The sequence below is a fragment of the Klenkia sp. AC732 genome, from assembly GCF_979256525.1.
Genome location: NZ_CEEDOS010000005.1, coordinates 57,672 through 103,902 on the forward strand (window position 1 = coordinate 57,672; position 46,231 = coordinate 103,902).

The 46,231-nt window shown below is 73.8% G+C and carries 36 protein-coding genes (1 of these 36 running past the window's edge); 9 read left to right on the forward strand and 27 right to left on the reverse strand.

Annotation, left to right across the window (positions count from 1 at the left end; all coding sequences use genetic code 11):
• Both AC0IVP_RS03600 and AC0IVP_RS03605 read right to left on the reverse strand, forming a co-directional pair.
• Positions 1–47, reverse strand: the beginning of a protein-coding gene (locus tag AC0IVP_RS03600) for a carbohydrate ABC transporter permease (RefSeq protein WP_471754633.1). 895 nt of this gene lie to the left of the window's left edge; only the first 47 of its 942 coding nucleotides appear in the window; its start codon is at positions 45–47; its stop codon lies off the left edge, out of view.
• Positions 44–1,372 (reverse strand): ABC transporter substrate-binding protein, encoded by a 1,329-nt coding sequence (locus tag AC0IVP_RS03605; protein WP_471754635.1) that lies wholly within the window; start codon positions 1,370–1,372, stop codon positions 44–46. Before AC0IVP_RS03605 ends, AC0IVP_RS03600 begins: the two co-directional genes overlap by 4 nt.
• Before the next feature lie 92 nt (positions 1,373–1,464).
• On the opposite strand from AC0IVP_RS03605, the gene AC0IVP_RS03610 reads away from it, so the two are divergent.
• On the forward strand, positions 1,465–3,222 hold the full coding sequence (locus AC0IVP_RS03610) for an acetyl/propionyl/methylcrotonyl-CoA carboxylase subunit alpha (RefSeq protein ID WP_471754637.1): 1,758 nt from the start codon (positions 1,465–1,467) through the stop codon (positions 3,220–3,222).
• Positions 3,223–3,573: 351 nt separating this feature from the next.
• Here AC0IVP_RS03610 and AC0IVP_RS03615 read toward each other — a convergent pair whose 3' ends face one another.
• The 11 genes from AC0IVP_RS03615 to AC0IVP_RS03665 form a co-directional block, all read right to left on the reverse strand.
• The gene (locus AC0IVP_RS03615) at positions 3,574–5,481 is read right to left on the reverse strand and encodes a hypothetical protein (RefSeq protein WP_471754639.1); all 1,908 of its coding nucleotides are present in this window, start codon (positions 5,479–5,481) and stop codon (positions 3,574–3,576) included.
• A gap of 491 nt (positions 5,482–5,972) precedes the next feature.
• A complete protein-coding gene (locus tag AC0IVP_RS03620) occupies positions 5,973–8,606 on the reverse strand; it encodes a zinc-dependent metalloprotease family protein (RefSeq protein WP_471754641.1) in 2,634 nt (877 codons plus the stop codon).
• Between the two features lie 358 nt (positions 8,607–8,964).
• Positions 8,965–9,759, reverse strand: coding sequence for a fructosamine kinase family protein (locus AC0IVP_RS03625; RefSeq protein WP_471754643.1), 795 nt, complete (start codon positions 9,757–9,759; stop codon positions 8,965–8,967).
• Positions 9,756–11,159 (reverse strand): NAD(P)H-quinone dehydrogenase, encoded by a 1,404-nt coding sequence (locus AC0IVP_RS03630; RefSeq protein WP_056288911.1) that lies wholly within the window; start codon positions 11,157–11,159, stop codon positions 9,756–9,758. The genes AC0IVP_RS03625 and AC0IVP_RS03630 overlap by 4 nt, the downstream gene beginning before the upstream one ends.
• Positions 11,160–11,266: 107 nt before the next feature.
• A complete protein-coding gene (locus tag AC0IVP_RS03635; protein ID WP_471754645.1) occupies positions 11,267–11,809 on the reverse strand; it encodes a hypothetical protein in 543 nt (180 codons plus the stop codon).
• A gap of 84 nt (positions 11,810–11,893) precedes the next feature.
• Positions 11,894–12,892: a methylmalonyl Co-A mutase-associated GTPase MeaB gene (meaB, locus tag AC0IVP_RS03640; RefSeq protein WP_471754647.1), complete on the reverse strand. Its 999-nt coding sequence runs from the start codon at positions 12,890–12,892 to the stop codon at positions 11,894–11,896.
• A complete protein-coding gene (gene scpA, locus AC0IVP_RS03645; RefSeq protein ID WP_056288920.1) occupies positions 12,892–15,099 on the reverse strand; it encodes a methylmalonyl-CoA mutase in 2,208 nt (735 codons plus the stop codon). Before scpA ends, meaB begins: the two co-directional genes overlap by 1 nt.
• On the reverse strand, positions 15,096–17,021 hold the full coding sequence (locus tag AC0IVP_RS03650; protein ID WP_471754649.1) for a methylmalonyl-CoA mutase subunit beta: 1,926 nt from the start codon (positions 17,019–17,021) through the stop codon (positions 15,096–15,098). The genes scpA and AC0IVP_RS03650 overlap by 4 nt, the downstream gene beginning before the upstream one ends.
• Positions 17,022–17,072: 51 nt before the next feature.
• Entirely contained in the window at positions 17,073–18,287 is a 1,215-nt protein-coding gene (locus tag AC0IVP_RS03655) for an amidohydrolase (RefSeq protein ID WP_056288922.1), read from the reverse strand.
• Positions 18,284–19,447 carry a glutamate--cysteine ligase gene (locus tag AC0IVP_RS03660; protein WP_056288925.1) on the reverse strand — a complete coding sequence of 388 codons (1,164 nt, stop codon included), beginning with the start codon at positions 19,445–19,447 and terminating at the stop codon, positions 18,284–18,286. Before AC0IVP_RS03660 ends, AC0IVP_RS03655 begins: the two co-directional genes overlap by 4 nt.
• A gap of 37 nt (positions 19,448–19,484) precedes the next feature.
• Positions 19,485–21,011, reverse strand: a complete 1,527-nt coding sequence (locus tag AC0IVP_RS03665; protein ID WP_471754651.1) for a peptidase M16 family protein — start codon at positions 21,009–21,011, stop codon at positions 19,485–19,487.
• A gap of 126 nt (positions 21,012–21,137) precedes the next feature.
• Here AC0IVP_RS03665 and AC0IVP_RS03670 point away from each other — a divergent pair, with 126 nt between their 5' ends.
• The 3 genes from AC0IVP_RS03670 to AC0IVP_RS03680 are packed head-to-tail and all read left to right on the forward strand — an operon-like array spanning position 21,138 to position 24,462.
• Positions 21,138–21,974, forward strand: a complete 837-nt coding sequence (locus tag AC0IVP_RS03670) for a purine-nucleoside phosphorylase (RefSeq protein ID WP_200938677.1) — start codon at positions 21,138–21,140, stop codon at positions 21,972–21,974.
• Positions 21,971–22,804, forward strand: coding sequence for an NAD-dependent epimerase/dehydratase family protein (locus AC0IVP_RS03675; protein WP_056288931.1), 834 nt, complete (start codon positions 21,971–21,973; stop codon positions 22,802–22,804). Before AC0IVP_RS03670 ends, AC0IVP_RS03675 begins: the two co-directional genes overlap by 4 nt.
• Positions 22,801–24,462 (forward strand): phospho-sugar mutase, encoded by a 1,662-nt coding sequence (locus AC0IVP_RS03680; RefSeq protein ID WP_471754653.1) that lies wholly within the window; start codon positions 22,801–22,803, stop codon positions 24,460–24,462. Before AC0IVP_RS03675 ends, AC0IVP_RS03680 begins: the two co-directional genes overlap by 4 nt.
• Positions 24,463–24,566: 104 nt before the next feature.
• Here AC0IVP_RS03680 and AC0IVP_RS03685 read toward each other — a convergent pair whose 3' ends face one another.
• The 3 genes from AC0IVP_RS03685 to upp are packed head-to-tail and all read right to left on the reverse strand — an operon-like array spanning position 24,567 to position 26,725.
• Entirely contained in the window at positions 24,567–25,142 is a 576-nt protein-coding gene (locus tag AC0IVP_RS03685) for a DUF805 domain-containing protein (protein ID WP_471754655.1), read from the reverse strand.
• Positions 25,143–25,202: 60 nt separating this feature from the next.
• Positions 25,203–26,102, reverse strand: coding sequence for a Gfo/Idh/MocA family protein (locus tag AC0IVP_RS03690; RefSeq protein WP_056288938.1), 900 nt, complete (start codon positions 26,100–26,102; stop codon positions 25,203–25,205).
• Positions 26,102–26,725 (reverse strand): uracil phosphoribosyltransferase, encoded by a 624-nt coding sequence (gene upp / locus AC0IVP_RS03695; RefSeq protein ID WP_471754657.1) that lies wholly within the window; start codon positions 26,723–26,725, stop codon positions 26,102–26,104. Before upp ends, AC0IVP_RS03690 begins: the two co-directional genes overlap by 1 nt.
• Positions 26,726–26,784: 59 nt before the next feature.
• Here upp and deoC point away from each other — a divergent pair, with 59 nt between their 5' ends.
• From deoC to AC0IVP_RS03710, 3 genes are read left to right on the forward strand one after another with little or no spacing between them, the layout of a single operon-like run.
• Positions 26,785–27,795 carry a deoxyribose-phosphate aldolase gene (gene deoC / locus AC0IVP_RS03700; protein WP_471754659.1) on the forward strand — a complete coding sequence of 337 codons (1,011 nt, stop codon included), beginning with the start codon at positions 26,785–26,787 and terminating at the stop codon, positions 27,793–27,795.
• A complete protein-coding gene (locus tag AC0IVP_RS03705) occupies positions 27,795–29,231 on the forward strand; it encodes an aldehyde dehydrogenase family protein (protein WP_471754661.1) in 1,437 nt (478 codons plus the stop codon). The genes deoC and AC0IVP_RS03705 overlap by 1 nt, the downstream gene beginning before the upstream one ends.
• On the forward strand, positions 29,231–30,094 hold the full coding sequence (locus tag AC0IVP_RS03710; RefSeq protein ID WP_471754663.1) for an aldehyde dehydrogenase family protein: 864 nt from the start codon (positions 29,231–29,233) through the stop codon (positions 30,092–30,094). The genes AC0IVP_RS03705 and AC0IVP_RS03710 overlap by 1 nt, the downstream gene beginning before the upstream one ends.
• 286 nt (positions 30,095–30,380) lie before the next feature.
• On the opposite strand, the gene AC0IVP_RS03715 is transcribed toward AC0IVP_RS03710, so the two are convergent.
• A complete protein-coding gene (locus tag AC0IVP_RS03715) occupies positions 30,381–30,908 on the reverse strand; it encodes a TetR/AcrR family transcriptional regulator (RefSeq protein ID WP_082556462.1) in 528 nt (175 codons plus the stop codon).
• A 69-nt stretch (positions 30,909–30,977) separates the two neighbouring features.
• Here AC0IVP_RS03715 and AC0IVP_RS03720 point away from each other — a divergent pair, with 69 nt between their 5' ends.
• Together AC0IVP_RS03720 and AC0IVP_RS03725 are read left to right on the forward strand one after the other, a co-directional pair.
• The gene (locus AC0IVP_RS03720) at positions 30,978–32,525 is read left to right on the forward strand and encodes an MFS transporter (RefSeq protein ID WP_471754665.1); all 1,548 of its coding nucleotides are present in this window, start codon (positions 30,978–30,980) and stop codon (positions 32,523–32,525) included.
• Positions 32,526–32,553: 28 nt separating this feature from the next.
• The gene (locus tag AC0IVP_RS03725; protein WP_471754667.1) at positions 32,554–33,954 is read left to right on the forward strand and encodes a hypothetical protein; all 1,401 of its coding nucleotides are present in this window, start codon (positions 32,554–32,556) and stop codon (positions 33,952–33,954) included.
• A 133-nt stretch (positions 33,955–34,087) separates the two neighbouring features.
• On the opposite strand, the gene AC0IVP_RS03730 is transcribed toward AC0IVP_RS03725, so the two are convergent.
• The 10 genes from AC0IVP_RS03730 to AC0IVP_RS03775 form a co-directional block, all read right to left on the reverse strand.
• Positions 34,088–35,656, reverse strand: coding sequence for a DEAD/DEAH box helicase (locus AC0IVP_RS03730; RefSeq protein ID WP_471754669.1), 1,569 nt, complete (start codon positions 35,654–35,656; stop codon positions 34,088–34,090).
• Between the two features lie 270 nt (positions 35,657–35,926).
• Positions 35,927–36,997 carry an adenosine deaminase gene (locus AC0IVP_RS03735; protein WP_471754671.1) on the reverse strand — a complete coding sequence of 357 codons (1,071 nt, stop codon included), beginning with the start codon at positions 36,995–36,997 and terminating at the stop codon, positions 35,927–35,929.
• Positions 36,998–37,143: 146 nt separating this feature from the next.
• Positions 37,144–37,956, reverse strand: a complete 813-nt coding sequence (locus AC0IVP_RS03740; RefSeq protein ID WP_056288961.1) for an ABC transporter permease — start codon at positions 37,954–37,956, stop codon at positions 37,144–37,146.
• Entirely contained in the window at positions 37,953–38,846 is an 894-nt protein-coding gene (locus tag AC0IVP_RS03745; protein WP_200938678.1) for an ABC transporter ATP-binding protein, read from the reverse strand. Before AC0IVP_RS03745 ends, AC0IVP_RS03740 begins: the two co-directional genes overlap by 4 nt.
• A gap of 71 nt (positions 38,847–38,917) precedes the next feature.
• On the reverse strand, positions 38,918–40,198 hold the full coding sequence (locus tag AC0IVP_RS03750) for a thymidine phosphorylase (protein ID WP_056288964.1): 1,281 nt from the start codon (positions 40,196–40,198) through the stop codon (positions 38,918–38,920).
• Positions 40,195–40,602, reverse strand: coding sequence for a cytidine deaminase (locus AC0IVP_RS03755; protein ID WP_056288966.1), 408 nt, complete (start codon positions 40,600–40,602; stop codon positions 40,195–40,197). Before AC0IVP_RS03755 ends, AC0IVP_RS03750 begins: the two co-directional genes overlap by 4 nt.
• Positions 40,602–41,873, reverse strand: coding sequence for an ABC transporter permease (locus AC0IVP_RS03760; RefSeq protein WP_056288969.1), 1,272 nt, complete (start codon positions 41,871–41,873; stop codon positions 40,602–40,604). The genes AC0IVP_RS03755 and AC0IVP_RS03760 overlap by 1 nt, the downstream gene beginning before the upstream one ends.
• Entirely contained in the window at positions 41,870–43,111 is a 1,242-nt protein-coding gene (locus AC0IVP_RS03765) for an ABC transporter permease (RefSeq protein WP_235564364.1), read from the reverse strand. Before AC0IVP_RS03765 ends, AC0IVP_RS03760 begins: the two co-directional genes overlap by 4 nt.
• A complete protein-coding gene (locus AC0IVP_RS03770; protein WP_471754673.1) occupies positions 43,108–44,640 on the reverse strand; it encodes an ABC transporter ATP-binding protein in 1,533 nt (510 codons plus the stop codon). Before AC0IVP_RS03770 ends, AC0IVP_RS03765 begins: the two co-directional genes overlap by 4 nt.
• A gap of 209 nt (positions 44,641–44,849) precedes the next feature.
• Positions 44,850–45,917 (reverse strand): BMP family lipoprotein, encoded by a 1,068-nt coding sequence (locus tag AC0IVP_RS03775; protein ID WP_471754675.1) that lies wholly within the window; start codon positions 45,915–45,917, stop codon positions 44,850–44,852.
• Positions 45,918–46,231: the final 314 nt, after the last annotated feature.

Here is a 46,231-nt window from a genome sequence, read left to right on the forward strand (position 1 = left end):
GGGTCGGGCACCGGTGCGGTGACGGCGGCCGGCGCAGCGGTCGTCACGACAGCCGCCCCTCGACGTCGGCGGCCAGGTCCTCGAGCACCTGGGCCGGGTCGTCGCCGCCGAGGAACGCCTGTTCCAGGCGGTCGACCAGGGAGGCGTTGACGGCGTTGAACTGCGGCACGGTCACCTGGGCGGACAGCCCCGGGGTGATCGTGGTGGCCTGCTCCACGAAGAGCTCCATCAGGTCGGGACGGACGGCGTAGTCCAGGGTCTGGCCCAGCAGCGACGTCCGGGTGGGCAGCACGACGGCCTGCTCGCAGAACAGCGCCTGCGCCTCGTCCCCGGACAGGAAGGCCAGGAAGTCAGCAGCCGCCTCGGCGTTCACCGACTGGGAGGTGGCGACGACGGCATTGCCCCCCAGGTCCGCCGACGCCGTCTCGTCCCGGGGCAGGAACGTCGCGCCGTAGGAGCGTCCCGAGCCGGTGAACTCCGGGTCGATCGTCGGGAGCAGGAAGTCCCCGGCGAAGACCATCCCGATGGTGCCGGCGGTGAACAGCTCGTCGACGTAGGAGCCCTTGGTGGACGTCGTGGGCGGCACCAGGCCCTCGGTGAAGAAGGACTGGGTGAGCGCGAGGGCGTCCCGGGCGGCCCGGCTGTCGATGGCCGGTGCGGTGAGGTCGTCGGTGAGCAACCGGCCGCCGCGCTGGTCGACCCAGTTCAGCCAGCGGTAGGCGCCGGCCAGCTGCCAGTTGACGCCGAAGGCGTACTGGCTCTCCCCGGTCGGCAGGGACGCCGCGACCGACCGGAACTCCTCCCACGTCCAGGCGTCGTCCAGGCTGGTCGGGAGGCGGGCCCCGGCGGCCTGCAGCGCCTGGGTGTCGTAGAGGACCAGGGAGGTGTCGGTGTGGTGCGGCACGCCGAAGACGCGGCCCTCGGACCGGACGGCGGACACGAACGCCTCACCGAACCCGTCCAGGAACCCGCCCGGCAACCGGTCGGTGAGGTCGAGCAGGGCGCCGCCGGCGGCGTAGATGCCGATGTCCTGGTAGGTCACCCGGAACAGGTCCGGCGCGCGGTCGCTGGCCAGGTTGGCGTCGATGCCGGTCAGCGCCTCACCGAAGGGCACCACGTTGAACACCACGGGGACGCCGCTGGTCGCCGTCCACTGTTCGGCGATGGTCTGGAACGCGGTCAGTTCCGCCTCCCCGGCCCAGAGCGTGAAGCTCAGCCGGCCCTCCCGGCTGGCCGAGCCGTCACTGCCGCGCAGCCCGAAGCCGGTGCCGCAGCCGGACAGGGCGAGGGCACCCGCCCCGGTCGCGGCCAGGAAGGCCCGGCGAGACAGTCCTTCCGCTGGCCCGTGAGGGCTCCGAGGTCGCAACGGCACAGTGAGACCCTGGGGTCCGGTACGCCCTGCCGCGACTCGATCTTGGTGTGCTGGCTACAGTCCGACCGTTCTCATCGAGGAGGCTGTGCACTGTGCAGAAGGTCCTGATCGCCAACCGCGGCGAGATCGCCGTCCGCGTCGCCCGCGCCTGCAAGGACGCCGGACTCGCCTCCGTCGCCGTGTACGCCGACACCGACCGGGACGCCCTGCACGTGCGGGTGGCCGACGAGGCCTTCGCCCTCGGCGGGACCACGCCCGGTGAGTCCTACCTGGTCATCGACAAGATCCTGGACGCCGCCCGGCAGTCCGGCGCGGACGCGGTGCACCCCGGCTACGGCTTCCTCTCCGAGAACGCCGACTTCGCCCAGGCCGTGCTCGACGCCGGGCTGACCTGGATCGGCCCCTCCCCCGCAGCGATCATCGCGCTGGGCGACAAGGTGCAGGCCCGGCACATCGCCACCGAGGTCGGTGCACCCCTGGTGCCCGGGACGAAGGACCCGGTCGCCGGGGGCGACGAGGTGGTCGCCTTCGCCGAGGAGCACGGGCTGCCGGTGGCCATCAAGGCCGCGTTCGGCGGCGGCGGCCGTGGACTGAAGGTGGCCCGCACCATGGAGGAGATCCCGGAGCTCTTCGACTCCGCGGTGCGCGAGGCGGTGTCCGCCTTCGGGCGCGGCGAGTGCTTCGTGGAGAAGTTCCTGGACCACCCGCGGCACGTCGAGGCGCAGGTGCTGGCCGACACGCACGGCAACGTCGTCGTCGTCGGCACCCGGGACTGCTCGCTGCAGCGCCGCAACCAGAAGCTGGTCGAGGAGGCCCCCGCGCCGTTCCTCACCGACGAGCAGCGGGCCCGCATCCACTCCAGCGCCAAGGACATCGTCCGGGCCGCGGACTACGTGGGCGCCGGGACCGTCGAGTACCTGGTCGGCGTCGACGGCGACATCTCCTTCCTGGAGGTCAACACCCGGCTGCAGGTCGAGCACCCGGTCAGCGAGGAGACCTCGGGGATCGACCTGGTCCGCCAGCAGTTCCGCATCGCCGACGGTCTCCCCCTGGAGATCACCGAGGACCCCGAGCCGCGCGGTCACAGCTTCGAGTTCCGGATCAACGCCGAGGACGCCGGCCGCGGCTTCCTGCCCGCCCCGGGCCCCGTCACCGGCCTCTCGGTCCCGCAGGGCCCCGGCGTGCGCTGGGACTCCGGCGTCGTGCTCGGCGGCGAGGTCGCCGGTGCGTTCGACTCGATGCTGGCCAAGCTGATCGTCACCGGCGCCACCCGCGCCGAGGCCCTGGACCGGGCCCGCCGCGCCCTGGACGAGCTCGAGGTCGACGGCATGGCCACGGTCATCCCGTTCCACCGCGCCGTCGTGCGCGACGAGGCGTTCACCTCCGAGCCGTTCAGCGTGCACACCCGGTGGATCGAGACCGAGTGGGACAACCAGGTCCAGCCCCACGGTGCCGCGGCCGACGCCGACGAGCCCGAGGAGCGGCAGACCGTCGTCGTCGAGGTCGGCGGTCGCCGGCTCGAGGTCTCCCTGCCGGCCGGCCTCGCCTCCGGCGGTGCCCCGGCGGGTGCTGCCGCCAAGCCCCGCAAGCGCGGTGGCGGAGCCGGTGGCGCCGGCGCCTCCGGTGACTCCCTCACCTCCCCGATGCAGGGGACCATCGTGAAGGTCGCCGTCTCCGACGGGGACACCGTCGCCGTCGGAGACCTCGTCGTCGTCCTGGAGGCGATGAAGATGGAGCAGCCGATCACCGCGCACAAGGCCGGCACGGTGACCGGGCTGTCCGCGGAGGTCGGGGCGACCGTGACCAGTGGTGCGGTGCTGTGCTCGATCGCGGAGGCGGCGACGGCCTGACGGACAGGGTCCACTCCAGCTGGGAGTGGACCCAGAACCGGCGGCCAGACGCCGGGACCACCGGGGTCGCAAGTCGAGTGCCCGTCACAGAGGGACGGTGGTGCACGCCGACCGCCATCACGGTCGATCGACGTGCGACCGCCACTCCGCCCGAAGCGGGGCCCCCGGCCCGGGCGGCCTTGCGGAGACCTGAGCGGACGAGCCCGGCGCGTGGCGCCCTGCCCCGGCCTGGTCTCGACCGTGGGACAGCATCACCGCGAGGGCGCCTGCGGCCTTCGACATCCACCGCCGTGAGCCAGCTCTGGAGCCCAGGAGTACGGGATCGCTGGGGTGTTGGCGCACACGGTCACCTCACACGGTCACGTAGCGGCAGCCGAGGAAGACCGCTTCGTTGGCGTACGACGTGGTCACGCAGACGTAGTGGTCCCCAGGACCGACCGGCAATGTGGCCTGCCACCCGGTGTGGCCGTTGACGCCGGGGAAGGACCGAGCCACGTCAGGACGGGGGACGATCGTCGGCACCCATGTCGTCTGACCGCGGACCGACACCTGGACCCCGAAGGACGCCGTCGGACGCGAGGGATCGAAGGCCCACCCGCTCACCCGCAGCTGCCCGCCGCTCGCGACGGCCTCGTCGAAGCCACCCCGCGGGATGGTGGTCGTCGTGGTGACGTCCCTGCACCCGAGAGACGTCACCGTCCCCGGCACCTCCAGGTCGACGGCAGCGACACACACCCGGTGGGTCCCTGCCTGCACGACGACATCCGTGGCCCACCCGTGAGACGCACCCGCGTGGGGGTATGCCGCACCGACATCGGGCCGCGCCATCTCAGCGAAAGCCCCCGTGGGAGGAGCCCCGTCCACCGTGACGGCGATCGAACTGGTCCGACGAGGTTGATCGGGGTCGAAAGCCCAGCCACTCGTCTGGATGCGCGCTCCGGCGACGGTGACGCCGTCCCAGCTGCCCATCGGAGGAGTCGCCCCCCCGATGAAGTCGCGACAACCCAGAGCCGTGGTCGCTGCCGTGCCAGAGCTGTCGATGGCGTAGGCGCACACCGACGTCGACCGACCGGCGCTGAGGGTCACGAGCGCCTCCCACCCGTGGGCGGGCCCTGCTCCCGGGAAGGCAGCAGAGATGTCCGGACGGTCTCGGTCAGCTCGCACCGGTTGACCTAGGCCGTTCGCGTAGACGTGCACCTGGATGGACGCGGAAGGCTGGTCCGGGTCGAGGGCCCAACCACCCACCCGGACCTGGTAGCCCTCCCGAGAGCCCCCATCGAAGCTGCCGACGGGCGAGGTCGATCCCGTCCGGAGGAGCCGGCACCCCAGGAGGGCGCTCGACCGACCGTTCAGAGCGATCACGTAGACGCAGACGTCGTGGTCACCTGGGCTGGTGGCCAGGGTGTACTCGAAGCCATGGGCTCCCCCGGCGCCCGGGAAGGCCACTGCGATGTCGGGACGAGGGCGATCGCTCGACAGCGGCGCGCCCCGCCCGTCCACGTACACGTGCACCTGGACCGAGGCCGAGCGCTCCGCGTCGTCCAGAGCCCACCCAGCCACCGTGACGGCGCCGCCCGCACTGGAGGCGAGTTCCCAGGCGCCACGTGGGGAAGCCGACGACACGGTGACCGTCCGGCACCCCAGTGACGCGTTGACGCGGGCCTGGACGTCCATCAGGTAGAGGCAGACCGAGTGGGAGCCTTCCGACGCAGCGAACGTCGTGGAGAACCCGTGCCGGCCGCCGCTGCCCGGGTAGGCGGCCGTCACGTCCGGTCGCGGGGCGTCGGCGACGAGCACCCGCCCGACCCCGTCGACGTAGGCGTGCACCTGGATCGGCGTCGACGTCGCGTCGGGATCCAGACCCCATCCGGCCAACGACAGTGCTGACCGCCCGGCCGTGAGCACGTCCCAGTTGCCGGTCGGCGCGCGCACCTCCGTCTGGACGAGACGGCAGCCCAGCACGGTGTGCGGCGAGACGCCGTCGGTGTCGATCGCATAGAGACAGACCTGGTGGTCCCCGGGAGCCACCCTGGCGGCGAACGAGAACCCGTGGGCGCTGCCGGCGCCCGGGACCGCGAGCGCGACATCGGGGCGGGGGAGGTCGGCGCGCGCACTGCTCCCCACCCCGTCGACGTACACGTGCACGACGCTCGTGACCGTAGGCCGATCGGGGTCGACCGCCCATCCCGAGACCGTGAGGGTCGGGCCGTCCACCGACGTGACGTCCCAGGCACCCAGCGGCGACGAGGTCGGGGCCACGACAGCGCCGCTGACGGTCGACCCGTCAGCACCATCTGCGGTGGCCCCCTCGCCGGGTCCCGGAGCCGATCCGGTGGGGGCCCCTTCCGCGGGGAGTGCCTCGTCGGACCGGTCACCTCCAGTGCCGCCAGGCGGGTCTTGGACCGCGGCGGTCCCGGAGACGGGCGAACCAGGTGAGACGTCGACCGACGGGGGCTCCGACGGCACCGCATCGGACCCGACGGGCGTGTCCGTCGCGCTCGTCGGAACCTCGTCCTCCACCGAGGCGACCGGCGTCTCGGACACCTCGGCCGCGGCGGGTGCGATCCCCAGACCCACTCCCGCGGCCCAGACGGCGCCGATCAGCGCCGCCCCCGTCCACCGTCTCGTCGACATGAAGCGATCCACGCCCGCTCGTCCCGCCCTCCGGTCCACCTCCCCGGGTCGGGGCGCGTGGATCGTCGCACGGCACACGCCTCGGGAGGGCTCGATCTGACGCGCGCCTGCGGTACTCACGTACGGAACGTCCGGCACCCCAGCAGCGAGTTGCCGGGGCCATCGGCCACGTCCAACCCGTAGGCGCACACCGTGTGGTCACCGGGGGACACGCTCGCGGAGACCGACCAGCCGTGTGCGGGCCCAGCGCCTGGGAAGGCCGTCGCGATGTCTGGACGCTGCGCGTCCGCCGTGGTCGTGACGAGGCGCCCGTCCACGTACACGTGCACGGGGATGGAGGTCGACAGCGCGTCCGGATCGAGGGCCCAACCAGACACCTGGACGACCCCGTCCTGCCCCGTGATCCCGTCCACCGAGCCCACCGGCCACGACGCTGGCCGCACCAGGGTCCTGCACGAGAAGAGGGAGTTGCCAGGGCCGTCGGCCACGTCGATGCCGTACACGCAGACCTGGTGGGTTCCCGGGCCCACCGGGACCCGGACGGCCCACCCGTGCGCTGCGCCCGCGCCGGGGAAGGCACCAGCGATGTCGACCCGTGTGCGGTCCGCCGTCAGGACCGTCGGTGCGCCGTCCACGTACACGTGCACCGGGATCGAGGCCGCGGGTGCATCGGGGTCGATGCCCCAGCCCGCCAGCTCCAACGCGCCGCCGACCGCGTCTGCTCGGTCCAGGGACCCCACCGGCCAGGCCACTCGTCGGACGACCGTGTGACACCCGGCCGACGAGTTGCCCGGGCCGTCGACAGCATCGATGGCATAGACACAGATCTCGTGAGCCCCCGCTGTCACCGGGACGGATGCCGACCACCCGTGCGCAGCTCCCGCGTCGGGGAAGGCGCCGGCGATGTCCGCCCGCAGGCCGTCCGCCCGGACCACCGTCGCCACCCCGTCGACGTAGACGTGCACCGGGAGAGAGGCCGTCGGGGCATCCGGGTCCAGTGCCCAGCCGGACACCACGAGGGCTCTCTGCCGGACTGCCAGGTCGTCGATCGAGACCAGGGGCCAGTGCGCCTGGACGACCACCGTGGCACAGGAGAGCCGTGCGTTGTTCCCACCGTCACTGTCGATCGCGTAGACGCAGACCTGGTGGGTCCCCGTCGTGACGCTGGTCGACCACCGGTAGCCGTGGGCGGGTCCGGCTCCTGGGAAGGCGCCCCCCACGTCGGGCCGGGAACGGTCCGCGGTCACCGGGGTCCCGGCGCCGTCCACGTAGACGTGGACCGGGATGGAGCGGGATGCCGTGTCGGGGTCGAGAGCCCAACCCGACACGGTGAGCGTGCGACCTGAGACGGACACGGCATCCACGGAGCCGACAGGCGGCACCCCGACGGTTGCTGTGACACCGCCGCCGGCCAACCGCACCACGGCGGCCGACCCGGTCGTCGAGGTGACCGCGACGGAGAAGTCGCCACCGGCCACGGGGACCGCCCTTCCCACCGGCAGCGCCGTCTGCAGGTCACCGCCCCACCCGTTCGCCCGGGACGGCGTCCCGTCCAGCAGCAGCGAGGTGTCCGACCCGCCGGAGGCGCGGCGCAGCACGACACCCGAGTTGAGCCCGTACTGGTTGTCCCGGTTCCCCAGCCAGGCGTCCCGCCCGCTGGCCTGCCGGTACTCCAGCCAGTAGACGGTCCCGTTCGAGGCGGTCAGCTGGACGGCCCGGGTGCCGGACGTCGCCGAGACCGGCGCGAGCGTCACCGTCGTCGCCGGGCTGGACGGGGTGAAGGCGACGCGCTGTGCGGCCGGCAGCAGCCCGAGGCGCGCTGCCTGGACGGCGTTGAGCGAGCCGACCTGGCCCCACGAGATGCCCATGACGTCGTAGAGGTCGTAGTAGGAACGCGTCTGGCAGGTGCCGCCCTCCAGCACCCCGTCGCACTGGTGGGCCGAGGAGTGACCGAGACCGAAGTTGTGGCCCAGCTCGTGGGCCATGACCGAGAGCCCGACCGCCTGGACGTAGGTCTGCCCACCACTGCCGGTGGACGAGCCGACGGTGCCCAGGCCGTAGCTGCACCCCGGGTTGGACGGCGAGGGCGCGATGTAGAGCATCAGGTGCTGTCCGCCGCGCCACGTCCAGCCGATCTGGTTGGCGACGTCACCCCACAGTGCATGGGGTTCCCTGCACGTGCGGGACGACGTGACCCAGCCGGTGACCGGCGCAACGGCGTCGATCCGGATGGCGCCCGCGCTCTGCGAGGACCAGAAGTCCGCGACGGGTCCGTCGACCTGGGCGAGCAGGGAGTCGGTGGTGGTGCCGTCGATGGCCCCGCCGGCGGGCCGCACCAGCACGACGGTGACCGTGTGGGTCGGCGCGGCGCCGGCGGCCGCGACGGTCGGGTCCGGGGCAGCAGCCTGGAGCACGGCGGCGTCCAGCACCTCGCGCGCCTCCTGGAGGCCCTGCTCCGAGCTGGCCTCGTCGGTGAGTTCGTCGCCGACGGTGACCGCGACTGTCGAGCCGACGGTGGCGGCCGGCAGGTCCTCGGTGGGCACCCGGACGGCGTCGCCGCCGCGGGGCTGGATCCAGCTCAGCGGGCCCTCGTCCGCGTGGTCGGCGTGCCCGCCCTGGTCGTCCCCCTCATCGGCGCGCTCGTGGTCGTGGGCCTGGGCCTCCTCGGCAGTCGGGTCGGGCCAGGCCTGCACCAGTTCACCGACGACGGTGTCCCCCGCGTCCACGGGGGTGGGGTCCGCGGGCGTCACGGGAGGCGCCGGCTCCTCGGAGGCGGGAGCCGATGCGGTCGGCGTGGGGGGCGCGGAGGGTGCCGGGACCTCAGTGGCGGACGCCTCGACGGGGGGCGTCTCGTCGGTGGGCGCCGCGCTCGAGGGGTCCGCCGGCGCCTCCGACGTCTCGACGGCCGCACCGGAGGGCGTGTCCGTCGCCCCGGCCGAGGCGACCGGGCCGACCACGACCGTCGCGAGGACCGCGACGGACGCGGCCAGCACCCTGGACCGCAGGGCGCGGTGACGACGACGAGCTGTGTGCACGAGAACTCCTGAGCAGAGGGGACCTGATCAGGCCATCGACCTGCACCGGAGCGCTCTGGAGGCACGTCACCCGCTAGGGGTAGCGACGCGACACCTCCGTGGCGGCAGCCCCGTACCCGCCCCCGAAGAGGACCGCGTGGAGCAGCAACGGGTGCAGCTGGTGCAGCCCCAGCCGGTCCTCCCAGCCGTCCGCCAGCGGGTGCACCTCCTGGTACCCGGCGACGACGTCGGCCAGGTGTGGCGCACCGAACAGGTGCAGCAGCGCGAGGTCGGTCTCGCGGTGTCCGCCGTGCGCGGCCGCGGCGTCCACCAGCCACACCCGCCCGTCCTCGGACCACAGCAGGTTGCCGCTCCACAGGTCACCGTGGATGCACGCCGGTGGCTCCTCCGGGACGTCGACCAGGTGCGCGCAGGCCCGTTCGACGTCGCGCGCCTGGGACGTCGTGAGCGTCCGCGCGTCCACGGCGGCCCGGACCAGCGGCAGCAACCGGGCCTCGGCGAAGAGGCCCGCCCAGGACCGGTGCGGCGTGGGGTCCAGCGGGACGGTCGCGGCGAACCCGGCACCGCCGAACGCCGGTGCCGGGGTGTCGTGCAGCCGGGACAGGGCGGCGCCGAACGACCGGGCGGCCGCCTGCGTCGGCGTCCCGGTGGGCACCCACTGCAGGGTCAGCGAGGTGGCCGTGACCGCACGCACCGCGGGCAGCGGAGGACCGCCCTCGACGCGCAGCCAGTCGAGCCCGCGGGCCTCCGCGGCGAAGAACCCCGCCGGCGCCCCCGGCAGCTCCTTGACGAAGACCGGTCCGTCGGCCCGGTCCTCCCGGAACGCCGCGCAGACGTCCCCGCCCGGGACCGGGACCCGACGGCTCACTCGTCGTCGGAGTTCATCAACCGCCGTCCGGCCTCGGTGATCGACCCGGACAGCGACGGGTAGATGGAGAACGTCTGGGCCAGGTCACCGACCGTCAGGCCCTTGCTGACGGCCAGCGTGATCGGCAGGACCAGCTCGGAGGCGCCCGGGGACACCACGACGCCACCGACGACGACGCCGGTCGAGCGGCGGGCGAAGATCTTGACGAACCCGTCCCGCATGTCGCTCATCTTGGCGCGGGCGTTGGTGGCCAGGGGCAGCTGCACGGACTCGATGTCCGAGCCCTCGACGATCGACTTCTCCTGCACCCCGACCGTGGCGATCTCCGGGTGGGTGAACACGTTGCCGGCGACGGTCTTGAGCCGGATCGGGCTGACCGCCTCGCCCAGCGCGTGCCACATCGCGATCCGGCCCTGCATGGCCGCCACCGACGCCAGCTGGAAGACCCCGGTGACGTCGCCCGCGGCGTAGATGCCGGGCACCGACGTCCGGGACACCCGGTCGACGACGACGTGACCGGCCTGCGAGGTCGCCACCCCGCACTTCTCCAGGTTGAGCCCGTCGGTGTTGGGCACGGTGCCCACGGTCATCAGCGCGTGCGACCCGGTGACCACCCGGCCGTCGGTGAGCCGGACCTCGACGCCGGTGGCCGTGCGCGTGACCGACTCGGCGCGGCCCCGCTCGGCGATCTTGCCGCCGCGGGACTGGAAGACCTTCTCCACCACGGCGGCCGCGTCGGCGTCCTCACCGGGCAGCACCTGGTCGCGGGAGGACACCAGGGTCACCGGGACGCCGGCCTCCAGGTACCCAGAGGCGAACTCGGCCCCGGTGACGCCGGACCCGACGACGACGAGGTGCTCGGGGAGGTCCTCCAGGTCGTAGACATCCCGCCAGGACAGGATCCGCTCGCCGTCGGGCTCGGAGCCGGGGAGCACCCGGGGGTCCGCGCCGGTGGCGATCAGCACGACGTCGGCCTCGAGCTCCTCGCGGACCCCGCCGTCGCCGTCGCAGACCTCGACCCGGTGCGCGATGAGGCCGCGGATCTCGTCGGAGAGCCGGGCGTGCCCGCTGATGGTCCGCACGCCGACGCTGTCGAGCCGGGCGTGGATGTCCGCGGACTGGGCGACGGCCAGGCCGCGGATCCGCTGGTTGACCGCGGCGATGTCCAGGCTGACCGTGGCCCAGTCCGAGCCCTGCAGGCCCAGCACGGCCGAGTCGCGGACCGCGGTCATCGCGCCGGCGGCGGCGATGAGGGTCTTGGAGGGCACGCAGTCGGTGAGCACGCTGGCACCACCGAGTCCGTCGCGTTCCACGACGGTCACCTCGGCACCGAGCTGGGCGGCCACCAGGGCGGCCTCGTAGCCGGCCGGTCCGCCGCCGATGATCACGATGCGGGTCATGTGTGGTCCAACTCCCGGGCTGAGCGGTGGGTGTGCAGCCCCAGTCTCCCCGCTCGCGACGGTGTCGTCCGCCACCACCCCGGTCAGGCTCGCCACACGTCCAGAGCTCAGGCGGTCCCCCGCACGTCGAGCCGGTAGGTCACGTCGACGACGAAGCCGTGGCCGTCACCGCCGCGCATCGCGACCTCGTGCTGCCCGGCCCCGAGCGGGGACAGCGATCCCCAGAGGCCCCAGACGGACATCCACACGGGCCTGCGGGACCGGTTCACACCGTTCAGGAAGCCGCCGCGCACGACGAACGGGTCGTGGGTGGCGACGACGTCGACGGCGGTGTCCACCCCGTCCACGGACAGGGTGCCGAACGCCTGCTCGACCACCTCCGGGCGCTGGTCGACGAACCACATGGTGAAGACGGGGAAGAACAACTCCCGGCGGGGAGGGACCACGAGGTGCCGGACGACCGGGTCACCGCCGTAGGAACCCGCCAGGAACCAGACGTCGTCTGGTTGGTGCAGTCCGCCGCGGGCTCCGGACGTGTCGGCGATCGGGCTGCGGAAGAAGCTCGGTGTGGCAGCCCACTGGACCCATCGCGCGGCCAACCCCTGTGGCGAGCGGGATAGGTACTGGTTCTGCGGCGAGGAGGACGTCACGGCGTCGAACGTAGGTGCGGTCGTGCACGCCGCAGCCACGACCCCGGCCCCGTTGCGGAGCTGTGACCTCCCCCGGGGTGTGAGTCAGCCGAGGGCCGGCGGGTCCGCCAGGAACGTCGCCACCAGCTGCCGCGCCGCCAGAGCCGGCGTCAACTCCCCCGCCAGCACCTGCTGCTCCAGGCCCGGGGCCGAGGACCGCACGGCCGGGTGCTCGCGGAGCCGGGCCTCCAGGCCGTCGCGGACGAGCTGCCAGGTCCACCGCACCTGCTGGCTCTGGCGACGCCGGTCGAACTCCCCGGAGGCCCGCAGCCGGTCGGTGTGGGCGACGACCTGGGACCACACCTCGGCCAGGCCCTCCCCGGTGAGCCCGGCGCAGGTCAGCACGGGCACGTCCCAGTCGCCGGTGCCGCGCAGCATCCGGATCGCCCCGGCCAGCTCGCGGGCGGCCGTGCGGGCCTCACCGGCGGCCGGGCCGTCGGCCTTGTTGACGGCGATGACGTCGGCGATCTCCAGGATGCCGCGCTTGATGCCCTGCAGCTGGTCCCCGGTGCGGGCCAGGGTCAGGAACAGGAAGGTGTCGACCATCTCGGCGACGGTGACCTCGGACTGCCCGACGCCGACGGTCTCCACCAGCACCACGTCGTGGCCGGCCGCCTCGACGACGACCATGGACTCCCGGGTCGCCTGGGCGACCCCGCCGAGGGTGCCGGCGGTGGGCGAGGGCCGGATGAACGCGGCCGGGTCGACCGACAGCCGTGACATCCGGGTCTTGTCCCCCAGGATCGACCCGCCCGATCGCGCGGACGACGGGTCGACGGCGAGGACGGCGACCCGGTGGCCGGCGGCGGTGAGGTCCACCCCCAGCTGGTCGATGAACGTGGACTTGCCCACCCCGGGCACCCCGCTGATCCCGACCCGCTGCGCGCCCCAGGCGTGCGGCAGCAGCTCCACCAGCAGCTCCTGCGCCTGCTCCCGGTGCTCGGGGCGCCGGGACTCGACCAGCGTGATCGACCGCGCGACGGCCCGCCGGTCACCGGCGAGCACGCCCTCGGCGAGCGCCGGGACGTCGACCGCCCGCGCCATCAGTGCCCGAGTCGGCTGGCGAGCTCGCGCAGCAGCTCCTGAGCGGCCTCGGCGATGACGGTGCCGGGCGGGAAGACCGCGGCGGCGCCCATCTCCTTCAGCGTCGGGACGTCGTCGGGCGGGATGACCCCGCCGACCACGATCAGCACGTCCTCGGCACCCAGGGCGGCCAGCGCGTCTCGCAGCGCCGGCACCAGGGTGAGGTGCCCGGCCGCCAGCGAGGACACCCCGACGACGTGCACGTCGGCCTCGACCGCCTGGCGGGCGACCTCCTCCGGCGTCTGGAAGAGCGGGCCCACGTCGACGTCGAAGCCGAGGTCGGCGAACGCGGTGGCGATGACCTTCTGCCCGCGGTCGTGGCCGTCCTGGCCCATCTTGGCCACCAGGATGCGCGGCCGGCGGCCCTCGGCCTCGGCGAACTCCTCGGTCAGCGCGCGGGTGGTCGCCATCGGCCCGGACTCCCCTGCCTCCTCGCGGTAGACCCCGGAGATGGTGCGCACCTGGCCGGCGTGCCGGCCGTAGACGGCCTCCAGGGCGTCGGAGATCTCCCCGACCGTGGCCTTGGCCCGGGCGGCGTCGACGGCCAGGGCGAGCAGGTTGTCCTCCAGTCCGTTCCCGCGGGTGCCCTCGGCGGCGGCCCGGGCGGCGTCGGTCAACCGGGCCAGCGCGGCCTCGCAGGCGGCGGTGTCCCGCTCCTCGCGCAGCTCCCGCAGCCGCTGCACCTGCTGGGCCAGCACGTCGGCGTTGTCGACGCGCAGCACCTCGATGGCCTCGTCGGCGTCCACCCGGTACTTGTTGACCCCGATCACCGGCTGGCGGCCGGAGTCGATGCGGGCCTGGGTGCGGGCGGCGGCCTCCTCGATGCGCAGCTTGGGGATGCCGTCGCTGATCGCCTGCGCCATCCCGCCGTGCGCCGCGACCTCCTCGATGTGCGCCCACGCCTCGGCCGCCAGGTCGTGGGTCAGCTTCTCCACGTACGCCGACCCGCCCCACGGGTCGATGACCCGCGTCGTCCCGGACTCCTGCTGCAGCAGCAGCTGGGTGTTGCGGGCGATCCGGGCGGAGAAGTCCGTCGGCAGCGCGAGCGCCTCGTCCAGGGCGTTGGTGTGCAGCGACTGGGTGTGCCCCTGGGTGGCGGCCATCGCCTCCAGGCAGGTGCGGACGACGTTGTTGTAGACGTCCTGCGCGGTCAGCGACCAGCCCGAGGTCTGCGAGTGGGTGCGCAGCGACAGCGACTTGGGGTTGGTCGCGCCCTCCCGCTCCACCAGCTTGGCCCACAGCAGCCGCCCCGCCCGGAGCTTGGCGACCTCCATGAAGAAGTTCATCCCGATGCCCCAGAAGAAGCTCAACCGGGGCGCGAACGCGTCGACGTCCATCCCCGCCGCACGGCCGGCCTTCAGGTACTCCACGCCGTCGGCGAGGGTGTAGGCCAGCTCCAGGTCGGCCGTGGCCCCGGCCTCCTGGATGTGGTAGCCGGAGATGGAGATCGAGTTGAAGCGCGGCATCTTCTGCGACGTGTACGCGAAGATGTCGCTGATCACCTGCATCGAGGGCCCCGGGGGGTAGATGTAGGTGTTGCGGACCATGAACTCCTTGAGGATGTCGTTCTGGATGGTCCCGCTCAGCTGCTCGGGGGCCACCCCCTGCTCCTCCGCCGCGACGATGTAGAGCGCGAGCACCGGCAGCACGGCGCCGTTCATCGTCATCGACACGCTCATCCGGTCCAGCGGTATGCCGTCGAAGAGCTGGCGCATGTCGTAGATCGAGTCGATGGCCACCCCGGCCATGCCGACGTCGCCGGGCACCCGCGGGTGGTCGGAGTCGTAACCGCGGTGGGTGGGCAGGTCGAAGGCGACCGACAGGCCCTTCTGCCCGGCCGCCAGGTTGCGCCGGTAGAAGGCGTTGGACGCCGCAGCGGTGGAGAAGCCGGCGTACTGCCGCACGGTCCACGGCTGGGTCGTGTACATCGTCGGGTAGGGGCCGCGGCCGAAGGGCGGCAGACCCGGGTACCCGTCCAGGTGGTCGAGCCCAGCGAGGTCCTCGGCCGTCAGCAGCGGTGGGACCGCGATGCCCTCGGGCGTCTCCCACGCGGCCTCGCCGACCGACCGGCCGGTGTGCGCGGTGAACGCCGCCGCCCAGTCCGCAGCGGCGTCGGCCTGCGCGGGGACGCCGAGGTCCACGGACCCGAAGTCGGGGATGGTGCTCATGCCCGCGCTCCCAGCAGCTCGTCGAGGGTGGTGCCCAGCACCGCGACGGCGTCGCAGCCGGTGAACACGTGGCCGTCCACGCCGTCCACATCGGGGTCGGGCTTGCCGGCCAGCCACACCCGGGTCGCCCCGGCCGCGCGCAGCTCGGCGACCAAGCCGGCCGCGTCGGCGCGATCACGGTCGGACCCGCAGATGCAGGCGACCGTCGTCCCCGCGTCGGCGAAGCCGGAGGCGCCGTCCCCGGTGGGTGTCGCCAGGCCGCCGGCCTGGAAGAGGTTGCTCGCGAAGGACACCCGCGCGGTGTGCGCGGCGGGCTTGCCGATCGTGGCCAAGTACACGGCGGGGCGGGCGTCGGCGGCGTCGGCCCGGTCGCGCAGCGCCTCGAACGCCTCGGCGGCCCGCACCCGGGGCAGACCGCCTGGTCCCGGGGGCAGCACCTCGGCGGCCGGACGGCGGCGGGGCAGCCCCTCGGCGGGGTTCGGGAACTCGCTGACCCCGGTGATCGGGTCGCGGCGGGTGGCCAGGCGCGACGACCTGGCCTCCCACGCAGCGGCGACCCGGGCGTGCACCAGCCCCGAGGACAGCGCCGCGGCGTACCCGCCGGCGCGCTCGATCTCGGTGAACCAGTCCCAGGCCGCGTGGGCCAGGGCGTCGGTGAGCGACTCGACGTACCAGGAGCCCCCGGCGGGGTCCAGGACCCGCGCGAGGTGGGCCTCCTCGGTCAGCAGCGCCTGGGTGTTGCGGGCGATGCGGCGGGCGAAGGCGTCGGGGAGGCCGAGGGCTGCGTCGAAGGGGGTGACCGTGACCGCGTCCGCCCCGCCGACGCCGGCGGCGAAGCAGGCCACCGTGGTGCGCAACATGTTGACCCAGGGGTCCCGCCGCGTGGTCATCACCGAGGACGTGACGGCGTGCTGCCGCATGCCCCGGGCCTCGGCGGAGACACCGGCGACCTCGCCGACCCGGTCCCACAGACGGCGGGCGGCGCGCAGCATCGCGATGGTCGTGAACTGGTCGGCGGTGGCGGCGAACCGGAACTCCAGCTGGGTGGCCGCCTCGTCGAGGGACAGCCCGCCGTCGGTCAGCGCCCGGAGGTAGGCGACCCCCGCGGCGAGCGCACAGCCCAGCTCCTCGACGGCGGTGGCACCGGCGTCGTGCACCACGGTGGCGTCGACGACGACGGCTCGCAGGTCCCCGTGTGGCGCGGCCCGGCGGGCCAGCTCGGCGAGGCCTCCCAGGCTCTGCTCCTGCCCGGAGGTGGCGTGCACGCCCAGCGGGTCCAGGCCCAGCGAGCCACCGGGAGCCAGGTCGGTGCGGCCCTCGACCAGGTCCAGGAACGCCTCGGCGGCGGGCACCCCGCCCTGCAGGGTCACCGGCGCGAGGTCCAGCAGCACGTCGGTGAGCACCTCGCCCAGGGAGTCCACCGGGACCGCGCCGTCACCGAGCACCAGCCACAGGGAGGTGACGCCGTGTTCGAGGTCGGCGGCGACAGCCTCGCGGGTCGTCGCGACGTCGGGGTCGGCGTGCCGCTGCCGGACGTCCCAGCCGGCCGGGATGCCGCCGCCGGCGGCCTGCGCGTCGACGGCCGAGGGGGCCGGCCGGACGACCCGGCTGCCGCGCACGTACGGCGGTGCCCCGGGGACGCCGGTCGGGGGCAGGTCGGCGACGTCGGCCGCGCTGTACAGCGGGGCGACGTCGACGCCGGTGGCCACGGTGCGGCGCAGCGCGTCCTCCACCGGGTCGGGCAGCTCCTCCCGACCGGCCTTGCGCAGCACCCCGGCCACCGCCTCGCGCCACTGCTCGCGGGTGACCGCGGGGAAGCCCGCGGCCAGGGACAGCTGCGCCGGGGCGGCGGGCTCGGCGGGCACCTGGGCCGCGTCCATGGGGGACTCGGCCGTGGCGTCGTGGTCTGACTGGTGGCTCATCGTCGGGTCACCGGCTCTCGGGAGAAGCGTGTTGGCTTTGTACCGCAGGGGTCAGACAGAGCCCGACCGGGAGGGCGCAGGAGTGGCGGGGTTCACAGCGTCGGCGGCCAGGGCCGTCAGCGCCGTGCGGGCCAGCAGCCGGACGCCGACGCCGATCGCGCGCTCGTCCACGTCGAACGTGCCGCGGTGCAGGTCCAGGGGTTCACCGCCGCCGTGCGTGCCCAGCCGGGCCAGCGCGATCGGCAGCACCTCGGCGAACCAGCCGAAGTCCTCGCCGCCCATCGACTGCGGGGACAGGACGACGCCGTCCTGCCCGACGGTCTCCAGCGCGGCCGAGCGCAGCAGGGCGACCCCGCGCGGGTCGTTGACGACCGGCGGGACCCCGCGGACGTACTCGACGTCCACGGTGGCCCCGGAGGTCTCCGCGACCTGCCGGATCAACCGGCGCACCATCTCCTCCGCGGCGTCCCAGACCGTGCGGTCCAGCACCCGCACCGTGCCGCGCAGCATGCCGGTCTGCGGGATGGCGTTGGCGGCCACGCCCGAGCCGACCGCACCCCAGACGAGCGACATCCCGGCGCGGGGGTCCACCTGTCGGGACAGCAGGCCGGGCACCTCGGTGATCACCCGACCCAGGGCGTGCACCAGGTCGACGGTCAGCTGGGGCCGGGCGGTGTGCCCGCCGGGGCCGGTCAGCGTGACCTCCAGCCGGTCGCAGGCCGCGGTGATGGACCCGGTCCGCAGACCCACCCGGCCCACCGGGACCGAGGGGTCGCAGTGCAGCGCGAAGGCCCGGGTCGCCCCCTCCAGCACTCCGGAGGCCACCACCTCCAGTCCCCCGCCGGGCACCTGCTCCTCGGCCGGCTGGAACACGCAGCGCACCGTGCCGGGCAGCGCGTCGAGCTCGGCGAGTGCCTGCGCGACGCCGAGCAGCACCGTGGTGTGCACGTCGTGCCCGCAGGCGTGGCACATGCCCTCGCGGGTGGAGGCGTAGGGCACGTCCTTGAGGTCGGCCAGCGGCAGCGCGTCGATGTCGGCGCGCAGCACGACCACCGGTCCCCCGCGGCCGACGTCGCAGACCAGCCCGGTGCCGTTGGGCAGCCGGCGCGGGGTCAGCCCGACCTGGCGCAGCTGGCGCTCCAGGTAGGCCGTCGTCTCGTGCTCGACGAAGCCCAGCTCGGGGTGGGCGTGCAGGTGCCGCCGGACCCCGACCAGGTCCTCGTGGTGGGCCTCGACCCACCGGTCCACCGTGTCCTGGGCACTCACGCAGGCGCCCCCGGCAGGGCAGCCGGGTGCGGCAGGCCGTCGCGCAGCTCGGCCAGCAGGCTGTCCACGACCGGCTCGAGACGCCCGTCGTGGGCCTCGGCGACGGCACGCTGGCGCTGGTAGGACCCGCCGACCTCGATGACCCGCAGCACGTCGGTGAGCTCCTCGGTGCAGTCCAGCCGCCGCGCCGTGGGCATCAGCTCCTCGACCAGGTCGCGCAGCGCGTCCTTGACCGGCCGCACCGTGCCGCGCTCGTCGACGATGATCTCGGCGTCCAGGCCGTAGCGGGCCGCGCGCCACTTGTTCTCCCGCAGCACCCAGCTGGCCGGCACCGGCAGCGTGTAGCCGCGGTCGATCTCGCGGTCGAACTGCTCGACCAGGCACTGGCTGAGCGCGGCCACCGCACCGATCTCGTCGAGGGTCGGCAGGCCGTCGCAGATCCGCAGCTCGACGGTGCCGAAGTCCGGGTGCGGGCGGATGTCCCACCACACCTCGCGGACGCTCTCGATGGCGTGCGTGGAGATCAGCGTCTCCATGTAGCGCTCGAAGTCGTCCCAGCCCGAGAGCTGGTAGGGCAGCCCCGCCGTCGGCATGCCCTCGAACACCTTCGAGCGCGCGCTGGCCAGGCCGGTGTCGGCCCCGACCCAGTACGGCGAGGACGCCGACAGGGCCAGGAAGTGCGGCACGTACTGGGTCAGTGCGTTGACGATCGGGATGATCTTGTCCGGGGAACGGACGCCGACGTGCACGTGGACGCCGAAGATCTGCAGCCGGCGGGCCAGCCACTGCATCTTCTCGACCAGCTGGGTGTACCGCTCCTTGGGGCTGATCTGCTGGGTCTGCCAGTCGGTGATCGGGTGGGTGCCCGCGCACATGAGGCCGAGCCCGCGCCGGTCGGCCGCCTCGACGACCTCGGCCAGCGTGCCGGCGAGGTCGGCCTTGGCCTCGGCGACCGTGCCGCAGATGCCGGTGATGATCTCGATCGTCGACTGGAGCAGCTCGTGCTTGGCCTTGGGGTGCTCGTCGGCGTCAGCGGGCTTGAGCTCGGCGAGGATCTCGGTGGCGCCCGAGGTCAGCTGCCGGCTCTCGCGGTCGATGAGCTGCAACTCCCACTCGACCCCCAGGCTGGAGCGCTCGGAGGAGGTGAAGGGGATCTGCACGCGGCGAGTCTAGGGAGGGAACCCCGACCCCGCTGACCTACGACGCCGCGGTGGCCAGGCTGGGACGGACGTGGGCCCAGCGCTCCGCGGGCACCTTGCTCTGCACGTGGGCAGCGGCAGCGGCGGTCGCCTTGGACCCGAAGGAGTCCTGGTCGATGCGGAACATGCACGCGTTGCGGCCGATGACGACCAGTCCGCCACCGTCGAGCACCTTGCCTGCCCCGTCCCTGGCGGGCTCTTGGCGGTACACGCTGTCCAGCGCGGCCCAGGGGACGAAGTGGACGTCACCGTCCTCGTCGACGTGACCGACCCCGTCGTCGGCGAGGACGAACCGCCGCTTCTTGGCCGCCCCCGGCAGGACCCGGACGAGCGCTGACGGGCGGAGGGTGCGGCCGCTCGGCACGTCGCTGCTCCAGCCGCAGGCACGCCAGCGGTCCAGGCCGGGCAGGCCCGCGAACTCCGACCACTCCGGGACCTGGAGCAGGGCCGAGGCCCACACCGCGCGCGCGGCGTCGCGCACCATGTCGACGGTGACGCCGGCGTAAGCGACCTGGATGTCGGTGTTGGAGGTGTGGACGAGACCCAGGAGCTCGCTGACCGCGGCGTCGATGAGGTCCCCCAGCAGCAGGTCGTCCTCGTCGGCGTCCTCGAGTTCCTGCTGGGTCCCCTCGACCACGTGCGCCAGCTCGTCGGGGCTGGGACCGGCCTGGCACAGGGCGCGCCACTGCTCCCACAGGATGGTGGCCACGGCCCCCTCCTGGCCCTCCCGCGCGTCGACCGCCAGGACGATCTCCCGACGGCCCCGGTCGACGTCCTGGGTGACGATGCCCGACGAGTAGCTGAGGCCCCTCTCCGTGCGCGCCACGTCCTGGACGCGCTCGCGCACGACGTCGAGCGCCACCCGCAGCGCCGGGTCCCACGGGCCCGTGGACGTCACCATCAGGCCGACGCCCGCCGCCCAGCTCTTGCCCCAGGCGGCGCCGTGCTGCTCGCGCGCCGCAACCGCGTCGTGGACCGGCCGGGGCCCGCGCGGGAGGTCCAGTCGCAGACCCTCGGGCAGCTCGCCGTGACAGACCAGGACCGCGTTCTCCGCGACGAACCACCGGCGGGCGTGGGCCGTGATCGTGTCGTCGGACAGGTACTGGGGCCCCGGGCCCCCGGGGTAGGCGACGCCGAGACCGCTCAGCCCGTAGCGCTGGGCGAACATGCTCTCCACGAAACCGCCGACGCCGGAGCAGTCCTCGGCCTGCAGCACCCCGATCTCGGCATCGGCGCGCGCCAACGACAGCTCCCGCAGACCCGTGCAGACACCCTCGATGAAGGCAGCCACCGCCGCGGGGCGCCCCGTGGCGTGGAAGTGCGTCGAGTCGACCGTCGTCATGCCGTTCCGCTGGAGGTTGCTCTTGGGCAGGGTCCCCATGACGAGGTGCTCGACCAGGTGGGTCACCTCGCGCGTCGCGAAGGTCTCGTCCCGGACCCCCACGCCGAAGACGAGTGCCATGGTCGTACGCCGGGCACCCGGCAGGTGGAGGACCCGGACGCCGTCGATCTCGATGCGCTGCACGGCGAGATGATGTGTGTCCCGGCCGTCGGGGGCAACGAGGTCGGCCTCGGGGGGCCGGCGTGTCGACCCCACCGGACCCCGACGCAGGGGTCCGTTCTGTCGCCCCCCTCGGCTAGCGTCGTCGTCGTGAGTCAGACGCCTGCCCAGACCTCCCCCACCGATCCCGCCGCGCTGGCCGCCCGCGCCGCCGACGACCTCGTCGCCGCCCTGGGCGGGCAGCACGACGTCGCCGTCGTCATGGGGTCGGGCTGGGCGCCGGCCGCCGACGCGTTCGGGCCGGCCGAGGCCAGCGTCGCGATCGGCGAGCTGCCGGGCTTCGCGGCACCGACGGTGACCGGGCACGGCGGGGAGATCCGCTCGGTCCGGGTCGGGGACACCCGCGTGCTGCTCTTCCTGGGCCGCACCCACCTCTACGAGGGACGCGGCGTCGAGCCCGTGGTGCACGGCATCCGGACGGCGGCCGCCGCCGGCGTGCGCACCGTGGTGCTGACCAACGCCGCGGGCGGTCTCTCCCCCGACCACACCGTCGGCCAGGCGGTGCTGATCAGCGACCACCTCAACCTGACCGCCCGCTCCCCGTTGGTGGGGGCGACCTTCGTCGACCTCACCGACCTCTACGCCAAGCGGCTGCGGGCACTGGCCCAGGAGATCGACCCCTCCCTCGTCGAGGGCGTCTACGCGGCCCTGCCCGGCCCGCACTTCGAGACCCCCGCCGAGATCCGGATGCTCACCACGATGGGCGCCGACCTGGTCGGCATGTCCACCGCACTGGAGGCCATCGCCGCCCGGGCCGCCGGCGTCGAGGTGTTCGGCCTGTCCATGGTCACCAACGCCGCCGCCGGCATCACCGGCGAGGCGCTGGACCACGTCGAGGTGCTGGAGGCCGGCAAGGCCGCCGCCGGGCGCCTGGGCGAGTTCCTGGTCGAGTTCATCGGCCGGCTGCCGCAGCAGGTGCAGGCATGAGCGGCCCCGTCCTGCTGACCGGCGCCGCCGGGTACATCGGCACCCTGCTGCGCGGCGGGCTGCCCGAGCGCGGGCACGCGCTGCGCTGCCTGGACGTCGTCCCGGTGACCGACACCCGGCCCGGCGAGGAGCACCTCGTCGCCGACGCCACCGACCTGGCTGCAGTGACCGCGGCCGCGCAGGGGGCCAGCGCGGTCGTGCACATGGCCGGCATCTCCACCGAGTCCACCTGGGAGGCGATCGCGCACGCCAACATCGACGGCACGTACGTGGCCCTCGAAGCCGCCCGGCTGGCCGGGGTGCCACGGGTCGTGCTGGCCAGCAGCAATCACGCCACCGGGATGTCGCCCCGGGTCGAGAACGCCCAGACCGACGCCCAGCCACGACCGGACACCTACTACGGGGTGTCCAAGGTGGCCATGGAGGCGCTCGGCTCGCTGTACGTCGACCGCTACGGCCTGGACGTCGTCTGCCTGCGGATCGGGTCGGCGCTGCCCGAGCCCCGCGCGCCGCGGCACCTGTCGACCTGGCTGTCCCCCGAGGACACCGTCGGCCTCGTCGACGCCGCCCTCACCGCACCCAGCCCCGGCTTCGCGGTCGTGTGGGGCGTGTCGGCCAACACCCGCAACTGGTGGGACCTGAGCTCGGCCCGCGCACTGGGTTACGAGTCCGTCGACGACGCCGAGATCTACGCCGAGGCGATCACCAGCGCGTACGGCGAGCCCACCCCGGGCACCGTCGAGCACGACCGGCTCGGTGGCGAGTTCGCCGGACCGGACTTCGCGATCGACGCGGTGACCGCCCGCGCCCAGCAGGCCGACCCGTCGTGACCGCGGGCGCCGGCCGGCCGGACCTCGACGCCGTCGCGCGCTGGGTCGCCGACGACCCGCATGCCGGTGACCGGGCCGAGCTGCAGCAGCTGCTCGACCGGACGGCCGCCGGGGACGACGCGGCCGCCGAGGACCTGGCCCAGCGCTTCGCCGGCACGCTGACCTTCGGGACCGCGGGGCTGCGTGGGCCACTGCGGGCCGGGCCGGCCGGCATGAACGCCGCCGTCGTGGCGCGGGCCGCCGCCGGCCTCGGCGCCCACCTGGCAGCGGAGGGGCTGGCCGGGCGCGGGATCGTGATCGGGTACGACGCACGGCACCGCTCCGACGAGTTCGCCCGGGTCAGCGCTCAGGTGCTGGCCGGCGCCGGGTTCGCCGTCCAGGTGCTGCCGCGGCCGCTGCCGACCCCGGTGCTGGCCTACGCGGTCCGGCACCTGGGCGCGGTCGCCGGGGTGATGGTCACCGCCAGCCACAACCCGCCACAGGACAACGGCTACAAGGTCTACCTCGGTGACGGCGCCCAGCTCGTGCCGCCCGCCGACCGGCAGATCGAGGCGGCCATCGGCTCCGTCGGCGCCGCCCGCGACCTGCCCCGCAGCGACGAGTGGACCACCCTGGACGACGACGTCGAGGCCGACTACGTGGCCGCCGTGGTGCACGCCCTGCAGCCCGACCGGGTCGACGCGCAGGCCCGCCGCCGGCTGGTCGTCGCGTACACGGCCATGCACGGCGTGGGGACGACGACCACCCGCAGCGTCTTCGCCGCGGCCGGGTTCTCCGCCCTGCACGCGGTGCCCGAGCAGGAGCACCCCGACCCGGACTTCCCGACCGTGTCCTTCCCCAACCCGGAGGAGCCCGGCGCCGTCGACCTGCTCACCGCGCTCGCCGACCGGGTGGGCGCGGACGTGGCGATCGCCGAGGACCCCGACGCCGACCGGTGCTCGGTGGTCTGCGGAGGACGCCAGCTCACCGGCGACGAGGTCGGCGCGCTGCTGGCGGACTGGCTGCTGCGCCGCGGGGTCACCGGCACCTACGCCGCCTCGCTGGTCAGCGGCTCCCTGCTGGCCGAGCTGACCGCCGCGCACGGGCAGCCCTCGGAGCGCACCCCGACCGGCTTCAAGTGGATCATCCGGGCCGGCTCGTCGCAGGCGCCGCTGGTCTACGGCTACGAGGAGGCGCTGGGTTACGCGGTGAGCCCCGGCGTGGCCCGGGACAAGGACGGGGTGTCCGCCGCACTGGCCGTCGCCCTGCTCGCGGCCGAGCTGGCCACGACGGGGCGCACGCTCACCGACCGGCTCGACGAGATCGCCGTCGAGCACGGCCTGTTCGCCACCGGCCAGCTGTCGGTCCGGGTCGAGGACCTGGCCGTCATCTCCGACGCCATGGCCCGGCTCCGGGCGCAGCCGCCGGCGACCCTGCTGGACTGCGCCGTCACCGTCGAGGACCTCGCCCGGGCGGAGACTCCGCTGGACGCGGTGCGGCTGACCGGCGACGGGGTGCGGGTCGTCGTCCGGCCCAGTGGCACCGAGCCCAAGCTCAAGGCCTACCTGGAGTCCGTCGTCCCGGTGCCGGACGCGGCCGGGGTGGCTGCCGCCCGCGCCCGCGGACAGGTCGACCTGGACCGGCTGCGCACGGAGATGTCCACCGCTCTGGGTCTCTGACCGCGCCGGAGACGACCGCGCCAGCGACGACCGCCCGGAGACGACCGAGGGGGCGCACCGGGACGGTGCGCCCCCTCAGGGCTCGAACGGGTGTGCCCGTCGGCTCAGCGCCAGTCCGACGGCGGGTAGTCCGGCGCCCGGTCCTGCGGGCCCGGGGTCCAGGACCCCGGCTGTGACGCCTGCGGCGGCGCGCCCCAGCCCGACTGGGCTCCCGGGGACTGCGGGCCCGGCTGCGCACCCCACGACTGCGCACCCCACGTCTGGGCACCCCACGGCTGCCCGTCCGGCCCTGCTGTGCCGTCGACGGGCGGGCCGTAGCGGTTGGGCCCCGGCTGGCCGGGGACGATGCCGCAGATCCCCAGCAGCGCCAGCTGCCCGAACACCGGCAGCACGTTGAGCAGCAGCCACCACGCCGACCGGCCCTGGTCGTGCAGCCGGGTGACCTGCGAGGCGATCGAGGGCACGACCGTCAACAGGCCCACGCCGGTGACGAACGGCCCGTACTCGATGGCCAGGGCCGCCTGGGAGTCCGCAGTGGCCACGTCCAGCGAGGTGTAGCCGAAGGACACGTCCACCGCGAGCGCCAGCGCGCTGAGCAGGAAGAACGGCAGCACGTAGTGCAACCAGAACACCCGACGGGTGATCCGGCCGCGCGGCACGTACCAGTTCAGGAAGTCCACGGTGTCCCCGTTCGTCGTGCGCGTGAGTGCCAGGACGACGGTAGCGCCCCGGGAGGCGCTTCAGCCGACGGTCTGCCGGCTGCCCGCCTCGATGGCCCGCTCGGCCGCGGCGAGCACCCGGACCTGCTCCGCCCCGAACGCGGCGTCGCACGGGTGTGCCCCGCCGGTCAGCGCGGCGGCCATCAGCTCGTCCACGGCGACCGCGTGCGCCTCACCCGCCGTGGCGCCGTCCTCGGGCAGCAGCACCAGGCGGCCGGCGTCACCGTGCACCCAGAAGTCCTCCCCGGCCGACAGCGTCGACGCCGTGGCCGACAGGGTGACCGTGCTGGTCGGCCCGGCCTCGTGCTCGAAGACGACGCTGACCGTGCCGTCGGCGGCGCGGGCGCCCTGCGCGGCGACGACCGGGCCCAGCGTCGGGGTCAGCAGCGACAACGCGTGCGGACCCAGGTCCCACAGCGGCGCACCCGGCTCGGCCCGCCAGACCGAGCCGCGGAACGGGCTGTCGGCGGCGAAGGTGCTGGCCAGCCAGGTCACCTGGCCGCCCACCAGCGACATCCGGGAGGCCTGGTCCAGCCAGGTGTGCGTCGAGGTGCGGAAGCGGTAGGTCACGAAGACCACCGAGGCGACCCCGGCCGCGGCCGTGGCCGCGACGACCCGGTCGGCGTCGGCGACCGACAGGGCGACCGGCTTCTCCAGCAGCACGTGGCAGCCGGCCTCGGCGGCCCGGACGGCCAGGTCGGGCTGCACCGAGGGCGGCACCGAGATGCTGACGGCGTCCACGTCGGCCAGCAGGGCGTCCAGGTCGTCGGTGCCGGGCACGTCGTACTCGGCGCCCAGCGCCTGCGCCTTGGCCGCGTCCCGGCCCCAGACGCCGACCAGCTCGGCCTGCGGGTGGGCGTGGAGCGACGCGGCGTGGACCGTGTTGGCCCAGAACCCGCTGCCCAGGACGGCGAAGCGCATCAGACGGCGCCGAACTGGCGGTCGCCGGCGTCGCCCAGGCCCGGGACGATGTAGGCGTTGGAGTTGAGCTCGGAGTCGATGCTGGCGGTGAAGACCCGCAACGGCAGCCCGGACTCCTCGAGCCGGGCGATGCCCTCGGGGGCGGCCAGCGCGCACAGCACGGTGATCGAGGTGCAGCCGCGCTCGGTGAGCAGCGTGCAGCAGTGCACCAGTGAGCCACCGGTGGCCAGCATCGGGTCCAACACGAAGACCTCCCGGTCGACGAGGGACTCCGGCAGCGAGGCCATGTAGGCCTCGGGCTGGAAGGTGACCTCGTTGCGGGCCAGCCCGACGAAGCCCATCTGGGACTCCGGCAGCAGGGAGTGCGCGGTGTCGGCCATGCCCAGGCCCGCCCGCAGCACCGGCACGATCAGCGGCGGGGCGGCCAGCCGGTAGCCGGTCGTCGTCGTCACCGGGGTGGTGATCTCGTACTCCTCGACCGCCAGCTCCCGGGTGGCCTCGAAGACCAGGAGCTCGGTGAGGTCCCGCAGCGCGGCGCGGAACGCGGCGTTGTCGGTGCGCTCGTCGCGCATCCGGGTCAGGCGGGCACGGGCGATCGGGTGGTCCACGACGGTGAGCTGCACGGCGGCCACCGTAACGGCAGGCGCCCGTGCTGTCGGTGGTGTCGGGGATGATGACGGGCGTGACACCCACCGGCAGCACTGCACTGGACCCCGCCGCACCGGGCGCCGTCGCCGCGCCGGGCGCCCCGCGGACCCTGGACGCCTACGCCGACGTCACCCGGTCCGACGCCGCCTTCCGTGCCTTCCTGCACGGGTTGCCGGGCGTCGACCAGGTCGGCGCCGAGGCCCGGGCCGCGCAGCTGGGCACCCGCTCGATCAAGACGACGGCGAAGGCCTGGGCGATCGACACCGCCATCTCGATGGTCGACCTGACCACGCTGGAGGGCGCGGACACCCCGGGGAAGGTGCGCGCGCTGGCCACCAAGGCCCGCCGTCCCGACGCCACCGACCCCGACTGCCCGCCCGTCGCCGCGGTCTGCGTCTACGGCGACCTCGCCGGGGTGGCCACCGAGGCGCTGGCCGGCAGCGGGATCCACACCGCCGCCGTCGCCACCGCGTTCCCCTCCGGCCGGGCCAGCCGGGCGGTGAAGCTGGCCGACGTCCGCGACGCCGTGGCCAACGGCGCCGACGAGATCGACATGGTCATCGACCGCGGCGCCTTCCTGGCCGGCCGCTACCTCGACGTGTTCGAGGAGGTCGTGGCCGTCAAGGAGGCCTGCGGAAGCGCGCACCTCAAGGTGATCCTGGAGACCGGCGAGCTGCGCACCTACGACGCGGTCCGCCGCGCCTCGTGGCTGGCCATGCTCGCCGGCGGGGACTTCATCAAGACCTCCACCGGCAAGGTCTCCCCCGCCGCCACCCTGCCGGTCTGCCTGGTGATGCTCGAGGCGGTCCGCGACTTCCGCGCCGCGACCGGGGTGCAGATCGGCGTCAAGCCCGCCGGCGGCATCAAGACCACCAAGGACGCCGTCAAGCACCTGGTGATGATCAACGAGGTCGTCGGGCCGGACTGGCTGTCGCCGGACTGGTTCCGCTTCGGCGCCTCCAGCCTCCTCAACGACCTGCTCCTGCAGCGCCAGAAGCTCCGCACCGGCCACTACTCCGGCCCCGACCACGTGAGCGTCGACTGATGAGCCCCTTCGAGTACGCCCCCGCCCCCGAGTCCCGCTCGATCGTGGACCTGCAGCCCAGCTACGGCCTGTTCGTCGACGGCGAGTTCACCCCCGGCCAGGGCACCCCCCTGACGACGGTCAACCCGGCGACCGAGGAGGTGCTCAGCGAGATCGCCGTGGGCACCGACGCCGACGTCGACCGCGCGGTCCGCGCCGCCCGCCGTGCCTTCACCCGGGTCTGGGGCCCGATGCGCCCGGCCGACCGCGGCAAGTACCTGTTCCGCATCGCCCGGCTGCTGCAGGAGCGGGCCCGGGAGTTCGCGGTCCTGGAGACCCTGGACAACGGCAAGCCGATCACCGAGTCCCGCGATGTCGACGTGCCCCTGGCCGCCGCGCACTTCTTCTACCACGCAGGGTGGGCCGACAAGCTCGACCACGTGGGCCTGGGCGCAGCCCCCCGTCCGCACGGTGTGGCCGGTCAGGTCATCCCGTGGAACTTCCCGCTGATGATGCTGGCCTGGAAGGTCGCCCCGGCCCTCGCGGCGGGCAACACCGTCGTCCTCAAGCCGGCCGAGACCACCCCGCTGACCGCGCTGCTGTTCGCCGAGGTCTGCCAGCAGGCCGACCTGCCCCCGGGCGTGGTCAACATCGTGACCGGCGCCGGGGACACCGGCCGGGCGGTCGTCGAGCACCCGGACGTGGACAAGGTCGCCTTCACCGGCTCGACCGAGGTGGGCAAGCAGATCGCCCGCGCCGTCGCCGGCACCTCCAAGGTGCTCACCCTGGAGCTGGGCGGCAAGGCCGCCAACATCGTCTTCGACGACGCGCCGATCGACCAGGCCGTCGAGGGCATCGTCCGCGGCATCTTCTTCAACCAGGGCCACGTCTGCTGCGCCGGCTCCCGGCTGCTGGTGCAGGAGTCGGTGCACGACGAGGTGATCGCCTCGCTGCAACGCCGCATCGGCACGCTGCGGGTCGGCGACCCGCTGGACAAGAACACCGACGTCGGGGCGATCAACTCCGCCGAACAGCTCGCCCGCATCAGGGAGCTCGTGGGCATCGGCGAGGCCGAGGGCGCGCACCCCTGGCAGCCCGCCGGCGAGCTGCCCGACCGCGGCTTCTGGTTCAAGCCGACTGTCTTCACCGACGTCTCCCCCGCCCACCGGATCGCCCGCGACGAGGTGTTCGGCCCGGTGCTGTCGGTGCTGACCTTCCGGACGCCGGACGAGGCGGTCGCCAAGGCCAACAACTCCACCTACGGGCTGTCGGCCGGCATCTGGTCGGAGAAGGGCTCGCGGATCCTGTCGATCGCGAACCAGCTCCGGGCCGGCGTGGTGTGGGCCAACACGTTCAACCAGTTCGACCCGACGTCGCCCTTCGGTGGCTACAAGCAGTCCGGCTACGGACGCGAGGGCGGCCGCCTGGGCCTGCGCGCGTACCTGAAGGAGTCCTGATGCCCGAGCGCCTCGAGGTCCGCAAGACCTACAAGCTCTACCTGGGCGGGAAGTTCCCCCGCTCGGAGTCCGGCCGCACCTACGAGGTCACCGACAGCCGCGGCCGGTTCGTCGCCAACGCCGCCTGGGCCTCCCGCAAGGACGCCCGGGACGCCGTCGTCGCCGCCCGCGGGGCCTTCGCCGGCTGGTCGGGTGCCACCGCCTACAACCGCGGCCAGGTGCTCTACCGGGTCGCCGAGGTGATGGAGGGCCGCGCGGCCCAGTTCGCCGACGAGGTCGCGGCCGGCGAGGGCCTGTCGGCGACCAAGGCCCGGGCCGCCGTCGACGCCGCGATCGACCGCTGGGTCTGGTACGCCGGGTGGACCGACAAGCTGGCCTCGGTGCTGGGCGGCACCAACCCGGTCGCCGGCCCCTACTTCGACTTCTCGCTGGTCGAGCCCACCGGCGTCGTCGCCGTGCTGGCGCCGCAGCGGTCCTCGCTGCTGGGGCTGGTCAGCGTGGTCGCCCCGGTCCTGGCCACCGGCTGCACCGCGGTGGTGGTCAGCTCGAAGGAGCGCCCGCTGCCGGCGATCACCCTGGGCGAGGTGCTGGCCACCTCCGACGTCCCCGGGGGCGTGGTCAACCTGCTCACCGGGGACGCCGCCGAGATCGGCCCGTGGCTGGCCGAGCACGCCGACGTCGACGGCATCGACCTGGCGGGCTCCGGGACGACGGCGATGGAGCTGGAGCGCTCGGCGGCGGGCACGCTCAAGCGGGTGCTGCGCACCACCGCCGAAGAGCCCGACTGGACCGCCGACCCCGGCCTGTCCCGGATGACCCCGTTCCTGGAGACCAAGACGGTCTGGCACCCGATCGGCCTCTGAACCCGTCTCCTCGCGCCTCCCCGAGTGGGGCCCCACCCCCAGTGGGTGGCTCAGCCTCCTGACGGGTGGCTCAGCCTCCTGACGGGCGGTTCAGCCTCCTGCTGAGCGGCTCAGCCACCCCACGGGTGGCTGAGCCGCTGCGGACGGTGGCTGGACCACCTGGCAGGGGCATGAGCCACCGTCGACGGTGGCTGGACCACCTGCTGGGCGGCTCAGCCACCCAGCGAGGGAAGAGGCGGGCGGGGCGTTGCGGCGCGTGGGGGACGGTGGTGCCGCGCGGGCCGGCTCAGCGGTCGCGGAGGAGCTGCTCCAGCAGCGCCTGCAGCGGGGCGGTGTCCGGGCGGCCGGACAGGCCGGCCAGGCCCTCCAGGTACAGCCCGTCACCGACCAGTCGGACCAGCCTCGCCAGGACCGGGTCGGGGATCCGGTGCTCGAGGGCGGCGGTCCAGGCCCGGTCGGCGTCGGCGAGGGCGGCCCGGGCCGGGGTGAGACCGGCGCCGGCCAGCCGGAGCGCGGCCTGGTAGGTCCGGGTGAGCGGCCCCTGCGCGTCCTCCGCCGAGGAGGTCAGCCAGTAGGCGACGGCGCCCTCGGGCGCGGCGAGCAGAGCCTGGACGTCGGCCTCCACGAAGACCCGGAGCCGTTCGCCAACGCCCTCGACGAGGGCCTCCTTGCTCGGGAAGTGGTAGAGCAGGCCACCCTTGGACACCCCGGCTGCCGAGGCCACGGCGTCCAGCGTCACGGCGGCGCCCCCGCCGTCGACGAGCAGGGTCTCGTAGGCGTCGAGCACGCGGTCACGGTTCGAGGGACGGGGCACGGATCGTTACTGTACCGTCTGGACGGTACAAGCCTGCACCGAGTGAACGCGTCGAGCGAACGAGGACCCATGAGCACCGCCACGGTCGGCACCCCGGCCACCAGCACCCCCCGCGCCGGACGACGGGAGTGGCTCGGCCTCGCCGTGCTGATGCTCCCGGTCCTGCTCGTCTCCGTGGACGGCACGGTGCTGACCTTCGCCGTCCCCTCGATCACCCGGGCGCTGGTGCCCAGCGGAACCGAGCTGCTGTGGGCCGTGGACGTCTACCCGCTGGTGCTCGCCGGCCTGCTCATCACCGCCGGCACGCTGGGCGACCGGTTCGGCCGCCGGCGGATGCTGCTGATCGGCGCCGCCGGGTTCGGCATCGCCTCGGTGCTGGCCGCCTACGCCCCCGACATCCGCTGGCTGATCGCCGCCCGCGCCCTGCAGGGCCTGTTCGGGGCGGCGCTGATGCCCTCGACGCTGTCCCTGCTGCGCAACCTGTTCCTGGACCGGCAGCAGCGGCGGCTGGCCATCGCCGTCTGGGCGGCCGGGTTCTCCGGCGGCGCGGCCCTGGGCCCGATCCTGGGTGGCTACCTGCTCGAGCACTACTGGTGGGGCTCGGTCTTCCTGGTCAACGTGCCCGTGCTCGCCGCGCTGCTCGTCGTCGGCCCGCTGCTGCTGCCCGAGTCCCGGGACCCCTCCCCCGGACGGCTGGACCTGGTCAGCGTCGGGCTCTCGCTCACCACGATGCTGCCCGTCGTCTACGCCATCAAGACCCTGGCCACCGGCGAGGTGTCGGTGACCAGCGTGGGTGCGGCGGTCCTCGGCGTCGCCAGCGGGATCACCTTCGTCCGCCGCCAGCTCACCCACCGCGACCCGCTGATGGACCTGCGCCTGTTCCGCTCCCGGGTGGTCAGCGCCGCGATCAGCGCCAACCTGCTGAGCATCGCCGCGCTCACCGGCCTGCTGCTCATCACCTCGCAGTACCTGCAGCTCGTGCTGGACGTCAGCCCGCTGGACGCCGGCCTGCTGCTGGTCCCCGGCCTGGTCGCCTCGGTGCTCGCCGGGCTGGCCGCCGTCCCGCTGGCCAAGGTCGTCCCGGTGCGCTGGCTGGTCGTCACCGGGCTGCTGCTCGGGGTCGCCGGCTACGTCGTCGCCACCCGGCTGGGCCCGGACTCCGACGTCGCCGTCGTCGTGCTGGCCTTCGGCCTCGTCGCGGCCGGTGCCGGGCTGTCGGAGACCCTCACCAACGACGCGATCCTCACCGCCGCGCCGCCCGAGCGCGCCGGGCAGGCCAGCGCGGTCAGCGAGACCGCGTACGAACTGGGCACCGGGCTCGGCGTCGCGGTCCTGGGCAGCGTGCTCGGCGCGGTCTACACCGCCCGGCTCGTCCTGCCCGCGGGCGTGGACGGCGCGGACGCCACCGCGGCCGGGACGCTCGGCGGCGCCGTCGACGTCGCCGACCGCCTGCCGGGCGACACCGCAGCCGCCCTGACGGCCAGCGCGCAGGACGCCTTCAGCGCCGGGATGGACGCCGCGGCCGGCATCGGGGCGGTCGTGATGGTGGGCGCCGTCGTCCTCGTGGCGACCGTCTGGCGGGCGGACCGGACACCGCAGGACGACCCGCGGGGCTGATCACAGCCGGACACGGCAGGATGGGCCCGTGGCCAGGCCCAGCATCGTCCCGATCGCCCTCACCCTCGACGACCGCACCGGCTACACGCTGTGGGCTCCCCCGTGGGAGGAGGACGGCGAGGAGTGGCAGGCGTTCCTCGGCGGCACCGAGGGCGACACCTCCGTGGTGCACCTGTTCCCCTCCCCGGCCGCCCTCGCCGACTTCTGCCGCAGCCGCACCGACCACGACCTGGCCGACCACCCCGTGTGGCCGGTCGTGGCCGGGCTGGACGCCGCGGACCTCACGCCCGACGACGACCACCGCTACGACCTCGACGGCGTCTACGACGTCCTGGCCGAGAACCCCGACCGGTGGGCCGTCGAGGAGCTGGCCGCGACGTTCGAGATCGTCGGCCGGCTGGCCGAGGTCTGCGACACCGCCCCCGACGAGGACGAGGACGACGACGCGGACGACGACGAGACCGCGTTCGAGTCCGTCGCCGAGCTGATGGCCAAGCCCGAGGTCGCGATGCTCGGGCTCGGCATCGACGCGTTCGTCGGCCGGGCCGGCGAGGACGCCTGGATCTCCCTGGGCGGCGCCGTCGACGAGCTGTTCGAGGACGTCGTCGAGGAGCTCGACGAGCACCTGGACTGGACCGGCGCGGGCACCACCGACGCGGACTCCTACCCCTCGGCCAGCGAAGAGGCCGAGACCGTCGTCGGGGACGCCGAGACCGAGACCGACGACGATGACGACGATGACGACGACGCCACCCCGGCGCGGGCGACCGACCGGGTGCCCGCCGGTTCCACGGCGGCTCCCGTCGAGACCGTCACCCCCACCAGCGAGATCCGCAGCGCCAGCCGGCTCACCGCCTCCCCGGCCGCCGTCGCCGCGGCCCAGGAGTTCTGGGAGGCCGTCGGCATCCTGCCCGTCGAGGTCGTCGTCCCCGAGGGCGCCGGGCTGACCCTGCGCTGCTACGTCGAGGACGAGGCCCGCTTCCTGGGCCGGGACGGCGAGGTCTTCCTCTTCGGCACCCCGGTCGAGCTGGCCGCCTTCATCGCCGGCGACGAGACCCACGACCTCACCGAGATCGCGTCCTGGGCCGAGGTGGCCGACACCGACACCCTGCCGTTGCCTGCCGACCAGGACCGCTACGACCTCACCGAGCTGGCCGAGGTCCTCTCCGAGGTCGCCGACGGTGCTGCCGGGCTGGTCGACCACGGCGTCCTCACCCAGCCCGTCGAGGGCGTGCGAGACCTGGCCGAGTACGCCGGTCTGGCGCGGGTCGAGGAACTGCTGGGATCGGGGACCCCGCTGGGCCAGGCGGTGGCCCGCAGCGAGCGCGAGCCGCAGGCCGCCTTGCGCGCCGAGGACGCCGCCGCCCTGACCGGGCCGTGGGACGACGTGGTCGCCGAGGTCAGCGGGGCCCTGGTCTTCCGCGACTGAGAGAGGACCCGGCTGCCCCCCGCGACGTGCTCCGCGCGCCGCGGGACCCTGCAGCCGGGCCGTTGCGGCTCTGCTGGACGACGAACGGCCGGTCCCCTCCGAGGAGGGGACCGGCCGTCAGCCGTGCGTCAGGTCAGTACGAGCGGGCCGGGCGCGGGGGGCGCCCACCCTGGCCGCCACCGGTGGGGCGGGCGCCGGGCGAACGGCGGTCCCCGTAGGTGGGCCGGTCACCGGCCGGGCGGGCCGGACGGTCACCGTAGGAGGGCCGGTCACCGGCCGGGCGGGCCGGACGGTCACCGTAGGAGGGGCGGTCGCCGGCCGGGCGGGCGGGACGGTCGCCGAAGCCCTCGCGACGGGGACGACGGTCGCCGCCACCCTCGCGACGCGGGCGCCCCGAGGACGAGCCGCCCCGCGAGGGACGGACCGGACGCTCGACGGGCTCCACGTGCACACCGGAGGCGACGAGCTCGGCGATCGGGGCGTCGCCCGGACGGATCCGGGACACGTCGGTGTTCACCGCGGCCTGGCGGAAGCGGCGCTTGGCCTGGCCCACCTGGTCGGGCAGCAGCAGCGAGACGACGACACCCGCGGCACCGGCGCGCGCGGTGCGGCCGGAGCGGTGCAGGTAGGTCTTGTGGTCTGCCGGCGGGTCGTAGTGCAGGACCAGCGACACGTCGTCGACGTGGATGCCGCGAGCGGCGACGTCGGTGGCGACCAGGACCGGCGAGCGGGCGTCGGTGAACGCCTCGAGCGCACGGCGACGGGCCGACTGCGGCAGACCGCCGTGGATCGGCTCGGCCTTGATGCCGACCTGCTGCAGGTTGTCGGCGAGCCGGTCGGCGCCGTGCTGGGTGCGCACGAAGATGATCGTGCGGCCCGGGCGGGCGGCGAGCTGCTCGGTGACCCGCAGGCGGTCCGGGAAGGACACGCTGTAGGCGCGGTGCTCGGCCGGCGGCGCGGAGTCCGCGGCGGTGACGACCGAGTGGCGGGCCGGGTCCTTGAGGTAGCGGCGGACCAGGCTGTCGACCTCACCGTCGAGGGTCGCGGAGAACAGCAGCCGCTGACCGTCGGTGCGGGTCTGGTCGAGCAGCTCCTTGACCACGGGCAGGAAGCCCAGGTCGGACATGAAGTCCGCCTCGTCGATGATCGAGATCTCGACGTCGGCCAGGGAGCACTCGCCCTGGTTGATCAGGTCCTGCAGCCGGCCCGGCGTCGCGATGACGACGTCGACACCGCGGCGCAGCTGCTGGATCTGGCGGTACATCGAGGCACCGCCGTACACCGCAGCGAGCTGGACACCGTTGGACTGGCCCAGGGGGGCCAGCGCGTCGTGCACCTGCTGGGCGAGCTCGCGGGTCGGGACGAGCACGAGGCCACGCGGGGCGCGGCGGCCGTGCTGGACGTCCTGGCCGAGGCGGTGCAGCAGGGGCAGACCGAAGGCCAGCGTCTTGCCGGAACCGGTGGCGGCCTTGCCGAGCACGTCGCGGCCGGCCATGGCGTCGGGCAGCGCCGACGTCTGGATGGCGAAGGGGTGCCGGATGCCCTTGCGCTCCAGCGCGGTGACCAGCTGCTGCTGGAGACCGAGCTCGGCGAAGGAGGGTCCGGTGGGCTCGGGGGCCGCCTCGACCACGGGGGTCTCGGTGACGGCCTCGGCGGCCTCAGGGGTGGTGGTGCTGGTGTCGACAGAGTCGAACGAGGACAAGCGGGAACTCCGATACAGATCGGGGCGCGTCCCGTGGGTGGTGCAGGGCTGCCGGGAGGACCGGCGCCTTCACTGGTGATCGCGTGCGTCGACTGTGACGCTGGATCTGCACGGATGCGCTCTTCCCCGGACAGGACCGTCCGGGAGGATGGCCGGCACTCGCCGGCACACCCAGGTTAGCAGCGATCCGCCCCGTGGCATTCCCGCCGTCGGGTGGGCAGTGTCACCCCGGGTCTCACCCCCGTGTCGCCCCCCGTGTCGCCCGCAGCGTCAGCCGAGCAGGTCGGCGTACCCCGCCCGGACGTCGGCGAGAAGCCGCGCGCGGTCCTCCTCGGGGAGGAACGCACCGGCCACGGCGCGCTCGGTGACGGTCTGCACGTCGTCCCAGCCCCAGCCGTGCGCCTGGACGACGGCGGCGAACTCGCTGGTCACCGACACCCCGCTCATCAGCCGGTTGTCGGTGTTGAGGGTGACGGCGAAGCCGGCCCGGTGCAGCCGCCCCACGGGGTGGCGGGCCAGCGAGGAGTACGCACCGGTCTGCACGTTGGACGACGGGGCGACCTCGAGGGTCACCTGCTCGTCGAGCACCCGCTGGGCCAGCGGGCCGAGGGGGCCGCCGTCCTCGGGCACCTCGTCGGCGATCCGCACACCGTGGCCCAGGCGCTCGGCCCGGGCACCGTCCAGGGCGCCGCGGATGCTCTCGATGCCGTCGGCCTCCCCGGCGTGGATCGTGCGGTGGGCGTGCGCCCGGTCCAGCTCGGCGATGGCCGAGGGGTGCCGGTCGGCCGGGAAGCCGATCTCGGGGCCGGCCAGGTCGAAGCCCACGACACCGGCGTCGCGGTAGCGGACCACCAGGCCGACGACCTCGTCCCAGCGGTCGGCCTGGCGCATGGCGCACAGCAGCGCGCCGACCCGGATGGGGGTGCCCCGGTCCACGGCCTCCCGGGCACCGGTGGCGAAGCCGTCGAGGATGGCCTCGACCGCGGCCTCGATCGGCATCCCGGACAGCAGCTCGGGGGCCATCCGGACCTCGGCGTGCACGACGCCGTCGGCGGACAGGTCCAGCGCGCACTCCCGGGCGACCCGGTGCACGGCCTCGGGGGTCTGCATGACCCCGACGGTGTGCGCGAAGGTCTCCAGGTAGCGGACCAGCGAGCCGGAGTCGGCGGCCTGCCGGAACCAGGCACCCAGGGACTCCGCGTCCTGTGCGGGCAGCGCGGTGTAGCCCACGGCGTCGGCCAGCTCGAGCACGGTCTGCGGCCGCAGCCCGCCGTCCAGGTGGTCGTGCAGCAGCACCTTGGGGGCGCGGGCGAGGGTCTCCGGGGTCAGCGGCGCGGGCATCCGCAGGACGCTACCCGCCCCGGGTGGACCGCCGGTGGCAGCCTCGACGACGAGTCCTGGCCCCGATGGCGGTCGCAGGGGACGACGACGCGGCGGACCCGAGGACGGGACCGACACACTGCGCGCAGGCAGGCTGCCGCGCTGGGTCAGCCGTCGGCCTTGTCCCGCCAGCGGAACGTCATCACGCACAGACCCAGGCCGATGACGACCCAGGCCAGCAGGACCAGTGCGACCCGGCCCAGCTCCCAGCTGCCGGCCGGTTCGCTCAGCGCCAGCTGCTCGGGCAGGAACACCGAGCGCAGGCCCTGGGCCATCCACTTGAGCGGGAAGACCGAGGCGATGGTCTGCATCCAGGTGGGGATCTGGTCGAAGCGGAAGAACACCCCGGAGATGAACTGCAGCACGAGCGCGAACGGGGTGACCGTCGCCGAGGCCGAGCGGCCGTTCTTGGCCAGGCTGGAGACGGCGATGCCCAGCAGCGTGCAGGCCGCCGAGCCCAGCAGCGCCACCCACAGGAAGGTCAGCCACTGGGTGCCGCTGGGCAGGTCGATGCCGTAGAGCACCACCCCGACCAGCAGCAGGATGACGATCGTCGCCACGGTGACCGCGAAGACCTGGACGATCTTGCCGATGAAGTAGGCGCTCTTGGGCATCGGCGTGCCCGACAGGTGCTTGAGGGTGCCGTCGCTGCGCTCGGTGGCGATGCCGATGGCCATGTTCTGCAGGCTGGCGCCCAGGATGCCCGCGGCGATGACGCCGGCCATGAAGTACTGGGTGAAGCTGACCCCGCCGCCGATGTCGTAGTCCAGGACGGCACCGAAGACGACCAGCAGGATCACCGGGAACATCAGGGTGAACACGACGGACTCGCGCTGCCGGAAGAACTCCTTCAGCTCCACCCCGGCGCGGACCCGGTAGACCCGCGCGAGCGCGGGCAGCCGGGTGGTGGGCGCGGTCATGCCGACTGGCCGATCATCTGCAGGTACACGTCTTCCAGGGTCGGGCGGGCGACGGCGAGGTCGGGCACCTCGCCGGGGAACCGGGCTGCCAGCCCGGCGACGAACGCGGTCGGGGTGGGCGTGGCCTCGGTGCGGCGGGCGCCGTCCTCGGTCCAGCTGACGACGGCGGGCGCCTGCCCGCGACCGCCCAGCTCGGCGGGGACCGCGACCTCCACGAGCCGCCCGGCGGTGATGACGCCGACCCGGTCGGCCAGCTCCTCGGCCTCGTCCAGGTAGTGCGTGGTGAGCAGCATCGTCGTCCCCAGCTCGCGCAGGGAGCGGATCAGCGACCAGAACTGCCGGCGGGCCTCGGGGTCGAAGCCGGTGGTGGGCTCGTCCAGGAACAGCAGCGCGGGCTTGCCGACGATGCCCAGCGCGACGTCGAGCCGGCGGCGCTGGCCTCCGGACAGCGAGCGGCCGCGGGCCCTGGCCTTCTCGGTCAGCCCGACCAGCTCGAGGACCTCGGCGGGGTCGCGGGGGTCGGGGTAGTACGCGGCCTGCGCGGTGAGCAGCTCCAGGCAGGTGAGCTGGCTGTCCCCGGCGCCGGACTGCAGCACGATGCCGATGTCGGCCCGCCAGCGTCGCCCGCCCGACGCGGGGTCCACCCCGAGAACGGCAACGTCGCCGCCGTCCCGCGAGCGGTAGCCCTCGAGCACCTCGACGGTGGTGGTCTTGCCGGCGCCGTTGGGGCCCAGGAGCGCGAAGATCTCACCGCGCCGGATGTCGAGGTCCAGGCCGTCGACGGCGTTGCGGTCGCCGTAGCGCTTGACCAGACCGCGGACGCTGATCGCGGCGTCGGGGTCCAGCGGGGTGGTCGGCTGCTCCGCGACGGGCGCGGGGGTGGTGCTCACGGGGAACGAGTGTCCCCCATCGACCTGGGTGGAGTGCCACGCAGCAGGGAACCTGCGCTGTGGCACTCCACTCAGGCGGTGATGCGGTCGACCACCAGGGGCAGCGGGACGTCGTCGGTGTCCACCCCGACGGCGCCCTCGAGGGCGCCCAGGGCGCGCTCGATGCGGGAGGCGTCGTCGGTCTGCAGCTCCAGCAGCGGCTGCCCGGCGGTCACCTGCTCCCCCACCCCGGCGTGCCAGACGACGCCCGCGGACGCCGAGACCGGGTCCTCCTTGCGGGCCCGGCCGGCACCCAGCCGCCACGCGGCGACACCGAGGGAGAAGGCGTCCAGCCGGGTCAGCGTGCCGGTGGCCGGGGCCACCACGACGTGCCGCTCGGTGGGCTGGGGCAGGGCCGCGTCGGGGTCCCCGCCCTGGGCGCGGATCATCGCCCGCCACACGTCCATGGCGCGGCCGTCGGCCAGTGCCGCGGCGGGGTCGACGTCACCGCGGCCGGCGCCGGCGAGCATCTCCCGGGCCAGCGCCAATGTCAGCTCGACCAGGTCGGCCGGTCCCCCGCCGGCCAGCACCTCGAGGGACTCCGCGACCTCGACGGCGTTGCCCGCCGCGCGGCCCAGCGGGCGGTCCATCGCCGTCACCAGGGCCACGGTGTGCACGCCGGCGGCCTCACCCAGGCCGACCATGGTGCGGGCCAGCTCGCGGCTGCTCTCGACGTCCTTCATGAAGGCACCGCTGCCGGTCTTGACGTCCAGGACCAGCGCGTCCGCGCCCTCGGCGATCTTCTTGCTCATGATCGAGCTGGCGATCAGCGGGATCGACTCGACGGTGCCGGTGACGTCGCGCAGCGCGTAGAGCAGCTTGTCCGCCGGGGCCAGGTCGTTGCCGGCTGCACACACCACCGCGCCCACGTCGCGCAGCTGCTGCACGTACTCCTCGTCGGTGAGCTGCGCGCGCCAGCCGGGGATGGCCTCCAGCTTGTCCAGCGTGCCGCCGGTGTGCCCCAGCCCGCGCCCGGACAGCTGCGGGACGGCGACGCCGCAGGCGGCCACCAGGGGCGCCAGCGGCAGCGTGGTCTTGTCCCCCACCCCGCCGGTCGAGTGCTTGTCCGCGGTCGGCCGGCCCAGGCCGGTGAGGTCCTTGCGGACGCCGGAGTCGATCATCGCCTGGGTCCAGGTGGCCAGCTCGGCCGGCGTCATGCCGCGGAAGAACACGCTCATCAGCAGCGCGCTCATCTGCTCGTCGGGCACCTGGCCGGCGGTGTACGCGCCGATGACCCAGCGGATCTGGTCACCGGTGAGCTCGACGCCGTCCCGCTTGGCCCGGATGACGTCGATGGCGTCGTGGGTGCTCACCGGGCGGCCGCCGCGACCAGGTCCTCGGGGCCGAAGGCGTCCGGGAGCACCTCGCGCATCGGCACGATCCCCAGCGACACCGTCTCGATCATCATCTCTGCGCCGCCGAACTCCCAGAGCAGCTGCCGACAGCGCCCGCAGGGCATCAGCGGCTGCCCGTCCCCGCCGACGCACGCGACGGCGACCAGGCGGCCGCCACCGGAGCGGGCCAGCTCGCTGACCATGCCGCACTCGGCGCACAGCCCGATGCCGTACGAGGCGTTCTCCACGTTGCAGCCGGTGACCACCCGGCCGTCGTCGACCAGCCCGGCGACGCCGACCGGGAAGTGCGAGTACGGGGCGTAGGCGTGCGTCATGGCCTCGCGGGCCGCCGAGCGCAGCGCGTCCCAGTCGATCTCGGGCATCAGTGTTCGCCTCTCCGGTACACGAGTCCGTCGGCCTTGGGCATCCGCAGCCGCTGGGAGGCCAGTGACAGCACCAGCAGCGTGGTGATGTGCGGGGTGAAGGAGACGATGCCCTCGGGCAGCTCGTCGATGGTCAGGTAGGCGCTCAGCGAGGCCGCGGCGAAGACCGCAGCGGTGACGGCCTGGGCCAGCTTGCGGCGGGTGACCTGGTAGACGGCCACGGCCAGCAGCAGGACCGCGACCAGCAGGAGCAGCGCGACGACGCCGGTGCGGCTGCGCAGCTGCAGGGCGTCGGCGAAGCCGAAGAGCCCGGCGCCGGCGGCCAGGCCGCCGGGGCGCCAGTTGCCGAAGATCAGCGCGGCCAGGCCGATGAAGCCACGGCCGTTGGTCTGGCCCTCGCGGTAGATGTTGGCGATGAAGACCAGGAAGACACCGCCCAGGCCGGCCAGGGCGCCGGAGACGATGACGGCGGTGTACTTGAGCCGGTAGACCGGCACGCCCAAGGAGTCCGCGGCGGCCGGGTTCTCCCCGCAGGAGCGCAGCCGCAGCCCGAACGCGGTCTTCCACAGCAGCAGGTAGGCCGCGGGCACCAGCAGGACGGCGACGACGGTGAGCACCCCGACGCCGGAGGACACCCCACGCAGCACCCCGGCCAGGTCGCTGAGCAGGAACCAGCCCTTGGACTCCAGGTCCCCCAGCAGGTCCGGGCCGGAGGACAGCACCGGCAGCGAGAACGTCGGCGGCCGGGAGGACAGCGCCGGGGACTGGGTGACGCCACCGCCGGCCGGGTTGTCGGTGTAGAGCGTCTCGGACAGGAACCGGACGACACCGCCGGCCAGGATGTTGATCGCGACGCCGGAGATGACGTGGTCGACACCGAAGGTCACGGTGGCCACGGCGTGCAGCAGCCCACCCAGGGCGCCCATGACCAGTCCGCCGACGACCGCGCCCTGCCAGCCCCACTGGTAGCCGGCGAACCCGGCGCCCCAGGTGCCCAGGATCATCATCCCGTCCAGGCCGATGTTGACCACGCCGGCGCGCTCGGCGAACAGACCGCCCAGGGCGACCAGCAGCAGCGGCACGGCCAGCAGCAGGGTGGCGGCCATCGTCGAGGACGACGTCAGCGCCTGCTGCCCGGAGACCACCCGCACGGCGGAGACCAACACCAGCAGGCCCACGACGATCCAGGTGATCCGGCGGCCCCGGCCACCGCCCAGGAAGAGCTCGGTCACCGGCCCGCGCGAGGGGGCGGTGGCGACGGCGCTGCTCATGAGGTGCTCCCCGTCGGGCTGGTGCGGCCGGCGGCGCCGGTGGCGTTGGTCAGGGCGGGTCCGGTGCCGACCGGACCGTCCGGCGGCGGTCCGCCGTCGGGTCCCTGGCCGCCGCCGGTGCTGCCGTCCCCGGTGGAGGGCGGGGCCACGGCGCTGCCGGACTCGGCCTGGCGGCGGGTGATCCGGCGGGATACCTCGTTGGCCACGACCACGGCCAGCACGATGGTGCCCTGGATGATCGTGACCACCGAGGACGGGATGCCGGCGATCTGCAGCGGCACCGCCGCCCGGTCGAGGAAGGCGAAGAGCACCGCGGCGATGGCGATGCCCAGTGGGTTGTTGCGGCCCAGCAGGGCCACCGCGATGCCCAGGAAGCCCAGTCCCGAGGTGAACTCGGTGCCGTAGGTGTGGTTGGAGCCCAGCAGGTCGGGCAGGCCGATCAGCCCGGCGGTGGCACCGGAGAGCAGCATGGTGGTGAGGACCATCCGGCGGGCGTTGACGCCGCTGGCCGAGGCCGCCGACGCCGACAGGCCGGTGGCCCGCAGGTCGAAGCCGAACCGGGTGCGCTTGATGACGACCGCGACCACGACGCCCACGACGAGGGCGACCAGCAGGAAGCCGTAGAGCTGCCGCGGCGGGTCGGCCAGGCCGATGGCGCCGAAGACCCCGTTGAGCGAGGGGAACCAACCCGACTCCGGGATCTCCTCGGTCGTGATGATCGAGGCGCCGGGCTCACTGCCGCGCAGCGGGCCGGTGAGCAGGAAGGACGCCAGCCCCAGCGCGATGAAGTTCAGCATGATCGAGCTGATCACCTCGCTGACGCCGCGGGTGACCTTGAGGACGGCGACGATGCCCGCCCACACCGCCCCCACCAGCATCGCCACGACGATGATCACCAGCACGTGCAGCGGGGCGGGCAGCGAGACCGCGGCCCCGGCGCCGGCGGCGAGCACGGTGGCCATCCGGTACTGGCCCTCGACGCCGATGTTGAACAGGCCCATCCGGAAGGCCACGGCCACCGCGAGACCGGCCAGGAAGAGCGGGACCGCCCGGTTGAGCACCACCACGATCGCGGTGGTCTGCTGGCTGGGGGTGTCGCCGAAGTCGACCATCACCTCCAGCGCCCGGAAGGGGTCCACGCCGATGGCCAGCATGACCGCCGCGGAGATCACCAGGGCGATGAGGACGGCCAGGACCGGGGCCAGCAGGGTCTGCCCGACACGGGTCAGCGCCTTCACGCCGCACCCGCCGGGGTGCCCGCGACCGCACCGGTCATGTAGCCGCCGAGCTGCTCGGGGGTGACCTCACCGGGGTCCAACGTGGCGACGACGCCGCCGCGCAGCATGACGGTGAGCGTGTCGGACAGGCCGATCAGCTCGTCCAGGTCCGCCGAGATCAGCACGATCCCCATCCCCTCCGCGCGGGCGTCCTTGAGCAGCTCCCAGATGACGGACTGGGCACCGACGTCGACCCCCCGGGTGGGGTGCGCGGCGATGAGCAGCCGCGGCTTCGCGCTCATCTCGCGGCCGACGATGAGCTTCTGCTGGTTCCCGCCCGACAGCGCCACGGCCAGGGTGTCCGGCCCGGGGGCCCGCACGTCGTACTCGCGCATGATCCGCTCGGTGTCGGCGACGGCGCCCTTGCGGTCGATGAAGAAGCCCTTGGCCGACGGCGCCTCGGTCTGGTGGCCCAGCACCCGGTTCTCCCACAGCGGGGCCTCCAGCAGCATGCCCTGGCGGTGCCGGTCCTCGGGGATGAACCCGATGCCCCGCTCCCGGCGGGTGCGGGTGGTCCAGCCGGTGATGTCCTCGGCGCCCAGCACGATGGTGCCGGCGGCCAGCGGGCGCAGGCCCATGATCGCGTCCACCAGCTCGGCCTGGCCGTTGCCCTCGACACCGGCGATGCCCAGCACCTCGCCCTCGCGGACGGTCAGCGTCACCTCGTCCACCGCGGGGCGGGTGCCCTGCCCGGCGACGGTGACCCCGGTCAGCTGCAGCACCGGGGTGTCCCGGACGGTGGAGGTGCGGGTCTGCGGGGTGGGCAGCTGGGCCCCGACCATCATCTCGGCCAGCTGCTTGGCCGTCGTCGTCGCCGGGTCCGCGGTGCCCACGGTCGTGCCCCGGCGGATCACGGTGATGGAGTCCGCGACCTTGCGGACCTCGTCGAGCTTGTGGGAGATGAAGATGACCGTCAGACCCTCGCGCTTGAGCTCGGCCAGGTTGCCGAAGAGCTCGTCGACCTCCTGGGGCACCAGCACCGCGGTCGGCTCGTCCAGGATCAGCGTGGTCGCCCCGCGGTAGAGCACCTTGGCGATCTCCACCCGCTGCCGGTCACCCACGCCCAGGTCCTCGACCAGGTCGTCGGGCTGCAGCCCCAACGCGTAGGCGTCGGAGATCTCGGTGATCCGGCGGCGGGCGGCGGCACCGATGCCGTGCGCCTTCTCCGCGCCCAGGACCACGTTCTCCAACACCGTCAGGTTGTCGGCCAGCATGAAGTGCTGGTGCACCATGCCCACGCCGGCCGCGATCGCGTCCCCGGGGCTCTTGAAGACGACCTCACGGCCGTCGAGCAGGATCTGCCCCTCGTCGGGGCGGTGCATGCCGTACAGGGTCTTCATCAGCGTCGACTTGCCGGCGCCGTTCTCCCCCACGATCGCGTGCACCTCACCGCGGGCCACCCGCAGCTCGATGTCTGAGTTCGCGACCACCCCGGGGAACCGCTTGGTGATCCCCCGCAGCTCCACCGCGAGGGGTGCTGACTCCGTCACTGGGTGCCTCTCTCGACGCCGTCTCGGTCGTGCCTCGTGGTCCTGCCCGGCCGCACGATCTGCGGCGGTGCGGGCGCGCAGGCCCGTCGTCGTCCCGACGGGAGGACGGTACACAGCAGAAACGGCGGGCCCGGACGTGTACCGCCCGGGCCCGCCGTCGCTGTGCAGGGAGTGCTGAGACCTCCGGTGCCGCGATCAGCGGCCCGAGGTCACGGGGTCTCGGGGACCGTGACCTCGCCGTCGACGATCTGCTGGGTGTAGTCGTCGATGGTGCTCTGGATGTCGTCGATGAACCCACCGGAGTAGGACAGGCCCACGCCCTCGGTGGACAGGTCGTTGACCACGTCGACGCCACCCTCGACGGACCCGTCGACGACGGTGCCGATGTAGGCCTCCACCGCGTTGTCCACGCGCTTGAGGACCGAGGTCATGATGACCGACTGCAGCGAGGCGTCACCGACGGTCTCGTACTGGTCGGAGTCGACGCCGATCGCCCGGCCGCCCGAGGCGGCAGCGGCCTGGAAGACACCGGTGCCCGAACCGCCGGCGGCGGCGTAGACGATGTCCGCGCCACCGTCGAACATGCCCTGGGCGACGACCTGGCCACGGGCCGGGTCGTTGAAGCCGGAGAAGTCACCGGCCGGGGAGATGTACTGCACGTCGACGATGACGTCGGGGTTCACGGCCTGCGCACCGGCGGTGAAGCCGGCCTCGAAGGACTGGATCAGCGGGGTCTCGACGCCACCGACGAAGCCGACGTGGTCGGTCTCGGACTTGGTGGCCGCCGCGACGCCGCCGAGGAAGGAGCCCTCGTTGGCGGCGAAGAGCAGACCGGTCACGTTGTCGGCGACGTCCACACCGGTGGAGTCGACGACCGCGAAGTCGACGTCGGGGTACTGGGTGGCGACCTCGCCGATGACGTCGCCGTAGGCGAAGCCCACCGCGATGATCGGGTTGAAGCCCTGGTCGGCCAGCTGGGTCAGCAGGTCCGCCCGGTTGGAGGCGTCGCTGTTGGGCGAGAGCTCCTGGATGTTGTCCTCGGCCGTGCCACCGAAGGCCTCCACCGCAGCCTCGACGCCGGCGTAGGCGGAGTCGTTGAAGGACTTGTCACCCCGGCCGCCGGTGTCGTAGGCGAGACCGATCTGCGGCATCTCGCTGCTGTCACCGCCGCCGCTGCCACCACTGCCGCTGGTGTCCTCGTCGCTGGCACACGCGGCCAGGGCCAAGCTGCCGGCCAGCAGCAGGGCTGCGGCCTTCATCCCACGCGCTCGGCGCAAGACGATCTCCTCTCGTATGGGGCTCCCGCCCACCCGCGGGTAGAGGGGTGCCCCGGGGTGTGCACTCCGGTCCCGCTGCCCGCAGCCACGCAGAAGACCGGTGGCGCCAGCAACGACTCCGGCACGCTAACCGCGGGCGCTCGGGCTGCGGGGGGTCCGGCCGGACACCGAGACCCGATCGTTAGGACCCGGCAACACCCACCACACACCCGGTCCCGGCGCAGCGCCCCGATCATCAGGACCCGGCAACACCCACCACACACCCGGTCCCGGCGCAGCGCCCCGATCATCAGGACCCGGCAACACCCACCACA

Coding starts and splice junctions, on each gene's coding strand:
- AC0IVP_RS03675 (WP_056288931.1), top strand. CDS start 21,971: ATGAGCGGCCCCGTCCTGCTGACCGGCGCCGCCGGGTACATCGGCACC.
- scpA (WP_056288920.1), bottom strand. CDS start 15,099: ATGAGCACCATCCCCGACTTCGGGTCCGTGGACCTCGGCGTCCCCGCG.
- AC0IVP_RS03740 (WP_056288961.1), bottom strand. CDS start 37,956: ATGACCGCGCCCACCACCCGGCTGCCCGCGCTCGCGCGGGTCTACCGG.
- AC0IVP_RS03630 (WP_056288911.1), bottom strand. CDS start 11,159: ATGACCCGCATCGTGATCATCGGCGGCGGACCGGCCGGCTACGAGGCC.
- AC0IVP_RS03760 (WP_056288969.1), bottom strand. CDS start 41,873: ATGAGCAGCGCCGTCGCCACCGCCCCCTCGCGCGGGCCGGTGACCGAG.
- AC0IVP_RS03650 (WP_471754649.1), bottom strand. CDS start 17,021: ATGAGCCACCAGTCAGACCACGACGCCACGGCCGAGTCCCCCATGGAC.
- AC0IVP_RS03755 (WP_056288966.1), bottom strand. CDS start 40,602: ATGCCCGAGATCGACTGGGACGCGCTGCGCTCGGCGGCCCGCGAGGCC.
- AC0IVP_RS03690 (WP_056288938.1), bottom strand. CDS start 26,102: ATGCGCTTCGCCGTCCTGGGCAGCGGGTTCTGGGCCAACACGGTCCAC.
- AC0IVP_RS03720 (WP_471754665.1), top strand. CDS start 30,978: ATGAGCACCGCCACGGTCGGCACCCCGGCCACCAGCACCCCCCGCGCC.
- meaB (WP_471754647.1), bottom strand. CDS start 12,892: ATGGCGCGGGCGGTCGACGTCCCGGCGCTCGCCGAGGGCGTGCTCGCC.
- AC0IVP_RS03735 (WP_471754671.1), bottom strand. CDS start 36,997: ATGCCCGCGCCGCTGACCCCGGAGACCCTCGCCCGCGCCCCCAAGGTG.
- AC0IVP_RS03710 (WP_471754663.1), top strand. CDS start 29,231: ATGCCCGAGCGCCTCGAGGTCCGCAAGACCTACAAGCTCTACCTGGGC.
- AC0IVP_RS03705 (WP_471754661.1), top strand. CDS start 27,795: ATGAGCCCCTTCGAGTACGCCCCCGCCCCCGAGTCCCGCTCGATCGTG.